The following is a 57671-nucleotide window of genomic DNA, read 5'->3' as shown; positions in this document are numbered from 1 at the left end:
CTAAATCTGGAACACCTTGTTGCTTAGAATGTATTTTCAATTTTCTACCTAAAGCCTGCACGGGTAACAACTCGTTATGCGCTAAAACTAAATCGGAAACTGGTGAAAGAAAATCAAAATTCATGTATTATATTATTTCTTTTTTGCTGTTGTTTTTTTCTTTGCAGGTGCCTTTTTCTTTGCTGGAGCTTTTTTCTTTGCTGGAGCTTTTTTCTTCGCTTTCTTCTTAGGCGCATTTTGTTCGATGATTCCTTTTACTTCTTCTAAAGTTAAAGCTGGAGCATCTGTTGTTTTAGGCAATTCAATTTTCACTTTACCTTGTAATATATTGAATCTTCCCCAACGTGCTTTTTCCACACGAATGCCTTCATCTTCCCAATTATGAATAACCTTATCGATTTCTTTTTGGATTTTTGTTTCAATTAATTCTACAATATCCGCATCGGATAAATCATCCCAGTCGTACTTTTTGTTTACGTTAATAAACATATCGTTCCATTTTATAAATGGACCAAAACGACCTTTTCCTTTTTGTACTGGTAAATCTTGATAATGATAAATTGGTGCGTCTGCTTTTTGTTTTTCTTTAATTAAAACAATAGCATCGTCTAACTCTACCGTTAATGGATCGGTTCCTTTTGGTAGCGAAACATAGGCTGTTCCAAACTTCACATAAGGACCAAAACGTCCATTATTTACTTGCACTTCTTCTCCTTCGTAAGTTCCTAAATTTTTAGGAAGCTGAAACAAGTCCATCGCTTCCTCAAAAGAAATAGTTCCTAATTGCTGATCCGGACTTAAACTAGCATAGGTTGGTGTTTCTTCATCGTCTGGTTCTCCCAATTGCACCATTGGTCCAAATTTACCTAAACGTACACTAACACGTTTTCCTGTCTTTGGATCTTTTCCTAAAATACGTTCTCCAGATTCTCTTTCGGCATTTTCTTGTACGTCTTCTACTTTAGGATGGAATGTTTTGTAGAAAGATTTCATCATCTTTTTCCAATCCTTCTTTCCTTCTGCTATATCATCAAATTGATTTTCAACTTTCGCTGTAAAATTATAATCTAAAATACTTTCAAAATGATTTACTAAAAAATCGGTTACAATCATACCAATATCTGTTGGTACTAATTTTCCTTTATCCGATCCTACTTTTTCTGTAAGTATTACATCTTTCACTTTCCCACTACTTAAGGTAAGTTGTGTATAATCGCGTTCTACACCATCTACAGTTCCTTTCTCTACATAATTTCTATTTTGAATAGTAGAAATAGTTGGTGCATAGGTAGACGGTCTACCAATACCAAGTTCTTCTAACTTCTTCACTAAAGAAGCTTCTGTATATCTTGCTGGTGGTCTTGTGTAACGTTCTGTTGCGGTAATGTAATTATTTAAAAGCGTCTCGTTTACTTTCATTGCTGGAAGCATCCCGTCTTGCTCTACATCTTCATCATCTGTACCTTCTAAGTATACTTTTAAAAATCCTTCAAATTTAATAACCTCTCCATTTGCTGTAAAGATTTCTTTATTTGTGGACGATTCTATTCTAACATTGGTACGTTCTAATTGCGCTTCACTCATTTGTGATGCAATAGCACGTTTCCAAATTAAATCGTATAATCTTGCTTGATCTCTGTCTATATCCACAGAGTGCGTTGCAAAATTAGTAGGACGAATCGCCTCATGCGCTTCTTGAGCACCTTTAGACTTTCCTTTATAATTTCTTGGTTTGCTATATTTTTCACCATAAGCAGATTCAATTTCTGCTTGTGCGCCATTTTTTGCTTCGTCAGATAAGTTTACACTATCTGTTCTCATATACGTAATCAAACCGGCTTCATATAGACGTTGCGCCATATTCATGGTTTTACTTACTGAAAAATATAATTTTCTTGCTGCTTCTTGTTGTAAAGTCGAAGTTGTAAAAGGTGCTGCTGGTGATTTTTTTGCTGGTTTTTTCTGAAGATCGGCAACTTTAAAATTGGCATTCGCATTACTTTCTAGAAACGCATAGGCTTCTTTTTTTGTTGCAAAATTCTTAGGAAGCTTCGCTTTGAAAGACTGTCCAGCTTCATTAGAAAATTCTGCATCAATTCTATACGATGCTTCTGCTGTAAAATTGGTAATCTCTCTTTCTTTTTCAACAATTAGACGCACAGAAACCGATTGTACACGTCCTGCAGAAAGACCTCCTTTTACTTTTCGCCATAACACAGGAGAAAGTTCATAACCTACAATTCTATCTAAAACTCTACGTGCTTGTTGCGCATCTACTAAATGGTAATCGATATCTCTAGGATTTTCAATTGCCTTTTTAATAGCCGTTTTAGTAATCTCATGAAAAACAATACGTTTCGTCTTCTCTTTATCTAGCTTTAGCGTTTCTGCTAAATGCCATGCAATTGCTTCTCCTTCTCTATCTTCATCACTAGCTAGCCAAACCATGTCTGCTTTTTTAGCTAAATCCTTCAGTTTTTTTACAACTGCTTTTTTATCTTTAGATACTTCATATTTAGGTTCAAAATCACCTTCTACATCTACCCCTAATTCCTTAGAAGGTAAATCTGCAATATGTCCAAAACTAGACTCTACTTTAAAATCCTTTCCAAGAAATTTTTCAATAGTTTTTGCTTTCGCAGGTGACTCTACTATAACTAAATTCTTCGCCATATTTCTATTTTTTCAGAGTGCAAAGGTATGTGAAAAAAAATTCACGTTCCTAATTTATTCTTTCCCGAGACGTTAATTCCTTAAAAATAGACTCTAAAAAAGCCCGAATTAACAGGGTTTTTCACAATATATACGCTATTTTAAATATTTTTTATTTGCTTATTTTCTTCTTGATAATCGAAACCAACAGACTCCTTATTATATAGTACACAGAAATATATGCGAAAAATGTGGCTTTTAGAACTCCAATAAAACAGAGAATCACACCTATTTATATATACAAAAGGAGAACTTACTATTACCAATTGAAAAGTAATTCACTATTTTTTTATATTTCTTGAAGCAAGACTAGGTTTTACCCTTTTCTTTCAAATTACTGAAATATCTTATTTGTATTTTGGCTAGCCCGTCAAAAACGAACAATTATTAACAGCAATTTTAAGAAATTTACACACTGTCACTTTGTCACTTTACTTAAAATATTTGTACCTTTGCATTCTTATTGACAAAGATTAATTTGAATTAACAGACTTCCGTTTTAACGGAAAATGCGATATTCCGTTTTAACGGAACACTAAAGATGGAAAAGACAATAGACGAAAACAAACAAGGTGAAAATCTTGTTATAGAAAATAAAGAAGGGAACAAAAAAAAGCTTTTTATTGAAAGTTACGGCTGCGCTATGAATTTTAGCGACAGTGAAATTGTAGCTTCCATACTTTCTGACCAAGGATATAATACCACACAAAACCTAGAGGATGCCGATTTGGTTTTGGTGAATACCTGTTCTATTCGAGATAAAGCAGAACAAACCGTTAGAAAACGCTTAGAAAAATACAACGCCATAAAACGCGATACCAACCCAAATATGAAAGTTGGTGTTTTAGGTTGTATGGCAGAACGTTTAAAAAGCAAGTTTCTAGAAGAAGAAAAAATTGTAGACCTTGTTGTTGGTCCGGATGCATACAAAGACATTCCTAACCTTCTTGCAGAAGTAGAAGATGGTAGAGACGCTATAAACGTTATCTTATCTAAAGAAGAAACCTACGGTGATATTTCACCGGTACGTTTAAACACAAATGGTGTTACAGCTTTTGTTTCTATAACACGTGGTTGTGATAATATGTGTACCTTCTGTGTGGTTCCTTTTACTAGAGGAAGAGAACGTAGTAGAGATCACCAAAGTATTATTGAAGAAATTAACGATTTATGGAGCAGAGGCTACAAGGAAATCACTTTACTCGGACAAAACGTAGATAGTTACCTTTGGTATGGTGGTGGTTTAAAAAAGGATTTTGTTAAAGCTACAGATATGCAAAAAGCAACTGCTGTAAACTTCTCAAAGCTTTTAGAATTATGTGCACAAGCACAACCAAAAATGCGAATTCGTTTTTCTACTTCTAATCCGCAAGACATGACGCTAGATGTTGTAGAAACCATGGCGAAATACAATAACATTTGCAACTATATACATTTACCGGTACAGAGTGGAAGCAACCGTATTTTAAAGGAAATGAACAGACAACATACTCGTGAAGAGTATATTGATTTGATAAACAATATCAAACAAATCCTTCCAGAATGTACCATTAGTCAAGATATGATTACAGGTTTCCCAACAGAAACTGAAGAAGACCATCAAGACACCTTAAGCTTAATGAAAGAAGTAAGATATGCCTTTGGTTATATGTTTGCGTATTCGGAAAGACCGGGAACTATGGCCGAACGTAAATTGGAAGATGATATTCCTTTAGAAGTTAAGAAAAGACGTTTACAGGAAGTTATCGATTTACAATTAGAACATAGTTTCGATAAGACAAAATCCTTTATCGGAAAAACCGTGGAAGTTTTAATCGAGAAAGAAGCTAGAAAGGGAGACCAAGATTGGTCTGGACGAAACGATCAGAATTTACTTTGTGTGTTCCCAAAAGACAAGTATAAAGTTGGCGAGTTTGTAAACGTGAAAATTATACGTGCTACAAAAACCACTTTAATTGGTGAACCTGTTGGTTATTCTGAAAATAATTAACAAATTCCTGCACAGGCAGGAATCTATTAAAAATTAAAAGAAGTTAAACTAAAAAAGTTCCTGCCTTCGCAGGAAATGATATGGAATCCATTCAAGCAACAAAACAACGTTTCGGTATTATTGGTAACGACCCAACACTTAATCGTGCCATAGAAAAAGCCATTCAAGTAGCACCAACAGATATTTCGGTTTTAGTAACTGGAGAATCTGGTGTTGGTAAAGAGAGTATTCCCAAAATTATACATTCGCTTTCACACAGAAAGCATGGTAAATATATAGCAGTAAACTGTGGAGCAATCCCGGAAGGAACCATAGACTCTGAACTTTTTGGTCACGAAAAAGGAGCGTTTACAGGAGCAACATCGACCAGAAATGGGTATTTTGAAGTCGCAGATGGAGGAACCATTTTTTTAGATGAAGTTGGCGAGCTACCATTAACTACACAAGTACGTTTACTTCGTGTTCTTGAAAATGGCGAATTTATAAAAGTAGGTTCTAGTAAAGTACAAAAAACAGATGTCCGTATTGTTGCAGCGACAAACGTAAATATGTTTGAAGCTATTAAAAAAGAAAAATTTAGAGAAGATTTATATTATAGATTAAGTACTATTGAGATTCACCTTCCAGCACTTCGGGAACGTAAAGAAGACATACATTTACTATTTAGAAAATTTGCTAGTGACTTTGCATTAAAATACAAAATGCCAACTATTAAATTAACAGAGGATGCGATACCTGTATTGTTGAAATTTAGATGGTCTGGTAACATTAGACAATTACGTAATGTTGCAGAACAAATTTCGGTTTTAGAGAAAAATCGTACCATAAATGCCGAAGTACTTCAAGGGTATTTACCAACAGGAACCACCAACCTACCTGCTGTTATAAAAAACACCAAAGCAGAAAGTGATTTTAGTAATGAGCGCGAAATATTGTACAAGGTTTTATTTGATATGAAAGCAGATTTAAACGACCTTAAAAAGCTTACTATGGAACTCATGAAAAATGGTAACGCAACAGAAGTACAAGAAAAAAACGAAGGTTTAATTCAGAAGATATATGGTAACGAAGAGGATACCGATTATGAAGAAGAAGAAAAAGAAGATTTAAAAGTACTTTCTATTTCGCAAAATGCAAATCCAGAAACTCTTCAAGATGCATCGGACAAGTATCATTTTGCAGAAGAAATTGAGGAAGAGGAAACACTTTCGTTACACGATAAAGAATTAGAATTAATTAAAAAATCATTAGAACGTCATCAAGGAAAACGCAAGTTAGCAGCTGCAGAACTTGGTATAAGCGAGCGTACTTTATATAGAAAAATAAAACAATTCGATTTGTAACAAAACTTTAAGTAAATAAAAGTTTAAAAAAGTTATTTTTGAATAATTATAGCATAGATGAAAGCAGTAGAAATATTTTTAATAAAAAAATCTTTTCGTCCTAATAGTTCGGAAGTCATAAGACAAGAAGCCGAAGACCTAATTAATGAAAAACACTACCAAGGTTACCGACTTATTAATGCCGATTTTGATGTTGCAGATAATGCAGGGTATATTTATGCATACATAACAATGAAAAAACCAAACACGTATTAATTCATTCCTGCGAAAGCAGGAATCTTATTATTGTAACTTAATGTTAAAAACAAAACACATATTCCTTTTACTACTAACAACCACCTTTTTTGCATGTGGACCATACTCCTTCACAGGAGCTTCGATAGCTTCGAACGTAAAAACATTTCAGGTAAATTATTTTCAAAACAATGCTATTCTAGTAGAACCAGGTTTAAATAGAGATTTCACTATAGCATTACAAGATCTAATCACCAACCAAACCAATTTAAGTTTGGTGAATTCTAATGCAGATTTGATTTACGAAGGTGAAATTATAGAATATAGAATTTCTCCAACCACAGCAACTTCGGAAAACACAGCAGCACAAAACCGTTTAACTATAGGTGTAAACGTGCGCTTTTTTAACAAAAAAAACGAAGAAGATGATTTTGAGCAACGCTTCTCTTTTTACTATGATTATGGAGGAAGCGAACAACTTACAGGCACGATAAAAACAACAGCTTTTGAAGAAATATTTGAACGTTTAACACAAGATATTTTTAATGCATCACTAGCAAAGTGGTAGTGAAAAAGTTTACGGTTAGCAGTCGCAGTTTACAGTAAAAATAAATTTGACTTAGTCCATGAATAATACAGATTTCATACAATTATTACAACATCCACAACAGGTTACAGCTTCAGACACCGAAGCATTAAAAACCGTTTTGGATGCATTTCCGTATTGTCAATCTGCAAGAGCCATTTATTTAAAAGGATTAAAAAACAAAGAAAGTTTTAACTACAACCAAGAACTTAAAAAGACAGCAAGTTACACTACAGACAGAAGTATTTTGTTTGATTATATTACTTCTCAAAAATTTCTTCAAAACGAAATCTCGCAGCACATCAAACAAAACACCGAACATGTAAAAGATATCACTGTGGATGTAGAAGATATTTCGGTAAACAAAAATGTTACTTTAGATGATGCTTTAAGGCAGCAAATAAAAGACACCACTGGTGTTTTAGATCCTGAATTATTTCAGCCAAAAATAGAACGCTCCAAAATTGCTAACTTTAGTTTAGAGGTTTCAGAAAAAATCGAAAAACCGGAAGAAAGTATAACGACAAAAGAAACTTCACCTAACGAGGTTTTAAACATTGGCAAACCTTTAGAGTTTGAAAATACAGAAACACATTCGTTTAACGAATGGCTAAAACTTGCAAAGTTCACTCCTATTCAACGCGAAGAAAAACAAGAAGTTGTAGAAGAAATAAAAACAGAAAAGGAGAAGAAATTTGATCTTATAGAGCGTTTTATAACAAAAAATCCAAAACTAAAGCCTACAAAAACAGCTAAAGTAAATGTTAATATTGCCGAAGCGCAAATGATACAACCAGAGGCACTAATGACCGAAACATTAGCGCGGATTTATGTGGAGCAAAAAAACTATAAAAAGGCATTACAATCTTATAAAATATTAAGTTTGAAATATCCAGAAAAAAGTGGTTTCTTTGCAGACCAAATTAAGGCAGTAAAACAATTACAAGAACAAAACAATAAAGAATAACAACATGTTTACAGTATTTTTAATATTAATAGTAGTGGTAGCATTTTTGCTAGTTGTAGTAATAATGGTACAAAACCCAAAAGGTGGCGGATTATCTTCATCCTTTGGTGGTGGTGGAACACAACAGTTAGGTGGTGTTCAAAAAACAACCGACTTTTTAGACAAAAGCACATGGACGCTTGCAACTATTTTAATTGTATTAATTTTAGTTTCTAACGTTGCCATTAACGATGGAACAACAACTACAGAATCTAAAGCTTTAGATACAGATAACATTGTACAACCAATAGAAGTACCAACAGCTCCTGCTCAAACAGAAGATACTGCAAAGTAATCTGTTTTAAAAAATATTCAAGATGCCAACTTTTTTAAAGTTGGCATTTTTTTTTGCCTAAAATCTACTTTCCGAGTTTATAACATGGAGACATTCGGCAACTTTGTCAGTCCTACTCTATTGGCACATTTTTAGCTTCGTTAAAAACAACAAAACTATTTTTAATAAATAAAAACATATACAATGAGTAAAGTAAACATCAAACCACTTGCAGATCGCGTTTTAATAGAACCACTTCCGGCAGAAACTCAGACAGCATCAGGTTTATTTATTCCAGATTCAGCTCAAGAAAAACAACATAAAGGTACAGTTATAGCAATTGGATCAGGTAAAAAAGACGAACCTCTAACTGTAAAAGTTGGAGATACTGTTCTTTACGGAAAATATTCAGGAAACGAATTAAAATTAGATGGTCATGACTATTTAATGATGCGTGAAGAAGATATTATGGCTATTATCTAGGCTGTCATTCCGCAATTGATGCGGAATCTACTCAATAAAACAATTAATTTCAATTAAAAAGATTCCTGCTTTTGTAGGAATGATAAATAAAATTTTAACGATGGCAAAAGACATAAAATTTGACATAGATGCACGCGACGGTTTAAAACGTGGTGTAGATGCATTAGCAAACGCAGTAAAAGTAACACTAGGTCCTAAAGGACGAAACGTAATTATTAGTAGAAGTTTTGGTGCTCCTCAAGTAACTAAAGATGGAGTTTCTGTTGCAAAAGAGATTGAATTAGAAGATCCTCTTGAAAATATGGGAGCGCAAATGGTAAAAGAAGTTGCAAGTAAAACAAATGATCTTGCAGGTGATGGTACTACTACAGCAACGGTTCTTGCACAAGCAATTGTAAAAGAAGGTTTAAAAAATGTTGCAGCTGGCGCAAATCCTATGGATTTAAAAAGAGGAATTGACAAAGCAGTAAAAGCGATTGTTGAAGACTTAGAAAAACAAACACAAAAAGTTGGTAACTCTTCAGACAAAATAAAACAAGTGGCTTCTATTTCTGCAAATAACGATGATGTTATTGGAGATTTAATTGCAATGGCTTTTGGTAAAGTTGGTAAAGAAGGTGTTATCACTGTAGAAGAAGCTAAAGGAACAGATACCTATGTAGATGTTGTGGAAGGTATGCAGTTTGATAGAGGTTATTTATCTCCTTATTTTGTTACAGATAGTGACAAGATGATTACCGATTTAGAAAATCCTTACATTTTATTGTATGATAAAAAAGTATCTACAATGAAAGATTTACTACCTGTTCTTGAACCTGTTGCACAATCTGGAAAACCATTATTAATTATTGCAGAAGATGTAGATGGTGAAGCACTTGCTACTTTAGTAGTAAATAAATTACGTGGTTCTTTAAAAATTGCAGCAGTTAAAGCTCCTGGTTTTGGAGACAGACGTAAAGCAATGTTAGAAGATATCGCTATCTTAACTGGTGGAACTGTTATTTCTGAAGAAAGAGGATTTACTTTAGAAAACACAACATTAGAAATGCTTGGTACTGCAGAACGCATTACAATAGATAAAGACAACACTACTGTTGTTAATGGAGCAGGAGAAAAAAGTTTGATTAAAAACAGAGTAAATCAAATTAAATCACAAGTAGAAACTACAACTAGTGATTATGATAAAGAAAAACTTCAAGAACGTTTAGCGAAACTTGCTGGAGGTGTTGCTGTACTTTATGTTGGTGCTGCTAGTGAAGTTGAAATGAAAGAAAAGAAAGACCGAGTAGATGATGCTTTACATGCTACACGTGCAGCTGTAGAAGAAGGTATTGTTGCTGGTGGTGGTGTTGCTTTAGTGCGCGCTAAAAAAGTACTAGAAAAAATTACTACTGAAAACTTAGACGAAACAACTGGTGTACAAATTGTAAACAGAGCAATTGAAGCTCCTTTACGTACCATTGTAGAAAATGCAGGTGGTGAAGGAAGTGTTGTTATAAACAAAGTATTAGAAGGTAAAAAAGACTTTGGTTACGATGCTAAAACAGATCAATATGTAGATATGCTTAAAGCTGGAATTATAGATCCTAAAAAAGTAACTAGAATCGCATTAGAAAATGCTGCTTCTGTTGCTGGAATGATCTTAACTACAGAATGTGCTTTAATAGATATTAAAGAAGATACTCCTGCTGGAATGCCAGGAGGAATGGGTGGCGGTATGCCAGGAATGATGTAACAGCAATTCGCTGTAGACTGGTTAACTCACTCTTACGGATATAAGATGAGACTTCCATGAATCACCAAGACACGCAATTATTAAAAACGCTTCTAGATATATTTCTAGAAGTGTTTTTTTATATAAGCTTAATATTTTTAATATCACTTTATACTTTAGGAGCAAAAGCAAACTAGAGGTAAGTTAGATTCTAGACTATTATCTTTTTAAAGTAAAATGTCCTGAGAAAGATTTACCATTCCCAAGATCTACTGTAAACCAATAATCATTTGTATTCAATGGATTTCCATTAAAAGTTCCATCCCAACCCAAACTACTTGTCGAAAGTTGTTTTATTATTTTTCCGTATCTATCAAATATCAATATTGTAGCATTAGGAAATTTAGTAACTCCTTCTATTTGCCAATAATCATTATATCTATCATTATTAGGAGTAAATAGTTTCGGATAATCAATAATGGTTATTTCTGTAGAATCCTGTCCGCAACCATCTTTATCTTTTACAAATACGGTATAAGTACCTCCTTCTACATTAGAAAAATAATTACTATTTTGATAATGAACACCATTAATGGAATATTCAAAATCACCATCACCAGACGCGATTATCTCCATATAATTGTTTCCTAATTCCCCATGGTTTACATTTTGTATCTCCGGCAAAACAGAGCGAATTAAATTAAAAGAGAATACATTCTCACAAATAATATTGTTCTCTAAATTGGTAACAGTTAAAACGTAGTTTCCTTCATTTATTATTTCTGCCGTAGAGGAAGAAGAAACTATAGTTCCATCTTCAAATTGCCATTGATAAGAAGAATAATTTGAATCTACAGATAACACCATAGAAGGTTCTAAATTACAGATAAAATAGCTTTCTTCTAAATCCGCTTCTGGAAGTTTATTTACTATTAAATCAAAGGATGTTTCCGAAAAACATAAGGTATTCGACGCATCTTCAATCTTCACATAAATAGTCTGTTGATATGGCTCTGTATTCTGAAATAAAGTGGGTAGCGGACTTGATAATTCAATATTACTAGCATCATAATAATGTATCGTTAATCCAGTTTGACTACCAATAATCTGTTCTTCTAATAAAGCAGTATCAAATTCGGTATAACCATCTCCCTGATTACAAGCATATAAATTATCTGGTTGGTTAATATTTGGTTGTGTTATAGTTTGTAATTCCAGAGTGGTTTCCTTGTAACAAGTGGTATTTATATTAGTAACTCGCACAATTATATTTTGATTATTTGGGATGTTGTTTGTAAACGGATTTGGTAGCGGACTTGGTAATGGCGTACCACTTTCTAAATAATACGTTACATGCATTCCTGTTTGCCCATTTAGAACTTGGTTTTCTATGTTTGATGTATTAAAATATTCGGATATACCATCTGCATTATCATCACATGCATATAAGGTGTTAACAGTATTTGCTATAGGTAATGGATCAACCACTAAACGAATAGTTGTTTCCGAAAAACAAGGGTTGATACCGTTTGCCACTCTTGCCACAACAAAATCTTCATTAGGATACATATTGGAATACGTTTGTAATGAGTTTCCGGGAATCACATTATTATCACTGTCATAAAAAGACACATTTAAACTCGATGAATTAGCGGTAAGAGGACCACTTACATTTGACAAATCAAACTCAGCAAAACCGTTACCAGCATCACATTCATGAATGTCTGCAATTTGAAAAATTTCGGGAAGATCTTCAACAATTAAATCGAATGAGACTTCAGTATAACATGTAATATTATCAGTATTAGCTATTCTTGCAATTATTGTTTCTTGACCTAATATAGAGTTTGACATTGGATTTGAAAGAGGACTTGGCAATTCATATCCATTTCCATCAAAATATTGAATAGATAGACCTGTTTGATTTCCAATTAAATCACTTGCAATACTAGCCGTGTCAAAAGAACTAGATATTTGACTTCCAAAAGTGTCTTCACAGCTATACAAATCCCCTATTTGATTCACTGTAGGACTATCGCTAATAACAACTTCCAGAGATATAGTTTCAGATTCCGTTCCACAAGTAACTAATACAGTAACGTTGTAATTCCCTATACTTGAAAAGGTATGGCTCGGCGCATTTAAATTAGAGATATTATTTAAACCAGATGCAGGATCATCAAAGTCCCAAGCTACTGAATCAAAAACTCCTGCTAAAGAAAAAATACTAGCATCATTAATGCATGTATTCTCAGAACTAAGAACACTACTAATATCATTTTGGTCTAATTTATATTTAAAGAGCATGACATCTCTTGCGTTATTACCACTATTATTGGCAATGTTTACACCATTTATTTCCATCGGATGGCTCATGAATGTAGAACTTAAATAAATGTCGTTATCTTCTATAGCTATAGATGCAGGAAAATCATTAAAAGCAACCCCAGGCCAATAATTATCTCCAGCAGAAGTTAATAATAAGGTTGAACTAAAATCATTTAAATCAATATAATAAAGAACTAAATTTCTATTAATAACGCCATTACTATTTACGGAAAACAAATTATTGTTTCCTAACATTACATCGCCTCTAAAACAAGATAGTACATATAACTTATTATCTTTATGAGTCATAAATCCTTTTTCAAAAACGTTAGTAATTCCATTTCCAGAAGAACCCGAAGGTCCACAATTGTCAAAAATGAAATGATTTTCTAAACTACCATCATTTGTACTTAACTCTATAACAAAACTGCTTGTTTGATTAGAACCACAATTACTAGCTGGGAAATTCACACCCAAGATTGTTGTAGCCAATGCGTGTCTTCCCCAAATATACAGCTTGTTATTAGTCTCATTATAATAAACCTTTGTAGGAGAGAATCTAGAATTATTATCATTATTGAATCGGTTTTCCCACTGTATTTCTAAATTCGAATTTATTTTGGTAAGATAATTAAGGTTACTATTACTAGGCGAGCTAGTATAGTAAATGTTTCCATTATTATCAATCTCAGACGCATAAATAGAACTCCCTAGACTTCCTATTTGTAATTCATTTAACAAATTGCCATCCGTATCCATTTTGGTGATGTAACCTCCTACAATAAACAAATTACCATTCCAATAATGCATACCAACTTGCCCTCCGTAATTAAGAAAACTAATCCATTGAACAATTCCATTACTGTCAATTTTAATAACATTCATTCCATACGGAATTTGGTTTCCATTAAATGTCTGAATGCCTAAAGTATTATAAGGATTATCTATAATTGCGTAAATATTGTCATTTTCATCAATAGCTGTTTTGTAAACACGTAAACCAAAATTAGAATTGTCTGTTAGTAATTCTATTGACCAGATTAAGTTACAGTTAAAATCATATTTTTCGATAAGTCCTTCATCATAATTATTTAATACACTAGATAGGATAATTCCATCTGAAGCTTTAACCAAGTCTCGAGCGTGATCATCTGCCCATCCTCCAATATTCTGCCCACAATCAAAACATTGTGAAAAAGAAAAAACAGCGTATAGTACTATAATTAAAAATAATTTATATTTCATATTTTTTTATGGAATCGGGGCACTTCTTGACTATGTTTATCAACAAATTATATAAGTTGCAAACGAATTTACAGGATTTTTTTCACATAGTCAAAACCATTCAAACCAAACCGCATACTGCTATATAGGCAACTCTAAAACTAGAGTTTTTTCTAGCTTTAAAACTGCTGTTATAATAGTAATTAGAACTATATACTTGTATAAACTCAGACGAAGATTAAGCCCGCATTTACATACCCCTTTCTATGCTTATACAATTCATTTTAAGCCACACAAAACGTGCATTAACTGATTTTTAAATTTTATACTAATGTGCAATTAGTACAAATAATTTTAAAAAAAAAGAGATTGACAATTAAGTCAATCTCTAATTATAGTCACAGATTAATAGCACATTACTCAATAACTATCTTTTTATTTAGTGTTTGATTTTCTTGTGTTTTTATACTTACTATGTAAATTCCAGTTGCTAAACTTTGTATAGACATTCCGTTTTCTAATGTATTATAAGACACATTAGATTTAGTATAAACCGTTTGCCCTAACATGTTTATTAAACTTACATTACTCGATGTATTTAATCCTTTTACATATAACAAACTACTTGAATTGTTGTAATAAATTACAGTATTATTATTTACCGTTACTTCCTCTGTGCTTAGTCTTTGGCTTGTAAATACAATTTCAAAACGCTCATTAAATACTCCAGCTTCCGATGAAAATGTATATGCTAGATCTTGACGTAAGTTATAATACGTATCGGTAAGATTATCTTTTAAATAAATCTCTTGGTCTTCTGCTATATTATCTATTTCAGATATTTGAATGCTATAACTATTGTTTCCAGATGTTTTTAATGCTAAAGGCACTACTTTATCTTCCGTTATTGCAGCATACGATTGTATGATCATATTTTCACCATCTAATAACAGGTTTAAATCATCATGATTATCGTCTGTGTTTTTTGCTTCGTATCCATAGTCATAGCCATCTGTAGTAGCATCACTAAAACCTAATAATAATTCTCTTCTTGTAGCTTGACCATCTAAGGCTTTAAACTCCAATCGTAATTTACTCATGGTTGATCCATTGGAAACACCTTCTGTTGTTCTAAAAAACACAGAACCATTATATTCAGATCCATCTGCATCTGCTTCTTTAATAAATACACGTTGGCTATTTTTAAATACTAGAGACCCCGTATTCTTTATTTCGGCCATAAAACTCTGACCGACTGGTAAATATTTGGTTGGTGCTTTGGTTCCATCTTGTTCGTTATTATTTGCACCTAATCCTCCAACAAACTGGTATGCTTTTACAGCTCCCGTTTTATTTACTTGTGCATAACCACCTTCATATTCTGTAGTTACATGTGATATACCCGACCATTGTTGCCATAATTGAATACTTCCTTCTAAAACAGAAGCATTATCATCTATAAATTTATGAATATCTATTGCAGATGCATACGGGTTACCTAAAAGGTATTCGGTTTTAGATACTCCTGGTACAGATCCTGATCCTCCAACATCATCTACTCCTATTTTTATGGTTCCATTGTTAGGTTTCCCTTCAAATATATATTGTTGTTCTGTTCCTGTTCCTTTATGAATATAACCAATTCCTGGGTTTATATTTGTGCTTGGTGTTACGGTTCCCCAATCGTAATAAGTTACTCCATTTTCATAGGTATACATCCACCTGGTACTTAACTTATTTATTTGATGATTTGCACTTGTAAATAACATGTTGTTTGCGTCCTCATCTTTTAACATATTTAAGCTAAACACGGTGTTATTTGCATTATCTCCTAAAGCATTATTATCTGTTAAACTAGTAGCTGCCGTTACTCCTACAGGCGAACTCCAATAGTTATACCAATAATAGCTTGATGCTCCTTCTTGACGTCTTAATATTTTACCTATTTCAGAGGTTACTAAATCACTATTTTTTGTCTGAATTAATTGTGAGTCGTTATCTAAATCTAGTGTTCCATTTAATTCTAAATACCAAGAATTTTTTACTTGATTACTCCCATTTATAGTCAAGGCTTTATGTTCTTCAACAAACAAACCTAAAGTCTTTACTGGATGATTTGCATCTACATCATTTTCTATTTTTACGATGCTCCAATCTTTATTGGTAGCAGTATCTGTAATATCCCATACATGACCATGTAACCATGTGTTTTCTGTTGTCCATGATCCATTAGAAGTAGAAACATAAGGCATAGGTGCTGTTTGCTCTACAATAGTTTTTATATTATGAAGTTTTAAATCGTTATTATTTGAAGAATAATCGGATGTTGTAATATTAGTGATATTAGACATTGGGTAATACCCTTTTAAATTACTCCATGACACTTTTGCTGAAGTATTTAAATCTTGAATATCTTTAGGTATGATAGTACCTCTTAACACTCCTGAATTATTTTCAATTTCTTGGTACACCATTTGTTGCACTTGCTCATCTGTTAAAGCAGCATCAAAGACTCTTACTTCATCGATATCTCCTTTAAAATGTCCAGAACCAGCAACACTTGTGTTTGTTGGATATCTTCCTATTGTAAATTCTCTTGTTGAATAAACATGAGGGGTTCCATTAAAATTTTCAGTTATTAATTTGGAGTTTAAATTAGCATCTGTTGTGGTTCCAACTAATTTTCCATTTAAATATAACTTCACCGTTTGATCTGCAGAATTAAAGACACCAGCTACATGGTACCATAAATCATTTTTAAGCTTCACATTAAAGGAAGGATCTGGTTGTACTTGAATATTATTTGCTGGGTAACTACTACCTGCAGTAACCTGATCTTGTGTTATAACATAAAACGCAGGTGTTCTACCAGCAGTTACATACAACCTCATATTTTCTTGACCAGCAATACTGTATAGGTTTGGCAAATTTCCATCTGAGGTATGCTCAATTTTAACCCAACTCATTATGGTACCATTTCTCCAGTTAGTGATATAAGGATCTGTATCTAAATAATCATCTACACCATCAAAGTCTAAAGTTGCAGATTCTATAAAAATCTCGATATCATCCCTATAATCTAAATCGCCACCAGCAGATAAATCACCATCTGTATCTGGCAAAATAGTAAGATTTGTAGGATCATTTATTTCATCGTTTACATCAAAATAGTCATTGGTATTACTTCCTTCAAAGATATTATCTAAACCATCATTATCGGTATCATTATTCACAATAGCATTTGCCATACCATTCTCTTGAATATCTGGAATTCCATCATTGTCTGCATCTAAATCTAAATAATCTGGTAAGTCTGTTCCGTCTGTATTTACAGGAGTAATTCCTGTTCCATAATTATCCCATAAACCAGGATAAAGACCTGTAGTATTTACGGTTCCACTTGGAGCGATATAACCTACTGTAGGTTGTGCTTCAATATTATCTGGAATACCATCATTATCATCATCTAAATCTATTTGGTTCGCACATAAAAAACTATATGCAAAAGTATCCAATCCGTGAGGATCATGCGTTGCAGCAGCTAAGTTACCTGAAATAACAATATGCTTTACCGTAACTTTACTTATCATGTTTTCGGTTGCAAAACCAATCGTATTTTCTAAATTTTGACCAGCACGCAAAGAACCTTTTAAAACGCCATCCGCATCAAATATATCTATATTTCCTGTTGCATCATTTCCAAAATAGGAATCACTAAAATAAGCGACTAAAACATCATCAGCATAAACTTCATAATTAACTACAGCAGTATCTGAATTGGTATCATATATATCTACCATATCAAAACTAAAAGAAGCAACTGGTTCTGTAAAATTAATATCTACAGCGTAATAATCTCCTGTTTGATTTCCAACTTCTGGATATATATAGACAGCTGAGCCAGAGTCCCCAGAGACAAAACCACCAGCTGTTGTTGCTCTAAATTGGTCTATATCATAAGATCTGTATACATAATTATCTTCAAAAGACAAGGTTCCATTAGCAAAAGCACCAATACTTGTTGCTGCTGTTCCTGGTGTATAAGAACTAGAAGGAAACACATAATCACTAGCACCATTTAAAACGGTTAGTGTTTGTCCTTTACTATAAACTTCTTGTTGAAAACCCGATTCTTGATAACCTAACCCAGTAGTATTGTTCCCTATAACAAAAACATCCAATTCGTTTTTAGACCAACTTATTGCATCTGATTTTGGAGAAGCTGCTCCAGAAATTGCTGGACATTCTATAGTATCTAAAATACCATCATTGTCATCATCAACATCTATACTATTAATGACACCATCATTATCAACATCTTTTATATTTTGAGAATAGGTTACTAAACTGCAAGTAAACAAGCTTAAAAAAAGTGCAAAGAATCGTAAGTGATTTTTCATAAGTAGGTAATCATTTTAAATACAATAGCATGAAATCAATATCAATGCTAGATATTTAGGTTTGGGTTTAAGTTTTAATAGTTTGGGACTATTTAATTTAAAATTAAAATCTTGAGGGAAGATATCTAAAGCGATAAATTACAAACAGTTACAAACTGTATACAAAAATATCGTAGTAGACCACAAACATCTTCATTTAATAATCTATAAATTAATTTACTCGATTACTCTCTTAAAAAAAACGACAAACGGTAACTTTTACCAAAAACTTTACTTAGTTAACCTCCACATAATAAAAAAGTTAGAACAATTGTTCTAACTTTTTTATTGAATTACACTTAATAATAACCAATTGAATCTCCTTATCTATTCTTAGATACACACTTTATTTAAGATGTAAATTTCCATACAAGAATAAATTATAAAATTCTTTTCAATTAAACCAAACCGCATAACGCTGTCTGCGTAACTCTAAAGCTAGAGTTTCTTCCATTTTTAAAGCTTCTGCTCTGGATGTAATTGGATCTATGTGATTATATAAACTCGGACGAAGATAGAGTCCGTATTTCTCAACAATATTGGAAGATAGCTTATATCCTTTCTTATTTCTGTAGCCTGTTTTATGTTGTAGAAAACGTTCTTTTGGTGTTTTGCTAGTCATACCAACATACAAGCATTGCAATACGCCATTAAATTGCGGATTGGCATTTCTAAACTTGGCATTTTCGGTAAACACCCGTTTCGATAATTCGATAACATAAATTCGGTATGGCATATGGTAAAAATATAAAAGCCTGAATTAATATTCAGGCTTTTATAATATCTATTTACTCTTTTTACTATTTATGATCTTCTTTAACTTCCTCATCTCTATATTGACAACAAGGATGTACGCTATTATATGCTTCATCTGTCGCTTTTAAATCTTTAGTATCATGACCTACTGCTGCAATACTAGTATGAATTTCATTTAAATTGGTTTTCGCCTCATTATAAATAAGTTGCAACTCATGTGTTTCTACACTCCAAATTGCAGATTTAACACCTTTAATTTTGAAGCATGCTTTTTCAATTCGGTCTTTACACATACCGCAAACGCCATCTACTTCAATCGATGCTTTTGCATTTTTGTTTTGCGCAAAAGTGGTTACTCCTACAAATAATAGAACTAGTAATGCTATTGTTTTTTTCATAATAATCTTCTTTTTTTTATTTCCACGAAGGTGGAAATCTTTTTATTAAACTTATTTTTATTTTTTACTGTATTTTAAATCGTAATCCGGCATAATAGTTAGATCCATATATAGGACCGTATACAAATGTGGTATCAAAATTTGCGCCAAAAGGATCGTCTGCTCCCAAAATAGGATTGTTCTGCCTAACATTGGTCACATTTTCTCCACCTAAATATACTTCAAATTTTGGAGAAAACACTTTGGTTATTTGCAGATTTAAAGTCCCTACTGTTGGTGAATATTCTGAAAGTTGATATTGCAAAGGATTGCTCGCTGTAGATGAAAAACGTTGTTTCCCTAACCAATTAAAGGTAGCATCCATTTTCCAATGTGCCGTTTTTCCTTCTTTAATACCAGTTTCATAAGATGCATTTGCAAAAAATCTATTTTTTGAAACTAAAGGTTTTTCTAGTTTTTCTGAACCATATTGCGTTTGCACGTCATAATATTTATACGCTATACGCAAATCGAAACGTTCGAACATATTATAATTCATTTCCGCCTGAAAACTATTCGCATAACTATCTCCTTCTAAATTATAGAAGTTTACTTCTTGGGGATTTTCATAATCTACAACCACTTGGTTTTGAAAATCGGTTCTATAATAATCCAAAGTAATATCTGCTTTTCTATTAAACAGATTAAATCCTTGTAAAAAGGAAACTCCGTAATTCCATGCTATTTCCGGATCCAGTCCATAGATTTTTCCGTCCGTATTTAAAATATTTATAGCTCTTGAAGTCGCAAAAACGTTTTGATTTTCAGCAAAAATACTAGCACTACGTTTCCCTCTTCCAAAGGAAGCACGTAAGGCAGATTTCCCCCAAGGGCTATATCTAGCATGTACTCTTGGTGTAACAAATGTTCCTAATAAATTATGAGAGTCTACACGTATTCCTGCGGTAACATTTAAGTTTTTTAAATTATCATAAGCATATTCAAAAAAGGCACCAACAGAAGTTTCCATTCTTCCGTAATCTATAGCATTTACCATTTCATCATAATGGTCATAAGTATAGCTTATCCCCGTTTTAAACTTACTTCTAGAATCTCCAATAATAGAGTTATAGATAACATTTGTATACAAACTGTTTTGGCTAATATCATAGTCATTTAATCCAAAATAAGAATCTTGTTTATGACTACTAAAAGCTGTTTGTACGCCAATGGTTTGCCAAGGGATTTCGGGATTTACATAGCCAAGCTTTGCAGACACTTCATATCTTTGCGTATCTATTTCTCCTCCCCAAGCATTGGTGGTTCCTCTATCTGTTTTTGGATCAAAATCTACTTGTCCCGTTTGTTTTTCGTCATTTAAAAACTTAAAATTAATAAAGCTTACAAATCCTTTTTCTTGATTCGTGTATTGCCAACGGTTCATTACATTTACTTGATTGTATGTTGGCATATCCATAAAGCCATCCTCATTAACATCATGTTTTTTATTGTGCATGTTACCATGTAAATAAATTCCTGTGGCCCATTTTTCACTCACTTTAGTATTAAAATGCGTATTTAATTCTAAACGTGTATTACTTGCACCATAGAGGTTTACAAACAATTTATCATCTGTTGTTGGTTTTACGAGCTCTGCATTTATTTGTCCGGCAATACTTTCAAAACCATTAACCACACTTCCTGCTCCTTTGGTAATTTGAATACTCTCTACCCAAGTTCCTGGAATAAAACTCAATCCGTAAGCCTGTGAAGCGCCACGAATAGATGGAATATTTTCTGTTGCAATTAGTAAATACGGACTTGTTAATCCTAACATTTTAATTTGTCTTGTTCCGGTAACCGCATCGGCAAAATTCACGTCTATGGAAGGATTGGTTTCAAAACTTTCCGACAGATTACAACAAGCCGCTTTTAGCAATTCTTTACTACTTACGGTAAATGTATTTGCTGCATTTAAATACGATTTAGCTGTTGCTTGTTTTCTAGAGGTGATGGTAACTTCACCAAGTTCACTTTTTGCCTCTAATTGTATTTGAATCTTTTTTGGCTTAGTTATAGTTAAGGTATCTGTTTTAAAACCAACATAGCTAATCACTAATTTTGTATAGGAATTTTGGTACGGAATTGTAAAGTTTCCGTCATAATCTGTAGTGGTACCAACAGCGGTATCTAGCCAATACACATTTGCTCCAAACAAAGGTAACTGTTCGTTTTTTTCATTGGCTTCCGTAACTGTTCCGCTAATTTTCTCTTGCGAAAAGATAGCAAACGGAAGTATGAATAGTATATATAATATATGTTTCATGTATTTTATTAAGTAATAGATTATTTTTTTTATGCGGAAGGGTTTCGGCATAAGTAGCTACTTCAAATAAATTGAAGTCAAAAAAAGGCACTTAATATATCAAATCAGGAAAGTATCATTCATTAATTGTATATCTACAATTATGTTTGGTGGCGCGTAATCTTTATTCGGAATAATTTGTTTTGGTAGACCTTCAAAAAGATTAAGATAAGCATAGGTAAAGGATGCTAAAAATACTTGTTGCTCAAATTCTAAATCGTCAAAAGTTTTTATAGCTAAGTCCTTTTGACCTTGCACTACATCTACTTGATTTTTACAACAATTCATTTTGGTAATAGCAGCTTTTTGGATTTCTAAGGTCTTCATACCACAATTTTCTCCTTCCGAAAATATAGAAACATCGACTAAAACATCACCACAAAAATGCTTTTCAATAGTAAGAGATACCGTTGAAAACAACACCAAAAAGGCTAATGTTATAGAAAAACTTTTATGTAAAATCTGTTTTATCACATGGCAAAATTACAAAAAACAAAATTTAAAACCTTGCTTTACAAAAGCATTAATAATTACTCCTGTTTTTTATAATTATAAAAGGCAGGAATTAAGAGCAATAAAATTAATGGCTGAATTAAAAATCTTCTAACATTAAAAAACAAATAATAGTCTTCTTGCCTCGGACTTATTACAAAGTACAGAAACAATGTTAAAAGTATAACTAATGAAATGGTGTATATAAGTACCGAAAATTTAACGATGCCCTTATCTTTAAAAAGAACAAATAAAATAGCTAATGAAATTACGGTATTAATAACATATCGTAAAACGGTAAACATGGTTAACTTAAACGTTTCTTGTCTTGGCGAATCTAAATACAAATAGTCGTTTTTAAAAAAAGACAAATATGGATCGTAAAAAAGTTGTTCTTCAAATACTCTAATTAGTATGAGTAAAACACCTAAAAGCAACAACAAACCATATTTTACTAGTCTATGCATCTTGTTTTTTTGTTTTAGAAAAACCATTTACCCAAATAACCCAAAGCAAACAAACCATACCATAAATAATGGCTGGAAAAATCACCGTATGTAAAATATCTTTTCGCCAAGGATAATGATACAGACCAATGGACAGAATAACTATTCTAACCAAATTAGCAATATAAATTAATACACTTCCTGCTAATATGTAAATTGCTGTAGTTTTAAATTTACTTGCAAACGCGATAATAAAGGAAATAAACAAAATAATAATACTTACAGAATTACAACCTTCTATAACTCTAGCTACATATTTTTCATTAATGATTAATTTTAAGGATGCTTCATTTGGGTGTGGTAAAAGCACAACTCTATAATCTAAAGCGTTTAGTATTTCTTTACTTTGCTTTGCTACCAAATTAGTCATGTAATCGGGATAATACTTGTCGCCTGAAGAAAATTGTAAAAAGAATTTATAACCAACCGTTAAAACAGCGTACACCAATAAAAAGGTTACGATAAATCGGATAACAGACTTGTATTTAATAAAAAGTTGCTTCAATATTGTTTTTAATTTACAAGGTTAAATTTATGTAAAAAGGGATTAATTATATTGGTTTTTCAATACTTTTGTCAAAAGTTTTTAAACAAATGAATTTAGAGCAATTAAAACCGCAAATAACCACAATAATTAACAACAAGGAAACGTCTGTTGACGACAGATTATTATCTATTTGTACGCTTCTTGAAGAAAATATTAGCTATTACAATTGGGTTGGTTTTTATTTTAAAAATGGAGATAAGAACGAATTAAAGCTAGGACCTTACGTTGGCGAACCAACAGATCATATTATTATTCCTTTTGGAAAAGGTATTTGTGGACAAGTTGCAGTTAGCAATGAAAACTTTGTAGTAGCCGATGTTGCTGCACAAGACAATTATATTGCTTGTAGCATAACTGTAAAAGCAGAAATTGTAATTCCTATTTTTGTGAATGGTGAAAATTTAGGTCAAATAGATATAGACTCTAATACTCCAGACCCTTTTACAGTAGCCGATGAACGCTTTTTAGAATTCGTTTGTGCACAAGTAGCTACGATCTTATAAAAGAGTAACAATTAAAATTAAAAAAATCCTCAGGATTCATCTATAAATGAAACCTGAGGATTTTTTTTGTGTTTATAATTTAAAAGTAGGCTTAGTTAAAACTTACATTCCAGTTCTAATCGCTTCTACAGGATCTAATTTAGATGCTGAAAGTGCAGGAATAACTCCAGAAACTAAACCAATAATGGTAGAGAGTATAAAACCTAGAAACATATTACCATAAGACAAGACAAACTCAAAGCTATCGGTAAGCTGCGTCATTAATATAGATACTAGCCAAACTAAAAACAAACCAACCAAACCACCAATGACAGCTAAAATTACTGCTTCAAACAAAAACTGAAACATAATGAATCTGTTTTTCGCTCCTAATGATTTTTGAATTCCAATTAAATTCGTTCTCTCTTTTACACTAACAAACATAATATTAGCAATACCAAATCCACCAACTAAAAGCGAAAAACCACTAATAATCCAACCCATAAAATTTAATTGTCCTGTTATATTATCTATTAAATCGGTAAAACCTTGCAACTCGTTTACAAAAAAGTTGTTTTCCTCTCCTGCTTTCAATCCTCTAAAGTTTCGTAACCCTTGTGCTATTACAGCGTTAAACTCCGACAAGTCTACTCCAGGTTCTGGTTTTACAACAATGGCAGGAAAAGCTCTTTTATTATTATCTCCTAAAAGTCTTCGTACAAAATTCACAGGTAAAATTGCTGCGGTATCTTTGGAACCTCCAAACAAACCAGAGCCTTGTTTTTCAAGGACACCAATGACAGTAAATTTTCTTCCGTAAAGCCTAACAATTTTTCCGATAGGATCTAAATTACCAAATAAACTACTTGCTATTTCATCTCCTAAAACCACTACTGGCGAACCAGAATTAGATTCCGATTCATTAAAAAAACGTCCTTCGCCTATTTGTAAACTTTCAATATCATAATAACCGCTAGTTACAGCAGCTATTTCTACATTTTCAACAGAAGCTCCATCATATTTAATCGTTTCTGGATTTACATTTAACGAAAAAGATGCCGCTCCTACATTTGGAATTTTATCTTCTATAAACTGAAATTCTTCATAAGAAACATCTGGAAACTGTTCTCTTTTCCATTGCGGAATGGTTGATGGTCCAAAGGAAAAACGCATAATATATAGCGTACTATTATCTAAGGAACTAATACTTCCTTTAATATCGTTTTTCAAAGAATCTACTGCTGCCAAAACTGCTATAATGGAAAATATCCCAATAGTAACACCAAGCAAGGACAAGAATGTCCGTAACTTATTATTTGTCAAGGCACTAATAGCAAACGAAAAACTCTCTTTAAAGAGACGTAAATACAATAACATATATAGAAATATTATACTTTTTTAAAGTGATATAAAGGTAAGACGTTTTTATATATTATTTGTTACAAATAAATGAAAACAAATTATTAGAATAGAGATGTTAATAACTCCGTCTTTTAGTTGAAAAAACAAATGTAATTTCACTTAGTAAAAGCACTTTATATTCCTATTTTTGCAGCCAAACAACACAACAACAATGAGTAATACAAAAACAATTAAATCGGCTCTAATTTCCGTTTTTAGTAAAGATGGCTTAGAACCAATTGTAAAACAATTAAATAGCCAAGGCGTAACGATCTATTCTACTGGTGGAACAGAAAAATTTATTACTGATTTAGGTATAGAAGTAGTTCCTGTAGAAGACGTAACTTCTTATCCTTCTATTCTTGGCGGACGCGTAAAAACATTACACCCAAAGGTTTTTGGAGGTATTTTAAACAGACAAAACCACAATGGTGATGTTGCAGAAATGGAAGAATACAATATTCCGCAAATTGATGTGGTAATTGTAGATTTATATCCGTTTGAAAAAACCGTTGCTTCTGGAGCAAGCGAACAAGACATTATTGAAAAAATTGATATTGGAGGAATTTCTCTAATTCGTGCAGCTGCAAAAAATTATGCAGATGTCATTTGCGTTTCTTCGGTAGATGATTATTCAGAGTTTTTAGAATTAATCACAGAGAAAAACGGAAGCTTAACAGAAGCAGATAGAAAACGATTTGCAGCAAAAGCTTTTAATGTTTCTTCGCACTACGATGCTGCTATTTTCAATTACTTCAACAAAAACCATGAGATCGCTTCTTTTAAACTTAGCGAAACGCAAGGTAAAGTTTTACGTTATGGTGAAAACCCACATCAAAAAGGATTTTTCTTTGGTGATTTTGATGAAATATTCACGAAACTTCACGGTAAAGAATTAAGCTACAACAATCTTTTAGATGTAGATGCTGCTGTAAATTTAATCAACGAGTTTAAAGGTGAAGCACCAACTTTTGCGGTTTTAAAACATAATAATGCTTGCGGATTTGCACAACGTGAAACAATTCTTGATGCTTATGTAGATGCTTTAGCTGGAGATCCAGTTTCTGCTTTTGGTGGTGTTTTAATTAGCAATACCGAAATAGATAAAGCTACTGCTGAAGAAATTCATAAGTTATTTTGTGAGGTAGTTATTGCGCCTTCATTTTCTGCGGAAGCTTTAGAAATACTAAAAGGAAAGAAGAATAGAATCTTACTTATTTTAAAAGATTTTGATTTCCCACAAACTACAGTAAGAACATGTTTAAATGGTGTTTTAGTACAAGAAAGAAATTCTAAAACAGATACGCTTGCAGATTTAAAAGATACAACAAACAATAAACCAACGCAAAACGAGTTAGATGATTTAATCTTTGCATCTAAAATTTGCAAACACACCAAATCGAACACTATTGTTTTAGTAAAAGGCAAACAATTATGTGCTAGCGGAACAGGACAAACAAGTCGTGTAGATGCTTTAAATCAAGCCATACATAAAGCACAATCTTTTAATTTCGATTTACAAGGAGCTGTAATGGCAAGTGATGCCTTTTTCCCGTTTCCAGATTGTGTAGAGATTGCTAAAAACGCAGGAGTTACTGCTGTAATTCAACCAGGAGGTTCTATAAAAGACCAACTAAGCATCGATTATTGTAATGCCAATAATGTTGCTATGGTTTTTACAGGAACTAGACATTTTAAACATTAACATTCCCAAAAAAGTGGGAATCTCATAGTAAATTGAGAAACATAAAAAAAAGCAATATAATTTCCGCGAAAGCGAGAATTAAAAGCTTAAATAAATCCTTGAAAATCTACATTTAATCGTGTAGATTTTCAACGATTAAAACATTAATTTTAAAATCAAATTTAGAAAGAGTTTTACTACCTTTACGAGATGTGATTTTTTAACGTACATAATTAAATAAAGAATGGGATTTTTTGACTTCTTAACCGAAGAGATTGCAATAGATTTAGGAACTGCAAACACTTTAATTATTCATAATGACAAAGTTGTTGTAGACAGTCCATCCATAGTTGCTAGAGATAGAATAACAGGAAAAATTATTGCTGTTGGTAAAGAAGCCAGTATGATGCAAGGGAAAACGCATGAAAACATTAAAACCATTAGACCATTAAAAGATGGTGTAATTGCAGATTTTGATGCTTCAGAGCAAATGATAAGCATGTTCATTAAGAACATTCCAGCTTTAAAAAAGAAACTTTTTACTCCTGCTTTACGTATGGTAATTTGTATTCCTTCTGGGATTACAGAAGTGGAAATGCGTGCTGTAAAAGAAAGTGCAGAACGTGTAAACGGTAAAGAAGTATATTTAATACACGAACCAATGGCTGCAGCAATTGGTATTGGTGTAGACATTATGCAACCAAAAGGAAACATGATTGTCGATATTGGAGGTGGTACCACAGAAATTGCAGTAATTGCTCTTGGTGGAATTGTTTGTGATAAATCTGTAAAAATTGCAGGTGATGTATTTACAAACGATATTATTTACTACATGCGTACACAACACAATTTATATGTTGGAGAACGTACTGCTGAAAAAATTAAAATTCAAATTGGTGCTGCAACGGAAGATTTAGACCTTCCACCAGAAGACATGAGTGTTCAAGGTCGTGATTTACTTACCGGAAAACCAAAACAAGTACAAATATCGTATCGTGAAATTGCAAAAGCTTTAGATAAATCTATTTTACGTATTGAAGATGCTGTAATGGAAACCTTATCGCAAACACCACCAGAATTAGCAGCAGATATTTACAACACTGGAATCTATCTTGCAGGTGGAGGATCTATGTTACGTGGTTTAGACAAACGTCTTTCTCAAAAAACAGATTTACCTGTTTACATTGCAGAAGACCCATTACGTGCTGTAGTTCGTGGTACAGGAATTACCCTTAAAAACTTAGCTAAATACAAAAGCGTATTGATTAAATAAGAGTAACACCCATTAAATCATGCAGCAAATAGTTAATTTTATACTACGTAACAAATCGTTTTTGTTATTTATATTGCTGTTTGCTATATCCTTTGTTTTTACCATTCAAAATCATTCATACCAAAAAAGTAAGTTTGTAAACTCTGCAAATTTTCTATCTGGAGGTATTTATAGTAAAGCAAATAATATTAGTCAGTATTTTGGTTTAAAAGAACAAAACATTCTACTTCAAGAAGAAAACAACAAATTAAAATCTGCATTATTTAATTTAGATAAAGAAATAAAAACTAGCTTTTTAGACAGTATTTCTTATACGTCTGTATACAACTTCACTCCTGCAATTGTAATAAAAAACAATTATACATTTAGCACGAATATTTTACTTATTGACAAAGGAAAACGCGATAGTATTAAACAAGATTTTGGTGTGATTACTTCTAAAGGAATTTTAGGCATTATAGACCATACCAGCACAAAATATGCAACAGTACTTTCTATTTTAAATACGAAAAGTAAGATTAGCGCACAACTAAAAAGAACCAACGACTTTGGTACTTTAAAATGGAATGGCAAATCACCAGAATTGGTGCAATTGGTAGATATTCCTTCTAAGGCAAAACCTATTCAAGGAGATACAATAATAACTTCTGGTCGTTCTGCAATTTTCCCAAAAGGAGTTCCGGTTGGTATAATCAAAGATTTTAAGCTAGATGCTGCCGAAGATTTCTACGAAATAAACGTGGCACTATTTAATGACATGACTACTATTGAACATGTGTACGTTATTGAAAATAAAGATGCTAAAGAAATTAATAACTTAATAAATCCTGTGGATGAATAGTATAATTTCTTCAAACGCCATTCGGTTTATTCTATTAGTCTTAGCACAAGTATTAGTGCTTTCACATATTAATTTTTTAGGTTATATAAACCCATACCCATATATTCTGTTCATCCTTTTATTTCCTGTAAAAAACAACAGGATGCTATTTCTTCTTTTAAGTTTTCTATTAGGTATTACCATAGACATGTTTCTAGATTCTGGTGGTATGCATGCAGCAGCTTGTGTAACCATTGCTTTTATAAGACCAGCGGTTTTAAAATTTTGTTTTGGTGCTGTTTATGAGCATCAAACTATTAAATTTAATCAGGTAGAATTTGGACCAAGATTAACCTATATAAGTATCCTTACAGTAATACATCACTTCCTATTATTCCTTTTAGAAATATTTAACTTTTCAAAAATAATTTTAGTGCTTCAAAAAACGTTATTCTCAAGTATATTTACTATTATACTATGTGTTTTAGTAACCATAATATTCAGCAGAAAATCTAAATGAGGCAAATACTACTTTTCATTTCCATAATTTTTGTTGGCCTTCTTTTTATTGCAAGACTTTTTTTTCTTCAAGTATATCAAGATAACTCCAATAATTTATATGAAGACAACGCCATACGTAAGGTATATGACTACCCAAAGCGTGGTTTTGTATACGATAGAAACGGAAAACTTCTAGTTTCTAACCAACCATCTTATGATGTGATGGTGATTCCTCGTGAAGTAAAACCATTAGATACTTTAGAGTTTTGTTCGCTTTTAAAAATAGACAAAGAGCAGTTCATTAAAACCTATAAAAAAGCATATACGTATTCTCCTAGATTACCGTATGTTTTTCTGCCGCAATTATCTAAAGAAGACTACGCAGTCCTTCAAGAGAAAATGCGCAAATTTGAAGGATTCTATATTCAAAAACGTTCTTTAAGAAACTACGAAACCACTATTGGCGCCAACGTACTTGGGGATATTGGTGAAGTAAACCAAAGAATCATGAGTAAAAATCCCTATTACAAAATGGGCGATTTAATTGGTATGCAAGGAATTGAAGCTTCTTATGAAAAAACATTACGAGGTGTAAAAGGAATAAAATTCATACAAAAAGACAGATTCAACCGAAATATAGGACCTTACAAAAAAGGAAAATTTGACACCTTACCAGAATCTGGAAAAGACATTAAAACCACCATTGATGCAACATTGCAAGCCTACGGAGAAATCTTAATGCAAAACAAACGTGGTGGTGTTATTGCTATTGAACCAAGCACAGGAGAAATATTATCTATGGTTGCCGCACCAACCTATAATCCAAATTTATTAGTAGGTAGAGACCGCTCTAAAAATTTCACCAAACTGTATAATGACTCTATTGCGAAACCATTATTTAATAGAAGTCTACAAGGTGTTTATAATCCTGGATCTCCATTTAAATTAATGAATGCATTGGTTGCTTTACAAGAAGGAGTGATATCTACAAACGAAAAATTAACTTGTTACGCGGGTTACAAATACGGAAACAGTTTTATGAAATGTCACTGTAGAAGCGGCACAAGAAATGATATGGTACATGGTATTCAAGAATCGTGTAACACCTATTTTGCAACAGTATATAGAAGAATTTTAGATAAACCAGAAAATGCTTCTATTGGAATTAATGTTTGGAGTAATCACGTAAAAAGTTTTGGCTTAGGAAACTTTTTAAATAACGATTTATACGTTGGTCAAAAAGGAAGAATTCCTAACAGAGAATATTACCGAGGTATTTATCCGAAAACATTTTATTCCACATACACTATTTCTAACGCTATTGGTCAAGGAGAAGTTGCTACAACGCCAATACAATTAGCAAATATGATAGCGGCTATTGCCAATCGAGGATATTATTTCACACCGCATATTATAAAGGAAATTAAAGATGAAACCTTAGATCTAAACTTTACAACACCAAAATACACAACCATAGACAAAGAACATTTTGAACCTGTAATTGAAGGGATGCTGAATGTTTACAAACATGGAACTGCCAAATATTTACAGATTCCGGATATTGATATTTGTGGAAAAACAGGTACTGTTGAAAATTTCGTAAAAATTGACAGTGTAAAAACACAACTTACAGACCATTCTATATTTGTAGCTTTTGCACCTAAAAACAATCCTAAAATTGCTATTGCTGTATTTGTTGAAAATGGTTATTTCGGTTCTCGTTTTGCTGGTAAAATAGCTAGTTTGATGATTGAAAAATATATTAAAGGAACTATCACTAGAAAAGATTTAGAAAACTTTGTCTTGAGCCATAGTTTAGAAGATGAATATGCAAAACCATATTCTGGTGTACCTTTCAAAATTAATAGAGAAACCAAGCTACAAACAATCTCGATAGAAGAAGTTAATAAATTAAAGGCACAACTAACCAAGTTAGAACATTAAGCATGTTTAGACAAACTGATAGACATTTTAAATTTGATTGGGTTACTATTATTTTATTTTTAATTTTAGTAGTTTTTGGTTGGATGAATATCTTATCCGCTTCACACACGGGTACAACCATTGATTATACTAATTTCTCCCAACCTTACGGAAGACAATTAATTTTCATAGGTTTAACGCTTATACTCATTATCTTTATTCTTTCTATTGACGCCAAGTTTTACGAACGGTTTGCGAGTTTAATCTTTATTGTTTCCATGTTATCCTTAGTTGGTCTATTCCTCTTTGGTAAAAACGTAAACGGAGCCACTTCTTGGTATGGCATTGGTGGAATGACCCTACAACCCAGTGAGTTTGCAAAAGCAGCCACAGCACTAGCCGTTGCTAAATACATAAGCGATTTAAACACCGATATTAGAACCTTTAAAGACCAAATAAGAATCTTTATCATCATTATCATTCCCGCTTTTTTAATTTTACTACAAAATGATGCAGGAAGTACTTTAGTTTATGCCTCTTTCTTTTTTGTTTTATACAGAGAAGGTTTACCAAAAATATACCTAACACTGGCATTAACCTTAGTTGCTATTTCCATTTTAGCATTAAAATTCGGACCAATAATCACTTCCGTTATAGCTATTGTTGTTATTATAACAAACTATTTTATTCAGAAAAAGAAACCGGTAATTCTACAGCCAATCCTTACCATTTTGGCTTGTATAGTAATTGCTTTCGGAATTAAATTTTTCTACCAAAACATATTGCAACCACACCAACAAGATAGAATTAGTCTTTGGTTACGTCTAGAAAAAGATCCGCAAAAGATTGCGCAAATGCGTAGAGATATTTTATATAATTTATACGAATCTGAAAAAGCAATTAGCTCTGGAGGTATTACCGGAAGAGGTTTTTTAGAAGGTACCAGAACCACAGGTAAATTTGTACCAGAACAGCATACCGACTATATTTTTAGTACCGTTGGTGAAGAATGGGGATTTCTAGGAAGTGTTTTTGTAGTGGTTGTATTTGTACTACTTATGCTTCGTATTTTAAAATTAGCAGAACTACAAAAATCGCAATTTAGTAGAGTGTACGGCTATTCGGTAGCATCTATTTTATTCTTTCATTTTATGATTAATATTGGAATGGTAATGGGCTTAATACCTACTATCGGAATTCCACTTCCTTTTTTTAGTTATGGAGGCTCCGGACTTTGGGGCTTTACCATTTTACTATTTATTTTCATTAAGCTAGATTCGAATAGAATTAATGAATGGTAAGTAAACACCTTTAAAAACAACAAAATTCTTACTGTTAATAGAATAAAACATTCACTTCATCTAAAAAAGTACGAATCTACTTTTTCTAAAAACAACAAAAGTAATTCAATTGCCTATATTTATATAATGTACTAATATATAGTGCATTATATAAATTAACTAAAAACTTATACGATGAAAAAATTATTAGCAGAATTTATTGGTACTTTCTGGTTGGTACTAGGTGGTTGTGGTAGCGCCGTTTTAGCAGCAGGAATTCCGAATATAGGAATTGGTTTAGCGGGTGTCGCATTGGCTTTCGGACTTACCGTTTTAACAGGAGCATACGCTTTAGGGCATATTTCTGGAGGACATTTTAATCCTGCAGTATCTATTGGCCTTTTTGTTGGAGGACGATTTAGTGCAAAAGATTTACCAGGTTACATTATTGCGCAAGTTTTAGGAGGTATTGCTGGAGCGGCAATTCTATATGCTATTGTTAGTGGTATGGATGGTTTTGCTGGTTACTCGCAACCTGGAGATTTTGCAACTAACTTTTATGGTGTAGAACAATACGGACATACCTTTAGTATGACTTCGGCGTTACTAATAGAAGTAGTAATGACCTTTATGTTTTTAATCGTAATTCTAGGTGCTACACATAAAAATGCATCCCCTGGTTTTGGCGGATTAGCAATTGGATTAGCATTAACATTAATACACTTAATTAGTATTCCGGTTACTAATACTTCTGTAAATCCTGCAAGAAGTACCAGTCAAGCTTTATTTGTTGGTGGTGAAGCCATGGGACAACTTTGGTTGTTTTGGGTAGCTCCTATTGTTGGTGCTATTTTGGCTGGACTTGTTTACAAGTTTATGGCCCCCAATAAAGACTAATACAAAATAGTATATATTAAAAAAGCGTCTTGAAGTTTTATTTCAAGACGCTTTTTCTATTTTTAAAAAGGAAAACTAATCCTTCTTCAATTCTAATTTTTCAGCAAAATAATCACAAAAATCTTTCATGGTTGCAGTCATTTTTTCGTCTTGTGTTGCTCTATTAAAAGTATCACTCATAGCAACCAATGTTTGATGAAAAAATATTTTCATTTCATCTACAGGCATATCTTTTGTCCAAAGATCTATACGTAACATTTCTTGGGTTTTACTGTCCCAAACAGAAAGCATCATCGCTTTAGCTTCTTGTTCACTAATGCCTCCATCTTCTGCTGTCCATACTAATTTTTCTGGAACTCTATTTTCGTCTAGTTCTATGTTTAATTCAATTTTTGAGGTGATTTTAGCCATTACAATTCTGGTTTAAAGTTGGATTTATTAAATATTTCATCGGCATTTTTAGCAAGCATTTCTTTTAAAGACACATCATTCCTTTTCATATAAGCACGTACCATTTGCCATCCTATATACTGCCCTATTCTTCCTGGAGATTCTTGATCTATTTCTACTAATTTAAACTTAGAAAAAGGTGCAGGATTTATAAACCGGTTTGGCAAATCAGGATCGGTACTAAACAATAATTCATTCTCTACAAAGTAGCTCCAAATTTGTCCTTCATTCGCTTTAGACCAATTTAATTGTTCTTCAGTATAGCCAATTTTTTCAGCGTCTGTTTTAAACGGAATCATGACATCTTTGAAATATAATTGTTTTCCGAAGTAAACCATTTCGTCTAAAAATGTTTTATTCTGTTTCGGAAAAATATAATTTTCGGCATACTTAGAAGCAAAATCTACCACAATCTGATCCTCTGTAAAATTAGCCGCTAAATACTTTTGAATACCATTATAAAAAGGATGATCACTTCCTAAATAGGTATCAATAGAAATAAGTGAAATCGTATCGGTTACAATCACTTTATTTCTATAATCTACAAACGAAGTAGCACTAACCAAACGTGGTATTTTAAATTCCGGAAAATAATATTTCATATGCTGAAAGAAGTTTTTCATCTCTCCTTCTACCAAATTCAGATTTGGATACACTTTTTCTACTTCTTTATTTAATTCTAATTGCAAAGTATCTTGCATTTTGGCAATCCAAAAAGAATCTACATATTTCTTAGAAAACATAAACGGAAAAGCTTTCTTTAACGTACTAAGATCTTCAGGTTTAGCATGTGCAAATGCCAAATCAAATCGCTCAATCGCAACAGAAATATCTATTTTAGAAATTTCATTTTCCATACTTGCATCCCGCTTACACGAAACACATAAAAGCGTCAAAAAAAGAAATAAAAAAATATTCTTCATAAACTTATTTTTATTAATTAAGCTATTGGTTTATTTTTGTTTGGCAAAGGTACTATTCTTTGTTTTAAAATCTTTAAAAATGCAAACAGAAAAAGTAGCACATCATATAGTAAATTGGTTAAAAGACTATGCTTTAAACGCAAAAGTGAATGGTTTTGTTGTTGGAATTTCTGGCGGAATTGATTCTGCTGTAACTTCCACTTTATGTGCAGAGACAGGCTTAGACGTTTTATGTATTGAAATGCCTATTCATCAAGCTGCAAGTCATGTGTCTAGAGGACAAGAACATATCAAACAATTAAAAGCGCGATATAAAAATATACGGGATATAAAAACCGACTTAACGCCTGTTTTTGAAGAATTTAAAACCGAGGTTGCATCCGATGCAGATAAGGCTACTGTAGATATGGCTTTAGCAAACACAAGAGCTCGTTTACGTATGACGACTTTATATTATCATGCAGGATTATACAAATTACTAGTTGCAGGAACAGGAAACAAAGTAGAAGACTTTGGTGTTGGTTTTTACACGAAGTATGGTGATGGCGGTGTCGATTTAAGTCCGATTGCAGATTTATTAAAATCGGAAGTATATCAAATTGGCGAATATTTACAAGTTCCAGATTCCATTATGAATGCAGCACCAAGTGACGGATTATTTGGAGATGCAAGAAGTGATGAAGACCAGATTGGCGCATCGTATCCAGAACTAGAATGGGCCATGCAAATGCATGATGAAGGCAAGACCGAAGACGACTTTACAGGAAGACAAAAAGAAGCTTTTAAAATATATAAACGTTACAATTCAGCCAATAAACATAAAATGGTTGCAATACCTATTTGTCTGATATCAAAAGATTTAAAATAAAATATTTTCTTTATTAGTAGGAATTCACTACTTTTACTAAACGACTAATAGCAAAACGTCTGTTGTTATCTCAACAGTTATAACAATTTTTAAAAAATTAAAGTTATGATTAAACTGTTGGTAGTTGACCATCATCCTATAATTAGGAAAGGTCTTGAGCTACTATTTCTTACGTCGTCGAATATTCAAATTGTTGGTACACTTGATGATGGTGAATCCATATTTGAATTCTTAAACAAGAACAAAGTAGATATTATTATTTCTGAAATTGATTTACCAAAGCTTAATGGCATCACTGCATTAAGAAGGCTTAACAAAGAATACCCTGAAGTTAAAGTAATTATGTTTAGTGCGCAACCGGAAGAGGTTTACGCCATGAATACTATAAAAGCGGGAGCTTCTGGTTATCTCTGTAAAACGGCTAATATTGTTACACTTAAAGAAGCTATTATTAAAGTGTATAGTGGAGGTGTTTATTTAAGTAACGATCTTGCACAACGTTTAGCTATTGGCAAACGTGTAAACAGATCTGGTAATTTTTACAAAAAACTTTCTACTAGAGAAATTGAAGTTTTAAAACTTATTTCGTCTGGAAGAAAAAACAAAGAAATTGCTAGCGAGCTTGCTATAAATGAAAAAACAGTAAGTACGTATAAAGCGCGTTTAATGAAAAAATTAAACGTTACCAATATTGTAGACTTAATAAATAGAGCGAAATTATTAGAGCTATAAAACTCGGCTTAGTTTTCTTGACAACAACATTTTTAAACTAGAGTAATCTTTTACTTCTTCTAAGACACTTCTGTTTACCTCAGATCTGTTGGCAAGTGTTTGTTGCATAAATTCCGTTACTTTCTGATCGATTAAAAAGCAACGTAAACTTAAAATAGTTTCGCTAACTAACTGTGCAATAGACTGATCTTTTTCTTTTGGAAATATATTTTTACTATGCCAATCAGACAAACTATAACGCTCATCATCCATTAAAATAGTAGAAATCTCATTAGCCACATCTTGCTCTACCGTGTTTACAAACTGCTCTATTGCAAACTCCGGATTCTGATTTAGTGTATCAATAATGGTATAATACAAGTTTTTAAACTGCGTATTAGTAAACTGCATTTCATCATCTTGCAAGTCTAAATATATTTTTTCAAAAACTTTTGCTTGATGTTTTACAGGCTCTAGAATCAGCTCATTCTTATCATTCTCTTTTAAAACTAAATCTTCAAAATCTTCTGTTTTATTTCCGTAAAGCAGTAGTATTTCAATAATTTTTCGTTCTAAAACATATTGCACATCAACCTTTTTCTTAGGTTGTTCATGCTTAATGACTTCAAAAGCGGTTTGCTGTTTACTCGCTTCTTTATGTGTTTCCTGAACGTCTTTATTGGTAATTTGTGCCAAGGTTGTAAACAACACTTGCTCACTAATATCCATAATTCTAGAACATTCTTGAATATAGATTTCCTTTTTAATTCTATCCGGAATTTTAGCAATACTGTTCACGATATCTCGAATAGTATCTGCTTTTTTAATAGGATCATTTTTAGACTCTTCATATAAAACCGAAGCTTTAAACTGAATAAAATCTTGTGCATGTTCCCTTAAATAATCGCTTAACTCTTCTAAGGTATTTTGTTTTGCAAAACTATCTGGATCTTCGCCTTCCGGAAACGTACAAATTTTCACATTCATACCTTGCTCCAGAATTAAATCAATTCCGCGAAGCGAAGCACGTAAACCTGCAGCATCTCCATCAAAAAGTACGGTAATATTTTTGGTAAGCCTATTTATTAACCGAATTTGGTCTGGCGTTAATGCAGTACCAGAAGAAGAAACCACATTATGAATTCCTGTTTGATGAAACTGAATCACATCGGTATATCCTTCCACTAAAAAACAATTATCTTCTTTAGCAATACTTTGTTTTGCCTGATAAATACCATACAAAACTTTACTTTTATGGTAAATATCACTCTCTGGAGAGTTTAGGTATTTGGCAGCTTTTTTATCGTTGGTTAAAATACGTCCGCCATAACCAAGCACACGACCACTCATACTTTGTATTGGGAACATCACACGACCTTTAAATCGGTCAAAGCGTTTTTCACCTTTCACGATAGTCAGTCCGGTTTTTTCTAAGAATTCTATTTTATAGCCTTGCTTTAAAGCTTCGTCTGTAAAGGCTTGCCACTCGTCTAAAGAGTAACCTAATGCGAACTTCTTAATGGTTTCGTCTGTAAAACCACGTTCTTTAAAATAGCTTAAACCAATAGCTTTTCCTTTATCGGTTTTTAATAATACCTTCTGAAAATAGGTACTCGCATATTCACTAACTAGATATAAACTTTCCCGTTCATTAGCCTGTTCTTTTTGCTCGTTGCTCTGCTCGGTTTCTTCAATTTCAATATTGTACTTTTTAGCCAAGTATTTTATAGCTTCTGGATAGGTAAAATGCTCATGCTCCATTAAAAAAGCAACGGCATTCCCTCCTTTTCCGGTACTAAAATCTTTCCAGATTTGCTTGACAGGAGACACCATAAAACTTGGTGTACGTTCTTCACTAAACGGACTTAAACCTTTAAAGCTACTTCCCGACTTTTTTAATTGCACAAAATCGCCAATAACCTCTTCTACGCGTGAGGTTTCAAATACATGGTCTATGGTGGATTTTGATATCAATTATGGAAGATTTTTCGCTTTCGCGGAATTACTCCGTAAATGTAATATAAAAGAAATTGGTTTAAAAATTAATAGCAAAAGGAAAGTTTTGTTTGTGAAAAAAACCTAAGATTTTATTGGGCTGGTTTTAGTCCTTAACAAAAATTACCTACTGAAAATCAACATTTACAGTTACAAATAAAAGCACTTTGTTAACTGCAATAAAAGAATTATATTTACAGGATAACGTCAACACAAAACTAACGATATCCTGATCTATTTACGGGATATAATCAATAAATGTGATGATATAACACGTTGCCAGTAATTTAAAAAAAATCGAGTTTCAATGAAAAAAATACTTTTATTTACCTTCTTTATTATTAATTCAACTCTTTATTCACAAGATAAAAAGATAGAAATTCAAGAATATAAATATGTGATAGATTCTATTTATTCTACAAATCTTAAAGATTATAGAACCATAAAAGTATTCTTACCTAAAGATTATTCGGAAAAGCAAAAATATCCTATCATTTATACTTTAGATGGAAAATGGATGTTTGAACCAACAGTTTCTGAATCAAAAATTTTAATGGATTTTGATGTTATTCCAAAGTCAATTATTATTGGTGTTTTTCATAAAAACAGAAATGAAGATTTAGGAATTAATTGGAATACAGGAGAATTTGACAAAAGTAGTTTGAATTTTTATAATTTTTTGAATCAAGAATTAATCCCAAAAATTAACTCGACTTATTCATCTTCTGGGTTTAATACTTTGGTTGGACATTCAAATTCAGCAACATTTTGTGCAAAAGTTTTAACTCAAAAAGAGCAACCCTTTAACGGTTTTGTAGCTTTAAGTCAAAATCTTTTTGGAAACCAATTACAAGAATATATAGAGTTCACAAAAAAAACATTTAATAATTTGGTTTTCTATTTTGTTGCTTCAGGAAAAAGAGATGCGACACCAAGGATAGAATCGGGAATGAAATTAGATAGTTTATTTAAAATTAACCAAAATGTAAATATTAAAACTCAACATTCAATTTACGATGCCGACCATAGTGGAATTGCTGGAAGAGGACTTAACAATGGAATTTCTCACATATTTTCAGAATACAAACATTATAATGATTGGAATGACAAATTAATTGACTCTTTACTTGCTAAAAATATCAGTTCAGTAAATTTCATAAATGAGCATTCAAAAAAAATGAAAAGTATTTATGGTATTAATTTTAAAGTAAATCAAGACGATTTGAGCTTAATGCAAGCAATGACTCAAAATGATAATGATATTAAATCTGTTCAAGACTACGAAATAGAAAATTTTGGAAAAACAAAAGACTTTTATGCAACCTATGCCCAATTCTATGAGTATTCTAAAAGTTATGATAAAGCATTAGAATATTGGAGTATAAACCTTGAAAAATATTATAAAGAAAATACAAGTTTCTTTTATTACAGAAGACCAATAGATTTGCTCAACAAAAAAATGAAGTATCCGAAAAAAGCTATTAAATTTGCAGAAAAGTGGAAAGAAAAAGCACCAGAATATTCTCAAAATTTTAATTTGAAAATTGCTGAAATAACTTTAGAAAGTAATTTAAAAAAGAAAGTTGGTTTAAAAGCAATCCGTGAATATTTAAAAAATTACAATAAAGAATCAGATACAGATTTAGAAAAAGCTAAAGAATTAGAAAAGAAACTAAAAGAATAAAAACTACTGGCAACAACGTGTATAATTAATGGCTAGTTCTCGCCTATTTACGAAAATCCTCGCAGATTTTCTATTCAGTAATTATTTACTAAATTAGTTGCTTAAACACGCCACTAATCATACACAAGACCGTTGTGCTTCATTATGACAAACCGTTAACCAATGATAAAATTCTTTAGAAAAATACGTTACGACCTTATGGAGAAAAACAAAACTGGAAAGTATTTTAAATATGCAATTGGAGAAATTATACTTGTGGTTATTGGAATTTTGATTGCACTTTCAATAAATAATTGGAACGAGCATAGGAAACAACAAAAAATAGAACAAGAGTATTTATTGTCTCTGCAATCGGAATTTAATAATAATCTGGATAAAATAAATTCATCAATTAAGGAGAATGAAACCATAAGAAACGGTATAAATGGTTTGTTGAATTTATTTGATAATGAAATCCTTGACACTGTTAGTGATAAATATCTGAATGAAAAAATTTTTGCAGTTCTTGGCAATCAGATGCAGTTTAAGCCTTCAAATGGAGTGTTAAATGACATCATAAGTTCAGGCAATTTAAATTTAATTTTGAATCAAAAGTTGAGACAACGGCTTGCATCTTTTGATAGCTCATTGGAAATTTTAAAACTTCAGATAAATTTTACTTTGGCTGTAAAAGAAAACCTGAAATCTATTATTTATAAGGAGGGTAGTGTTAGGAAATTAGCAAGTAAACAGTTAGATTTTCAAACCAATTCCATTTCAAAAAACATAAATAATAAATCGTTGTTTAATTCTGTAGAATTTGAAAACTACCTCATAGACTATGCATTGTTACATAAATCAGCTGCGGGAACAAATTTTTTGGGTGGAATAAAAAATGAAATTGAAACCATATTAATTGAAATTGAACAAGAACTCAATAAATAACGAAAGCACAACAACGTATATAATTAATGGCTAGTTTTAGCTTACTTACGAAAATCCTCGCGGATTTTCTATCTGGTGTTTATTTGCTAAATTAGGTGCTTAAACACGCCACTAATCATATACAAGACCGTTACCCAACATTTAACCAAAAATGCCGATAAGAAGAAATACAGACCAAAAAAGTAAAACTCTGATTGAATTTTACTCTGAATTAAAAAATGACTCTGATGTGATTTCAAAAGGAGTCGGAACTTTAATGTTGAATTGGATTGATAAAATAAACTCGGAATTTAAAGAAACGGAAATTTGGGGATTGACTTCTCATTATCATCTGACTTTACAAAATAAAAATGATTATACATCCAAAACTTATGTTGTTCTAACAACTGGAATGGACGAATATCATATTGAATATCTGATTCCAAAAGAATTGGAACCCTGGAAAAATGCATTCGTAAAAGGAGCAACAAAATCTTTAGACGAAGCAATGGAAATGTTAATAACCGCAATGATTAACTCAAGAGGTTGGTGTAAATCGACTGAATTAAATAAACTCAAAACCGATGAAAAAAAATTAAATCATTCATTTATGGATTGACAGGGATTTCATTGTTGTTTATTACTATTTTATTCATTTCTGGATTTATTAAAATTATATATATGATTTGGACTATGTTGAACTTTATAAACCAATAAAAACGTTGGGTAACAACGTGTATAAGTCATTGCTAGTGCTTGCCTACGTGGAAAATCCTTCGGATTGTCCACTGGTTCGGTTCATTTTTACTAATTTAGTTGCTTAACACGCAACGAAATCATACACAACACGTTGTAAAACATAAAAACCCAATCAAACATTATGAGTTTTGACAGACCTTTTCACAGAAATTATAGACCAATTAAAGAAGGCCATAATTCTGGATATAGTGATTGGGCTTACATTGTTGACCACCATTATTCAGACCATCCTGAACATTACACAAGAGCATTTGCGATACTTCAAAAAGATATAATCGGACTTTTCGAATATATTGAGCCTTCTGATATAAATTTGGTGACATATTCTTTTAGAATTCACGAATTGCTCGTTAGAACTTGTATCGAAGTAGAAGCGAATTTTAAAGCAATATTACGAGAAAATATTTTTAATCCTGTTTATAAAAATGGACCGAAACAAGGACAATCACGAACTGAAAAAAATTGGAACATAAATGACTTTAAAATAATTAATAAAACTCATCATCTTGATGACTATTCAATTATATTCCCTCATTGGCACGGAACAAAGAATGAAAGATTTCCATTTCGAAAATGGAAAGAAAACGAATCATTACCTTGGTATCAAGCCTATAATCAATGTAAACACGATAGGCTTCATAATTTTGAAAAAGCAAATTTAGGAAATTTACTAGATGCGTTTTCTGGACTTTGTGTACTTCTATCTTCTCAATTCAGAACTGAAAGTTTTAGCACTGGAAGTGATAGTTTGGCTGTGAATACTGACAATTATTATGGTGGAGGATTTGGAATTGGAGGCTTCTTAATGGTTGATTTCCCGGGAGATTGGAAAGACGATGAACTTTATGAATTTAATTGGACTGAATTACAAAAAGAAGATAATCGATTTAAGAAAATTGATTATGATTCTTACTAATAAATTACGTTTTACAACACCGTATATAATTTATTGCTGGTTCTAGCCTGCTTACGAAAACCCTCGCGGATTTTCTATTCGGTTTTTATTTGCTAAATTACGTTCTTAACCACGCAACAAACCATATACGTATTCCAAGATCAAATCCTAATAAATTAGTCTTTTTTTTAAGCCGCATATTGTTGAAGAACTACATAAGGTGTTCCTCTTTTTACAACCGCAAAAGCTCTTGCTATTAATTTATTTCTTACATTATTTATAGCAAGCATTTTATCTTTTCCTTCTGCTAATTTTCTCTGATAATACAATCGTAGTTCACTATCATGTTGTATAGCACTTACACTTGCCATACTTAATAAACTTTTCATCTTTCTATCTCCTAAATAATGACATTGTTTTCGTCGGTGAATACTGGTTCCAGAGCGATGCTCAAAAGGTGCTGTGCCGCAATAACTTGAAAACGCACGCCAACTATCGAAGCGTGTAAAGTTTCCTGTATGATAAATAAGCTGACAAGCGACAACCAAACCAACACCTTTGAGGCTTGTAAGTAATTCGTGATTTTTATTCATAGAATCATCCCCTGAAATGATTTCCTTAATTCTAGACTCTATACCTTTTACTTGCTTTGACAAGTAGTCTATACTTCGTTTTAAGCTTATACAACCAGAATCGGTTGTTGGACTGGACAAAAGCACTTTCAGCTCTTTTAATGTTCCTTTAAGACCTGCATTGTTTCTTACTAATTGATCTCGTAAAGCTAATAACCTCCCTAACTCTAAATGAGACATACTTTTTACTGTACTTGGACTCAACTCTTCTCTATAAAGCCAAGCATAACGAGCGATTATACTCGAATCCAATTTATCTGTCTTTTCTTTTACAATCCCAGATGAACGCTTGATTTTCAATGGACTTTCTTCTACATAAACAACTCCTTGACCATGTAAATAAAGGGCTAGCTTTAAGGAGTAATAACCCGTATTCTCAAAACAATAAAAAACCTTGCTTGATTGTGTCTCTTTAGAAACCCATTTTAATAGACTTTTATAACCTATTAAATCATTAACAAACTCCTTGTGTAATTGCCCATGATAGCAATAAGCATCAATCGTCTTTTTTGATACATCAATTCCGACTACTTCTTCATAATTTTTCATATTTTTACAATTAGAGTGAATAAATATGTTGCTTTAACTACTTCCTTTATCGGGAGTTTATACTCCTGGTATTCCAAATGGTTCTTCGCAACTGTATAGAAAGAGAGGACTCGTACGTGTACTGGATCAGTATTCTAAAACACGTTATAGTTCTCCTCTTTTTCTATATAAAGATATTTATTACAAACTAAAGAAACACGTTAGCGGTCAGGCGAGGAACGAAATCAGACACAATAATTATATTACAGAATGGAAAATAGAAATTTGAAAACCTTCCCTATATTATCAACTGAAAGGTTGACTCTTCGACAATTATCGGACAGCGATGTTCAAGAAATATTTATTCTTCGTTCTGATACTTTAATAAACAAATATCTTGGAAGGCAGCCAAGCAAAACATTAGAAGACGCATCGAAATTTATTGAGAAAATAAAAAACAATAGTCTTTCTTATTGGGCAATTGCACAAAAAGGAAATGAAAAACTTATGGGTACAATTTGCCTTTTTGATGTTTCAGAAGAGCAAAAAAAATGCGAAATCGGATATGAACTTTTAACGGAATATCAAGGAAAAGGAATTATGAGAGAGGCGGCAAAAAAAATAATTGAGTATTCAATTCAAACACTCGGACTAAAAACAATTGATGCTTATACGCATAAGGACAATCAAAGTTCAACCAATCTTCTTAAAGAATTGAAATTTAAGATTGCAGATAGCATTGATATAACAAATTCAAATTTGATTTTATTCCGACTGAATATTGATACTAAAAATAAATAGGGGAATAAAGCCCGAACCGCTAACACCGTATATAATTTATTGCTGGTTCTAGCCTGCTTACGAAAACCCTCGCGGATTTTCTATTCGGTTTTTATTTGCTAAATTACGTTCTTAAACACACAACAAACCATATACATAAACGTTGTGCTTCATTATGAAAAACCACTAACCAATGATAAAATTCTTTAGAAAAATCCGCCAAAAAATGCTGACTGAAAACAAATTTAGTAAGTATTTGATTTATGCTATTGGAGAAATAATTCTTGTGGTTATTGGAATATTGATTGCGTTGTCAATTAATAATTGGAATCAAAATTCTACTCGAAATAAATTAGAATTCGAAGCACTAAAAAACTTAAAAGAAGATTTTGATTTTAATTTATCAGAATTACTTCGCATTGATAGTGTAAACACAAAAAATATAAAGTCTTGTTTAATAATACTTAACCACACAGGTAAGAGATATACAGAAGACTTTGTTTTAGAGAAATATTTAAATGATGCCGCTGCATCGCCAGATTACGTTGCCAAAAACGGATTTTTAAATGATTTAGTCAGTTCTGGAAACCTTGGCTTAATTAAAAATAATGCTTTACGTAACCTGTTATCATCCTGGCCTACGATATTAGATGAATTAACGTTGAGAGAATTAGCTTCAGAAAAATCTGATTTTGCATTGATAGATTTTATTATGAAAAATGGTAGTTGGTTGAATGTTGATGAAGTCATTGGTTTCAACAACAGCTTAAATATAAAATTACCCCAATCTGGCTTTGACATTGACAACAACCAAATGCTAAAATTACTTGAATTTGAAAATAGAATAGAAAACCAAATAATGTTTTTCAACATAGTAAAGGACAGATATAAAGATTGTATGGACTTGAACAAGGAAATTATTCAACTTTTAGAATCTGAATTAAAAGCGAGAAAATAACGAAAGCACAACACCGTATAAAAATAATGCGTAGTTTAGTGCTTAATCAAGAGTCCGTGCACTTTTGTTACGTCTGATTTTCCTGCGGAAAATCCTCGCACACAAAACCGCACTATTCTTATACATAAACGTTGTGCAACATTTAAAAAAACCGTGTGGAAGACATAACTAAAAATACGATTGACATTTTTGATGTTAATGCGGAATTGTATCAAAGTCAATATATGAATGTTGATTTATACGCTGACACATTGGATATTTTTTGTGAACAATTATACAAAATGGAATCTTCAATTTTAGAAGTTGGATGTGGACCAGCAAATGTCACTAAATATTTATTGAACAAAAGACCTGACTTAAAAATATTGGCGACGGATTTATCAGAAAAAATGTTAGAATTAGCAAAAAAAAATATTACTAATGTTGAGTTTAAAAAATTAGATTTCCGAGATATAGAAAGTTTAGGCAAAAAATTTGATGGAATGGTCTGTGCTTTTTGTGTTCCCTATCTTTCAAAGAATGAATTGGAACAATTTGTAAGTAATTCATCCGAAATAATAAAAGAAAATGGTGTTCTTTATATAAGCACAATGGAAGATGAAAATGAAAAGTCGGAATTTAAAAAAGCAAGTAATGGAAAAGGGAAATCTTTATTCATAAATTATTATACAGCCGATTACCTCATTGGAATTCTTGAAAAGAATAATTTCAAAATAACCGAATTGAAAAGAAAGGTTTACAGAGACAAAAACGAGAATAAAGTAACTGATTTAATCATAATTGCGAAAAAAACGTTGCACAACACCGTATAAAAATAATTGCGGTTTAGTGCTTAAACAAAGGTCGTTGCGTGTTTGTAACGTCTGATTTTCCTTCGGAAAATCCTCGCATACAAACCCGCAACTATTCTTATACATAAACGTTATATACAATTGCTCTGAAATTGTAACTCCTAATAAAACCGAATTACTAAAATCATAATTCATCGGAATTTTTTCTTACTCAAACTTTGAATTTGAAAACAAACTCTGAATCTCACTCAAACGGAATTTTAGCTTGTTTGTGAAAACTGAATATAATACTGATTTTACTTCCGCGAAAATATCACTCAAATGGAAAATCACTTATGCGGAAAAAAGCCTGGTTTTCTTTCCGCGATTTTTTTGAGTTTTAAGAAATTAAATCCAACTCTAAAAATCTTGGAAAACTATTTCGGAATTTTTTCAAAACGCTCTCACTCTACTCTATCGCAAAAGTATATAACAACGCATAAAAAAAATTGCTATATTTAGAACTAAATTTAAAGATCGTTGCTCTTTTGCTACATCTGATTTTCCTACGGAAAATCCTCGCACACAAAAACGCAACTCTTTTTATACAACCACGTTGGCAATAATTAAAAACAAAATGAAAAAATTAATCTTTTTAGTCATAATTGGCATCTTCTCATCAACAGTTTATAGTCAAATCGAAAAACAAAATGAAAAAGAATTAGATTCTTTGAAAACCAAACTCGAAACACTATTAATGGAAGACCAACTTTTTAGGGGATTTTATCAAGATGTTGAAAAGAAATTCGGACAGGATTCGGCTGAATTAGAATACTTTTGGAAAGTGGTTGAAGAACAAGATGAAAGAATAGAAATAGAGTTTATAAAAATTCTTGAAAAATACGGATGGCTTGGAATTAATCAGGTTGGGAGATTAGCAAATGGTGCTTTATTTAGTATAATTCAACATAGTTCTATTGAAACAAAAGAAAAGTATGCACCATTGATGAAAGAATCCGTTTTGAGAAACGAATCACAACCAATACATTATGCGAGATTGATTGACAGAATTCTCGTAAACGATAAAAAACCTCAAATCTATGGTTCCCAGACCACCCAAAATGAAAATGGAGATACAGTTTTCTTCGAAATTGAAAAGCCCGAATTTGTAAATAAACGAAGAAAGGAAATCGGATTAGATGGAATTGAAGATTTCGCAAAAGAACGTGGAATTGAATGGAAAATTACTCAAACGGAAAAATAACTATTGCCAACACCGTATATAAAAAATAGCGCGAGTCGTTGGTAACACAAAGGTTCGGGCATTTTTGGGAAGTCGCCAAATTTTTAAATTTGACAAATTCCCAAAAATAAAATAATTAGTAAAATTTAAAAATTCGGCTTGTGTTTCATCCGAAAAGTTATCGCTTTTTTAGCGCTACTTTTCATATACAAGACCGTTAGGCAACATTTGAGAAACACACTATGACAGAATTTATAGCAATCGTAATAATTATTGTAGTCATTGCATATTTCATTGGAAAAAGCAAATCAAAAAAGACTTCTAAAGTTCAAAGAAAAGTTGTTTCTCAAAAGCAAAATCCAAAGTATGAAATCAGTCGAATTGATACTATAGATGAGAAAATTCTTTACAAGAAAAAAGGAATAAAAACATTCGATATGAAAGGAATGTTTTATCAAAATTTAAATCCAGAAATTCATAGTGGAGATTTTATCGGAATTGGAAAATGCGAAGACAATTCACACGATATGTACGCAGTCGGAATTTATAACCAACAAAATGAATTACTTGGTTATACGCCAAAAGGAAACAAAAGACTGAATAACTCGCTTACTGAATGGAATAACGGAAAGGTTCCTGTTTGGGGCGGACTTTCTCACGATGATTATGACGATAGATGGTATGGAACTGTATATATTCCAGTCGGATTCACAACTGAACAAATAGAAAAAGTTGAGAGAATTTTGAGCCTAAAATCTGACAATCAAATTCAAATCAAGAAAAAAGAAAAGTCAACCGAAAAATATTTTGAGATTTTAAATAGACATAGAGAAATAACAAAATTGTTAACCGATTTAAAAAATCCAGAGGAATTTTATTACTCTTTTCCTAAAAATCTTGTTCCTTCAATTTCAAGCCATTTAGAAAAAGAAAAGAATTGGGAAAAATTATTGGAATTAGAAAAACATCAAGATTTGATTTCTGAATTAAGTGATAAATTTAGGGAAACGACATTAAAACGAATTGAAAAAGCAAAGAAAAACGTTGCCTAACACCGTATAAAAATAATTGCGGTTTAGTGCTTAATCAAAGGTCGTTGCGTGTTTGTAACGTCTGATTTTCCTTCGGAAAATCCTCGCATACAAACCCGCAACTATTCTTATACATAAACGTTGCCAACAATGTAAAAAAAATGAGAAAAACCGAACTAAATTTTTTTGAAAATGGAAATTGTCTTGCAGGTTATGATTATTATCCGTTCTATGAGATTTTTAAGTCAATCCGTTTTTTAATTGGAATAAAAGCTAAAAATGAAAAAGAACTACGTGGAATATATTATACTATAATAATTCAATGTACGACATTAATAGAAGGAATGAGTGGACAAATAATTAACTCATCAATTGAACATAGATTTTATGAGGTTGAAAATTTTTCGGAAAAAGACAAAGAATTTTATAAACGCATCCTTCAAAATTTGGAAAAGACAGTTAATAATTCATTTTTTCGTGAATTAGAAAAAAACTGGGAAGTTGTTTATGACCAAGATTTGAAAAAAGCAGTTAATGAAAAAGATAGTGAATTATGGAAAAGTATAACAACACTTTTTCAAATTAGAAACGCAATTTCTCACGGACATCTTTTGACTGTAGAATATCATCCAACTGGAAATAATAATGATTTTGACATAAAGGTTTTAGATAAATACAAAGGAATTTATTCATTCCTTACCGAAAAGAAGTTGATTGAAGCTGACAGACTTGGAATGGTTCATTTAGTAAATAAAAAAGTAGTTGAATTTTTTATCGAAGAAGCAACTAAATTTATCAATGCAATTATATTATCAATTCCAAATAATAGAGATAAATCATTAGCAATGAACAAATATCAATTCATAAGAGAACAAACACTGTAGGCAACACCGTATATAATTTATTGCTGGCTTATCGCCTACTTACGAAAGTCCTCGCGGACTTTCTTGGTCGGTAATTATTTACTAAATTAGTTGCTTAAACCACGCAACAAACCATATACAACAACGTTGCAAACTATAACTCGGAAAAATTACCAACCAAAATTCTGCCAAACTTTACGCTGAAAAAACCACTCAAAATCGGAATCAAATATTGCGGAATAATTTACTCGTTCGCTGAATTTACTCTTGCGGAATTTAGCAAGTTGCGGAATAGCCACTCCAACGGAATTAAAAGAACAAAATCACTTTTCGGACTTCACTCGGAATTGAGCAATTTAGCGGAATAAAAAAAACGTGATTACTCAAATGTCTCGCAACAGTTAGCAACAACGCATAAAAAAAATTGCTATATTTAGAACTAATTTAAAAGTCGTTGCTCTTTTGCTACTTCTGATTTTCCTACGGAAAATCCTCGCTCGCAAAAACGCAACTATTTTTATACAAAACCGTTATAAAAAATGCCTCCGAAAATATAACTACTAATAAAACGGAATTACTAAAAATATTATTCATCGGAATTTATTCTTACTCAAACTCTGAATTGTTTACTTACTCAAACTCGGAAATTAATTAGAATCGGATTCTCACTCTAACGGAATTTTAAGCTTGTTTGCGGAATCTTTAGCTTGTTTGCGGAATCTTCACTCAAAAGGAATTAATAATCACTCAAACTCTCGGAATTTTACGACTCTTACTTCAACAAATTAATAATTCGTTTTTACTCAAATCTGTCGGCACTTTTAATAACAACGCATAAAAAAAATTGCTATATTTAGAACTAATTTTAAAAGTCGTTGCACTTTTGCTACTTCTGATTTTCCTTCGGAAAATCCTCGCACGCAAAAACGCAACTCTTTTTATACAAGACCGTTGTGGTTAATTTTTACCAAACCAACAAACATTTTTATTAACTTTAAACGATTTTGTACTTATGAAAAAACAACACTTAAAAAATTATCTGAAATTTGGAGTTCTACTCTTTGGAATTTCTTTTTTGCTTACCAATTGCGAGAAAGAATCTGTAGAAGATTTAGAATATCAACAGAAATCAAGATTTAATGTTAAAACTTTAAATCAGGAGCAAGTTCAACCCAATTCTTCAATAAGCAGAAAACTTAATGAATTAAATCCAAAAGAGAAAGGTAAACATTTAACTAATAGTCAAGCTAGAGAAATTTACAGTTCAGAATATGGTTTTACAATTAACACCGATTTTGTAAAATATATTGAAGATACCGAAAATGGAAATCATTCTTATAGTTTTACAATAACAAGAGATAATCAAACTGATGATAAATTAGAAAACCTTTTACTACATTATAATTTAGAAAATGAATATGATGCATATATTATACAATATGGATTTACAGCAAATGAATATATTTCTCTAGATGAAAATAGTATAAATAATTATAGCACCTTACTATTTCCTATAGATTTTGACACTTCTGTTTTTAATGAAGGAGAATTGGCAAAAATGGTTTATGGTTGTAGTGAAACTTGGGAATGGGTGGTTGTAAATGATGGTGATGAAGGTGAATTAAACCCTAATTTAGGTACTCATACAATGGGGTGGGCATTAACAGGAATTTCTTGTGGTTATTTTGATAATGGTCCTGGTGGAGGTGGCGGATTTCCATCTGGAACAGGTTCTGGTGGCGGAGGTGGTTCATCTGGTTATACTCCTCCTGGAAACAATTACGATCCATCTGACCCAAATAATCACGGAAATAGTAACCTTCCTATACTAACTAGTCCTGCTTTGCCACAAAACCCACCTTGTACAAGTGGTTTAAATAATCTTGTCAATAAACCAATAGCAAATCAAACTACTCCAAAAACCGTAATTGATAATTTAAATCATCTTAAAAATAACCTAAATCAAAATAAAGAGATGATGTACTTTATGTCACCAACAACTACTGCTGAAACAGAATTTGTTGAAAATTATAGACTAGGTTTACCTAATGCAGATGAAATACAAATAAATTTAGGTACAAATAAAGTGAGCATGTTAATGCACTCACATTACAGCACTACAAAACACTTATCTGTATTTTCATTATCTGACCTCTACCAAATTTACACCTCCAGAAATGCTGGCAATATTTTTAGCCCAAGCACATTTACTTCGATAGTAGTTACTGCTCATGGCACGACTTATGCAATAAAAATTTCTGACACTCAAGCTTTTCTCAATTGGGGAAATACTTTTTTTACTGGTTGGGATTTACAATTACCTCCTAATACCAATAATCCATTTATTGATGCAAGAGAAGATGATTATAAGTTATACGTTACAAAAAAACAAACAAATAACAAAAACGAATTCGGTATAGCTAACTTTTTTAGCAAAAATAATTTAGGATTAGAATTATATAAAGCGGATAGTAGTTTCTCAAATTGGTCAAAGATAACACCTAATCCAAATGGAACAACAACAGCAACACCTTGTCAATAAATTAAAAATTATAAAACTTATAACAATGAAAAATAAAATTTTAATAATCGTGTGTATTTTAGCTGTTTTTAGCTGCAAAGCACAAACAATATCTTTAACAACTGTAGATTACACAAATGTACCAGATAATGCATACGTAAAAGATATAGATGGCAAACTGAATCCTTTCATAGGTACTTGGAAATGGATAGATGGAAATTCTGAATTCACAGTTGTTTTCGTAAAAAAAGAAATGTATGATGCTGGAGGTACAAGTAGAATTAAACAAGATAAAATTATAGGTGGTTATAAATACATTGAAAATGGAATTGAAATAGTTAATACATTAAATTTCACAACAGATTTTGACCCAAATGATATTTCAACCTTTGATAATTACGCAAAAATAATTACTCAAATTGACAACTCTTTTCTTGAGCTTTCGTTTGGTTTATTTGATAAGGTTAAAGATAAATATTGTGAAGGCACTTTAGAACTAATTGACCCATTAGTTTTAAATGGTAATTTTGTAGCAACTACCGCACAGTGGAAAATGTGGCAAAGAGAAACTTTTACAGAAACTCCATCAGCACAAGGTTTTTCAATTCCAACAGACATTGTATTAACCAAACAATAAAAAAAACTAACCACAACCACGTATATAAAAAATAGCAGTTAAGAGCTAAAATTAAAGTTTGGTTCTTTTCTGCTATCTTTGTTTTTAACTGAAAAGTAATACACATAAATCTGCTACTTTTCATATACAAAACCGTTGGCAACAAGCTGAAAAATGAGATACACATTAATAATTTTGACTCTAATTTTGACTTTTTCCTGTAAAGTGAAAGCTCAAAAAAATGACTTAAAAATAGTCTGTAATGAATCGACAAAAAATGATTCTGATTATTCAGATGTTGTTATCATAAAATCCTGCGAATTTAAAAATCACTCATTTAAATCAATTGGAACTCCTGATTATAAAGGTCGTTATTCTTACGATTATGAGTTATTCTCGAATGACAAAGATGACACTCTGAAAGTAAATAATTCCGACTTTTTCAATCTTAACGCAAAAGAACTGGAAAAATTAATAAACGATAAGCTCAAAGCTGAATTTGAATCTAATTCTAAAATACCAGAAATTAGCGATTGTATGAGTTGGATAGATTTTAGATATTATAAACTGAACGAATTCGGAATTTCGTTCACCTATAAAAATCAAATGGAATTTAATATTGATTACGGAATTGGAAGTGCGTGTTTTAATGTCAGTTCAAGTTCTGTAATTATGGAAATTTCTGAATTAGAAAAATATTTAAAATAAAGCCAGTTGCCAACACCCGTATAAAATAAATAAAACATAAATCTCCCCTTACTATTACGCATACTTTCATAAAATAAAAACCATTCCATTTTAGTTTTCAGCAACTATAAGCATCTCCCATTAGAAGAAAAATAGTTAACTTAGTTAATGATAATTACAATTCACAGGATTGAAAATCAATACTTAAGACTTTTCATTTCAAACCAATGGCAAAATACCACATGGAAACAAAGAAGCAATTTAAGGGCAGAATACAATTACCTTTTACGTTTGATGTAGAAAAAATGGCTGCAGAAGCAAACGCTTTAAAAAAAGAACATTACGAATATTATAAAGTCATTACATTGCGTTCTCCTGCGCATTTGGTAGATACCTCTTTACCTTTTCCTCCGCCTGCAAGTGATTACGCAGATGGTTCTTGGACCGATTGGATGGACACACCTAACTTAGAAAAATCACCATATTTAAAAAGCGTTATCGATACCTTTAGTCAGTACACCACCGTTAATTTGGTTCGGTTATTATTTTTGGCGCCTAATTCTGTAGTAAAAGAACATACCGATCCTACTTTAGGTTTAGAAGAAGAAAAATCGATGATTAGACTAACCATTCCCATAGATAACAATAAAGATATTTCCTTTTTTCTGAATGACACTATAGTGCCAATGAAAACAGGAGAATGCTGGTATTTACGTTTAACAGATAGACATCGCGTTATTAATAACGGAACCACAGATCGTATTAATTTAACCATAGACATAATACCTAATGATACCATAGTAGAAATTATTTCTAATGCAAACACACTAATGAATACACAAAACGAACCGAAGCATGAAAACTAGAGAAAATGCTATTGAAATGAGTAATGCCGAATTTCGAAAAATTGGCTACCAACTTATTGACACCCTTTCAGATTTTTTTGATGAGATTCCTAATAATCCAGTAACAACTACCAAGACACCATTAGAACTGCAACAAACATTAGGTGCTTCGTCTTTGCCAAAAAATGGTTTACCTGCTGAAGAGCTGCTTGCTTCAACTACAAAATTATTATTGGATAATTCTTTATTTAATGGGCATCCTAAATTTTTTGGTTATATAACCTCTTCTGCTGCACCCATTGGCGCTTTAGCAGATTTGCTAGCTGCTTCTGTAAACCAAAATGTTGGCGCACAAATATTGAGTCCGATAGCCACAGAAATCGAAAAACAAACCATTAAATGGTTGTCCGAATTTATTGGTGTATCCCCAAATTATGGAGGTGTTTTAGTTAGTGGAGGAAACATGGCAAACTTTACCGCTTTTTTAGCTGCAAGAACAGCCAAGGCTCCAAAAGACATTAAAGAAAACGGACTTAGCAATACATCGAAACAATTAATTACCTACTGTTCTAAATCTACACATACTTGGATTGATAAAGCTGCTATCTTATTTGGACATGGTTCTAAATCGGTACGTTGGATACCAACCGATGCATCCAACAAAATGAATATTACTCTTTTAGAACAAACGATAAAAGAGGATATACAACAAGGACATCAACCTTTTATGGTTGTTGGTACCGCAGGAGATGTTAGTACAGGAATTGTAGATAACCTGGAAGCTATTGCAGCTATTTGCAAAACCTTTGATTTATGGTTTCATATTGATGGTGCTTATGGAATTCCTGCGGCAATTATTCCAGAATTGAAAGCACTATTTACAGGAATAAAAGAAGCCGATTCGATTGCTTTAGATCCACATAAATGGCTGTATAGTCCGTTGGAAGCTGGTTGTACCTTGGTGAAAAACCCAAAACATCTTATAGACACGTACAGTTCGCATCCAGAATACTATAATTTTAATTTATCAGAAGAAGGAGAATCTTTAAATTACTTTGAATACGGACTACAAAACTCTCGTGGTTTTAGAGCCTTAAAAGTATGGCTTGCATTACAACAAATTGGGAGTAATGGCTATACAAAACTGATAAGAGAGGATATTGAATTAGCGAAGTATTTCTATACATTAGCAGACCATCACGAAGCATTAAAACCAATATCTCAAAATTTAAGTATTACAACACTTAGATACATTCCAACAGATATAAAAGGAGACGATGAGAATAATGCGGCTTACCTAAACACCTTAAATGAAAAACTACTCAACGAACTACAAAAAGGAGGCGAGCTGTTTTTATCTAACGCTGTTATAGCCGATCAATATTGTTTAAGAACCTGTATTGTAAACTTTAGAACGACAAAAAAAGACATCGAAGAGTCCATTAAAATAATAGTAAAAGAAGGCCGGAAAATGCATCAAATGTTACAAAGTTAGATATCACGGAAGCAACTACTCCTCTTCTAAAAACAAATCACGTAACGAACCATTAACAAACATATTGAACAAAAAAAAAGCACCAATCCGGTGCTTTTTTTTCAATTAACTAACTCTATAAATTAATCTAAATCAAAGCGTAATCCTAAAGAGATATTGTTTTGATCTATTGCTTGGTCTTTAAATAATGGTGACAAATCGTACTTCGCATATACGGCAACATTACCAAAAGAAATATAACTACTTAGTCCGTAAACAAAAGGATTGGTGTTTAAATTGGTTTCTTTATCCTTTTCTCTATCACCATCTTGTTTGTATTTTATTTTATGCATAGAACTTAAGTTCACTCCTGCATAACCACCAACTCCGATTTTAAATTTATTGTATGTTGAATATCTAAAATAGGTATCGCGTTCTATTTTTTTAGATGAACCAAATTCAAAATGTATTGGCACCACTAAATTGGTAGTTCTAAACTTAGATTTGTTTAATTTAAAAGCACTTGTTTCTAAAGAGACAACATCATTATTTTCGGTAAGGAATTGATCGTCTTTTACATCTAATTTATTCCATTGAACCGACAGACCATACTTTAAACGCACTGCATTTGTATTTTTAAACAGACGTGTTTTCCAAGCCCAACCTAATTCTACAAATCCGGAACCTCCTAATTTATATGGCGAATCGCTTAACGATTGTCCTTCAATAATGGCATTATTAAAACCGATAGCAAAAACCATATCGCTAGTGGTACGTCTATCGTATATTTTCGGAATAGCTTTGTCTTTCGGACCAATATAAATGCCGCCTTTATCAAACTCATCCGAATCTTCTCCTTTCCCAATAGAAATGATAAGACCATCTAAATTCGCACCAACATCGGAAGTTACCTCTTCGTTTCTTTCCAATAAAGCAATTTTATTGTCTAGAATAGCAATTCTATTTTCAATATTTAACGCATGTTTTTCTGCTTCCGTTTGCTTTAATGCATCTGCTTCTTCACTAGTAATTTCACCAGCATCTAACTTGGCATTAATACTTGCTACACTTTCTTTTAAAAATTCCTTTTCCTGATTTTGAACTTGTTCTTTTTTGTTTTCTAAAAATTCAATTTTTAAAACATTTGGGTTTTCTTGTGCGGTTAAAAATTGTGTAGCACACACTAAAATAATACCGATTACGTATTGGGTTACTGTTTTCATTTTGTTCGTTTTTTAATGATGATTTATATTACTCGTTTCTAGTGATAACTGCTGTTGTTGCAGTCTTAAAATTCTTTTCTATCACTTTAAATATTTGTCCTCTTAAGGATGGAGGCATTTCTGTTTCTACATCTTCTAGCAATGCGTTTGCATCTACAGAAACGGTGTTTACCGTCCTATTCCCTTGTAATTGTACTTTCTTGTTAGCAACAGCTAATAGTGCTTCTATTTCAGAATCTGTGGTTTCTAAACTGGTACTTACCAGCTGATTTTCTTTGTTTCCTAAAACACCTTCTGTTTTAACAACGGAAGCAATCCCCTCATCTTTCACTTTTAGGTTTGTAATTAATTCTTTTGACGCTTTTCCATCTTTGGTTTGCGCTACAGCAATAGAAACTTTCGATTTTTCTTTTCTATTATTTGTTTCTGTTTTTTTTATTCTTGTGTTTTTTATTCTTGTGTTTGTAGTAGCAAGGCTATTTTTATTCGCTTCTTTTATATTTTCTTTTGAAATTTCTTTTGAAGTTTCTTGTACAATTTCTTGCGATTCTTTTATTATTGCAGGAGTTATAACGGAATTCGTATTTACCTCATTTTCAGTTTCTACTACTACAGGAGAAACAACGGTATTATTATTATCTTGAGTTATAAATTGCTGTACTACAAATAATAATC

Annotated in this window: 50 protein-coding genes (2 of these 50 running past the window's edge); 33 read left to right on the top strand and 17 right to left on the bottom strand. The window is 32.0% G+C overall.

The annotated features are described in order from the left end of the window. Both FG167_RS08735 and topA read right to left on the bottom strand, forming a co-directional pair. Nucleotides 1-124: the 5' end (the start) of a formimidoylglutamase gene (locus tag FG167_RS08735; RefSeq protein WP_203457940.1), read on the bottom strand. The gene continues 1043 nt to the left of window position 1, outside the view; 124 of the gene's 1167 nt are visible here — the first part of the coding sequence; it begins with the start codon at nucleotides 122-124; its stop codon lies off the left edge, out of view. 8 nt (nucleotides 125-132) lie between these two features. Further along, nucleotides 133-2673: a type I DNA topoisomerase gene (gene topA, locus FG167_RS08730; protein ID WP_203461015.1), complete on the bottom strand. Its 2541-nt coding sequence runs from the start codon at nucleotides 2671-2673 to the stop codon at nucleotides 133-135. Between the two features lie 580 nt (nucleotides 2674-3253). On the opposite strand from topA, the gene miaB reads away from it, so the two are divergent. From miaB to groL, 8 genes are all read left to right on the top strand, one after another. After that, nucleotides 3254-4702 (top strand): tRNA (N6-isopentenyl adenosine(37)-C2)-methylthiotransferase MiaB, encoded by a 1449-nt coding sequence (gene miaB / locus FG167_RS08725; RefSeq protein WP_203461014.1) that lies wholly within the window; start codon nucleotides 3254-3256, stop codon nucleotides 4700-4702. An 80-nt stretch (nucleotides 4703-4782) separates the two neighbouring features. Further along, complete coding sequence (locus tag FG167_RS08720) at nucleotides 4783-6045, top strand: sigma-54-dependent Fis family transcriptional regulator (RefSeq protein ID WP_203461013.1); 1263 nt, start codon at nucleotides 4783-4785, stop codon at nucleotides 6043-6045. 57 nt (nucleotides 6046-6102) lie between these two features. Further along, nucleotides 6103-6300 carry a hypothetical protein gene (locus tag FG167_RS08715; protein ID WP_203461012.1) on the top strand — a complete coding sequence of 66 codons (198 nt, stop codon included), beginning with the start codon at nucleotides 6103-6105 and terminating at the stop codon, nucleotides 6298-6300. Between the two features lie 40 nt (nucleotides 6301-6340). Further along, complete coding sequence (locus FG167_RS08710; RefSeq protein ID WP_203461011.1) at nucleotides 6341-6847, top strand: LptE family protein; 507 nt, start codon at nucleotides 6341-6343, stop codon at nucleotides 6845-6847. Nucleotides 6848-6905: 58 nt separating this feature from the next. Further along, complete coding sequence (locus FG167_RS08705; RefSeq protein WP_203461010.1) at nucleotides 6906-7832, top strand: hypothetical protein; 927 nt, start codon at nucleotides 6906-6908, stop codon at nucleotides 7830-7832. 4 nt (nucleotides 7833-7836) lie between these two features. Then, complete coding sequence (gene secG, locus FG167_RS08700) at nucleotides 7837-8166, top strand: preprotein translocase subunit SecG (RefSeq protein WP_203461009.1); 330 nt, start codon at nucleotides 7837-7839, stop codon at nucleotides 8164-8166. Nucleotides 8167-8349: 183 nt separating this feature from the next. Continuing rightward, nucleotides 8350-8628, top strand: coding sequence for a co-chaperone GroES (locus FG167_RS08695; protein WP_203461008.1), 279 nt, complete (start codon nucleotides 8350-8352; stop codon nucleotides 8626-8628). 100 nt (nucleotides 8629-8728) lie between these two features. Then, nucleotides 8729-10363, top strand: coding sequence for a chaperonin GroEL (gene groL, locus FG167_RS08690; protein ID WP_203461007.1), 1635 nt, complete (start codon nucleotides 8729-8731; stop codon nucleotides 10361-10363). Nucleotides 10364-10561: 198 nt separating this feature from the next. Here the strand turns inward: groL and FG167_RS08685 are convergent, their stop codons facing one another. The 8 genes from FG167_RS08685 to xrtF all read right to left on the bottom strand — a co-directional run bounded on the left by FG167_RS08685 (nucleotide 10562) and on the right by xrtF (nucleotide 23334). After that, complete coding sequence (locus FG167_RS08685) at nucleotides 10562-13915, bottom strand: T9SS type B sorting domain-containing protein (protein ID WP_203461006.1); 3354 nt, start codon at nucleotides 13913-13915, stop codon at nucleotides 10562-10564. A 395-nt stretch (nucleotides 13916-14310) separates the two neighbouring features. Continuing rightward, nucleotides 14311-18294: a LamG-like jellyroll fold domain-containing protein gene (locus FG167_RS08680; protein WP_203461005.1), complete on the bottom strand. Its 3984-nt coding sequence runs from the start codon at nucleotides 18292-18294 to the stop codon at nucleotides 14311-14313. Nucleotides 18295-18727: 433 nt separating this feature from the next. After that, entirely contained in the window at nucleotides 18728-19069 is a 342-nt protein-coding gene (locus FG167_RS08675) for a ribose-5-phosphate isomerase (protein ID WP_203461004.1), read from the bottom strand. Nucleotides 19070-19133: 64 nt separating this feature from the next. Beyond that, nucleotides 19134-19487 (bottom strand): heavy-metal-associated domain-containing protein, encoded by a 354-nt coding sequence (locus tag FG167_RS08670; RefSeq protein WP_203461003.1) that lies wholly within the window; start codon nucleotides 19485-19487, stop codon nucleotides 19134-19136. 64 nt (nucleotides 19488-19551) lie between these two features. Next, nucleotides 19552-21792: a TonB-dependent receptor gene (locus FG167_RS08665; protein WP_203461002.1), complete on the bottom strand. Its 2241-nt coding sequence runs from the start codon at nucleotides 21790-21792 to the stop codon at nucleotides 19552-19554. 99 nt (nucleotides 21793-21891) lie between these two features. Beyond that, entirely contained in the window at nucleotides 21892-22305 is a 414-nt protein-coding gene (locus FG167_RS08660) for a hypothetical protein (protein WP_203461001.1), read from the bottom strand. A 56-nt stretch (nucleotides 22306-22361) separates the two neighbouring features. Beyond that, entirely contained in the window at nucleotides 22362-22790 is a 429-nt protein-coding gene (locus FG167_RS08655) for an exosortase F system-associated protein (protein WP_055444403.1), read from the bottom strand. Then, on the bottom strand, nucleotides 22783-23334 hold the full coding sequence (xrtF, locus tag FG167_RS08650; RefSeq protein ID WP_055444402.1) for an exosortase family protein XrtF: 552 nt from the start codon (nucleotides 23332-23334) through the stop codon (nucleotides 22783-22785). The genes FG167_RS08655 and xrtF overlap by 8 nt, the downstream gene beginning before the upstream one ends. Before the next feature lie 89 nt (nucleotides 23335-23423). Between xrtF and FG167_RS08645 the strand changes: the two genes are divergently transcribed. Then, nucleotides 23424-23879 (top strand): GAF domain-containing protein, encoded by a 456-nt coding sequence (locus FG167_RS08645; protein WP_203461000.1) that lies wholly within the window; start codon nucleotides 23424-23426, stop codon nucleotides 23877-23879. A gap of 102 nt (nucleotides 23880-23981) precedes the next feature. On the opposite strand, the gene FG167_RS08640 is transcribed toward FG167_RS08645, so the two are convergent. Next, nucleotides 23982-25235: an ABC transporter permease gene (locus FG167_RS08640; RefSeq protein WP_203460999.1), complete on the bottom strand. Its 1254-nt coding sequence runs from the start codon at nucleotides 25233-25235 to the stop codon at nucleotides 23982-23984. Between the two features lie 196 nt (nucleotides 25236-25431). Here FG167_RS08640 and purH point away from each other — a divergent pair, with 196 nt between their 5' ends. From purH to aqpZ, 7 genes are all read left to right on the top strand, one after another. Continuing rightward, entirely contained in the window at nucleotides 25432-26964 is a 1533-nt protein-coding gene (gene purH / locus FG167_RS08635; RefSeq protein ID WP_203460998.1) for a bifunctional phosphoribosylaminoimidazolecarboxamide formyltransferase/IMP cyclohydrolase, read from the top strand. A gap of 223 nt (nucleotides 26965-27187) precedes the next feature. Continuing rightward, complete coding sequence (locus tag FG167_RS08630; protein ID WP_055444398.1) at nucleotides 27188-28216, top strand: rod shape-determining protein; 1029 nt, start codon at nucleotides 27188-27190, stop codon at nucleotides 28214-28216. A 19-nt stretch (nucleotides 28217-28235) separates the two neighbouring features. Beyond that, complete coding sequence (gene mreC, locus FG167_RS08625; protein WP_203460997.1) at nucleotides 28236-29057, top strand: rod shape-determining protein MreC; 822 nt, start codon at nucleotides 28236-28238, stop codon at nucleotides 29055-29057. Next, nucleotides 29050-29556, top strand: a complete 507-nt coding sequence (locus tag FG167_RS08620; RefSeq protein ID WP_203460996.1) for a rod shape-determining protein MreD — start codon at nucleotides 29050-29052, stop codon at nucleotides 29554-29556. Before mreC ends, FG167_RS08620 begins: the two co-directional genes overlap by 8 nt. Next, nucleotides 29553-31481: a penicillin-binding protein 2 gene (mrdA, locus tag FG167_RS08615; RefSeq protein WP_203460995.1), complete on the top strand. Its 1929-nt coding sequence runs from the start codon at nucleotides 29553-29555 to the stop codon at nucleotides 31479-31481. Before FG167_RS08620 ends, mrdA begins: the two co-directional genes overlap by 4 nt. 2 nt (nucleotides 31482-31483) lie before the next feature. Continuing rightward, a complete protein-coding gene (gene rodA, locus FG167_RS08610; RefSeq protein WP_203460994.1) occupies nucleotides 31484-32761 on the top strand; it encodes a rod shape-determining protein RodA in 1278 nt (425 codons plus the stop codon). A 174-nt stretch (nucleotides 32762-32935) separates the two neighbouring features. Further along, the gene (gene aqpZ / locus FG167_RS08605) at nucleotides 32936-33637 is read left to right on the top strand and encodes an aquaporin Z (protein ID WP_203460993.1); all 702 of its coding nucleotides are present in this window, start codon (nucleotides 32936-32938) and stop codon (nucleotides 33635-33637) included. A gap of 75 nt (nucleotides 33638-33712) precedes the next feature. Here the strand turns inward: aqpZ and gldC are convergent, their stop codons facing one another. Together gldC and gldB are read right to left on the bottom strand one after the other, a co-directional pair. Next, nucleotides 33713-34048, bottom strand: coding sequence for a gliding motility protein GldC (gene gldC / locus FG167_RS08600; protein WP_203460992.1), 336 nt, complete (start codon nucleotides 34046-34048; stop codon nucleotides 33713-33715). Then, on the bottom strand, nucleotides 34048-35010 hold the full coding sequence (gene gldB / locus FG167_RS08595) for a gliding motility lipoprotein GldB (RefSeq protein ID WP_203460991.1): 963 nt from the start codon (nucleotides 35008-35010) through the stop codon (nucleotides 34048-34050). The genes gldC and gldB overlap by 1 nt, the downstream gene beginning before the upstream one ends. A gap of 79 nt (nucleotides 35011-35089) precedes the next feature. Here gldB and nadE point away from each other — a divergent pair, with 79 nt between their 5' ends. Then, nucleotides 35090-35878, top strand: a complete 789-nt coding sequence (gene nadE / locus FG167_RS08590) for an NAD(+) synthase (RefSeq protein ID WP_203460990.1) — start codon at nucleotides 35090-35092, stop codon at nucleotides 35876-35878. 105 nt (nucleotides 35879-35983) lie between these two features. Next, nucleotides 35984-36610 (top strand): response regulator transcription factor, encoded by a 627-nt coding sequence (locus tag FG167_RS08585; protein ID WP_203460989.1) that lies wholly within the window; start codon nucleotides 35984-35986, stop codon nucleotides 36608-36610. Here FG167_RS08585 and dnaG read toward each other — a convergent pair. Then, nucleotides 36605-38563, bottom strand: a complete 1959-nt coding sequence (gene dnaG / locus FG167_RS08580) for a DNA primase (protein ID WP_203460988.1) — start codon at nucleotides 38561-38563, stop codon at nucleotides 36605-36607. The two genes, FG167_RS08585 and dnaG, sit on opposite strands and share 6 nt — an antisense overlap. Before the next feature lie 328 nt (nucleotides 38564-38891). Between dnaG and FG167_RS08575 the strand changes: the two genes are divergently transcribed. The 4 genes from FG167_RS08575 to FG167_RS08560 all read left to right on the top strand — a co-directional run bounded on the left by FG167_RS08575 (nucleotide 38892) and on the right by FG167_RS08560 (nucleotide 42846). Then, nucleotides 38892-40268: an alpha/beta hydrolase gene (locus tag FG167_RS08575; RefSeq protein ID WP_203460987.1), complete on the top strand. Its 1377-nt coding sequence runs from the start codon at nucleotides 38892-38894 to the stop codon at nucleotides 40266-40268. Between the two features lie 162 nt (nucleotides 40269-40430). Then, nucleotides 40431-41192: a DUF6090 family protein gene (locus FG167_RS08570; protein ID WP_203461155.1), complete on the top strand. Its 762-nt coding sequence runs from the start codon at nucleotides 40431-40433 to the stop codon at nucleotides 41190-41192. A 151-nt stretch (nucleotides 41193-41343) separates the two neighbouring features. Beyond that, complete coding sequence (locus tag FG167_RS08565) at nucleotides 41344-41790, top strand: hypothetical protein (RefSeq protein WP_203460986.1); 447 nt, start codon at nucleotides 41344-41346, stop codon at nucleotides 41788-41790. 261 nt (nucleotides 41791-42051) lie between these two features. After that, nucleotides 42052-42846 (top strand): hypothetical protein, encoded by a 795-nt coding sequence (locus tag FG167_RS08560; protein WP_203460985.1) that lies wholly within the window; start codon nucleotides 42052-42054, stop codon nucleotides 42844-42846. Between the two features lie 167 nt (nucleotides 42847-43013). On the opposite strand, the gene FG167_RS08555 is transcribed toward FG167_RS08560, so the two are convergent. After that, a complete protein-coding gene (locus FG167_RS08555) occupies nucleotides 43014-44006 on the bottom strand; it encodes an IS110 family transposase (protein ID WP_203458343.1) in 993 nt (330 codons plus the stop codon). Nucleotides 44007-44255: 249 nt separating this feature from the next. On the opposite strand from FG167_RS08555, the gene FG167_RS08550 reads away from it, so the two are divergent. The 11 genes from FG167_RS08550 to FG167_RS08500 all read left to right on the top strand — a co-directional run bounded on the left by FG167_RS08550 (nucleotide 44256) and on the right by FG167_RS08500 (nucleotide 55794). Beyond that, nucleotides 44256-44786 (top strand): GNAT family N-acetyltransferase, encoded by a 531-nt coding sequence (locus FG167_RS08550; protein ID WP_203460984.1) that lies wholly within the window; start codon nucleotides 44256-44258, stop codon nucleotides 44784-44786. A gap of 172 nt (nucleotides 44787-44958) precedes the next feature. Continuing rightward, on the top strand, nucleotides 44959-45723 hold the full coding sequence (locus FG167_RS08545; protein WP_203460983.1) for a DUF6090 family protein: 765 nt from the start codon (nucleotides 44959-44961) through the stop codon (nucleotides 45721-45723). A gap of 155 nt (nucleotides 45724-45878) precedes the next feature. Beyond that, nucleotides 45879-46535, top strand: coding sequence for a class I SAM-dependent methyltransferase (locus FG167_RS08540; protein WP_203460982.1), 657 nt, complete (start codon nucleotides 45879-45881; stop codon nucleotides 46533-46535). Nucleotides 46536-47130: 595 nt separating this feature from the next. After that, entirely contained in the window at nucleotides 47131-47757 is a 627-nt protein-coding gene (locus tag FG167_RS08535) for a DUF6624 domain-containing protein (RefSeq protein ID WP_203460981.1), read from the top strand. 221 nt (nucleotides 47758-47978) lie between these two features. After that, complete coding sequence (locus FG167_RS08530) at nucleotides 47979-48788, top strand: hypothetical protein (RefSeq protein ID WP_203460980.1); 810 nt, start codon at nucleotides 47979-47981, stop codon at nucleotides 48786-48788. Nucleotides 48789-48928: 140 nt separating this feature from the next. Continuing rightward, the gene (locus FG167_RS08525; RefSeq protein ID WP_203460979.1) at nucleotides 48929-49651 is read left to right on the top strand and encodes a hypothetical protein; all 723 of its coding nucleotides are present in this window, start codon (nucleotides 48929-48931) and stop codon (nucleotides 49649-49651) included. Between the two features lie 991 nt (nucleotides 49652-50642). Then, complete coding sequence (locus tag FG167_RS08520) at nucleotides 50643-52172, top strand: hypothetical protein (protein ID WP_203460978.1); 1530 nt, start codon at nucleotides 50643-50645, stop codon at nucleotides 52170-52172. Nucleotides 52173-52197: 25 nt separating this feature from the next. Continuing rightward, nucleotides 52198-52788 (top strand): DUF6705 family protein, encoded by a 591-nt coding sequence (locus tag FG167_RS08515; RefSeq protein WP_203460977.1) that lies wholly within the window; start codon nucleotides 52198-52200, stop codon nucleotides 52786-52788. Nucleotides 52789-52974: 186 nt separating this feature from the next. Beyond that, entirely contained in the window at nucleotides 52975-53475 is a 501-nt protein-coding gene (locus FG167_RS08510) for a hypothetical protein (RefSeq protein ID WP_203460976.1), read from the top strand. Nucleotides 53476-53681: 206 nt separating this feature from the next. After that, entirely contained in the window at nucleotides 53682-54320 is a 639-nt protein-coding gene (locus FG167_RS08505; protein WP_239004465.1) for an aspartyl/asparaginyl beta-hydroxylase domain-containing protein, read from the top strand. Beyond that, nucleotides 54310-55794 (top strand): pyridoxal-dependent decarboxylase, encoded by a 1485-nt coding sequence (locus FG167_RS08500; protein WP_203460975.1) that lies wholly within the window; start codon nucleotides 54310-54312, stop codon nucleotides 55792-55794. The genes FG167_RS08505 and FG167_RS08500 overlap by 11 nt, the downstream gene beginning before the upstream one ends. A 122-nt stretch (nucleotides 55795-55916) precedes the next feature. On the opposite strand, the gene FG167_RS08495 is transcribed toward FG167_RS08500, so the two are convergent. Continuing rightward, complete coding sequence (locus tag FG167_RS08495) at nucleotides 55917-56996, bottom strand: hypothetical protein (RefSeq protein WP_203460974.1); 1080 nt, start codon at nucleotides 56994-56996, stop codon at nucleotides 55917-55919. Between the two features lie 28 nt (nucleotides 56997-57024). Further along, nucleotides 57025-57671, bottom strand: the 3' portion of a protein-coding gene (locus tag FG167_RS08490; RefSeq protein WP_203460973.1) for a hypothetical protein. It continues 166 nt past the right edge of the window; 647 of the gene's 813 nt are visible here — the last part of the coding sequence; the start codon falls outside the window, past its right edge; its stop codon occupies nucleotides 57025-57027.

It is taken from the genome of Lacinutrix sp. WUR7 (assembly GCF_016864015.1).
Lineage (GTDB): Bacteria > Bacteroidota > Bacteroidia > Flavobacteriales > Flavobacteriaceae > Oceanihabitans.
Note: the sequence above shows the minus strand (reverse complement) of the source record. Positions and strands in the feature narration are given on the sequence as shown.

Coding starts and splice junctions, on each gene's coding strand:
- topA (WP_203461015.1), bottom strand. CDS start 2,673: ATGGCGAAGAATTTAGTTATAGTAGAGTCACCTGCGAAAGCAAAAACT.
- miaB (WP_203461014.1), top strand. CDS start 3,254: ATGGAAAAGACAATAGACGAAAACAAACAAGGTGAAAATCTTGTTATA.
- FG167_RS08720 (WP_203461013.1), top strand. CDS start 4,783: ATGGAATCCATTCAAGCAACAAAACAACGTTTCGGTATTATTGGTAAC.
- FG167_RS08715 (WP_203461012.1), top strand. CDS start 6,103: ATGAAAGCAGTAGAAATATTTTTAATAAAAAAATCTTTTCGTCCTAAT.
- FG167_RS08710 (WP_203461011.1), top strand. CDS start 6,341: ATGTTAAAAACAAAACACATATTCCTTTTACTACTAACAACCACCTTT.
- FG167_RS08705 (WP_203461010.1), top strand. CDS start 6,906: ATGAATAATACAGATTTCATACAATTATTACAACATCCACAACAGGTT.
- secG (WP_203461009.1), top strand. CDS start 7,837: ATGTTTACAGTATTTTTAATATTAATAGTAGTGGTAGCATTTTTGCTA.
- FG167_RS08695 (WP_203461008.1), top strand. CDS start 8,350: ATGAGTAAAGTAAACATCAAACCACTTGCAGATCGCGTTTTAATAGAA.
- groL (WP_203461007.1), top strand. CDS start 8,729: ATGGCAAAAGACATAAAATTTGACATAGATGCACGCGACGGTTTAAAA.
- FG167_RS08685 (WP_203461006.1), bottom strand. CDS start 13,915: ATGAAATATAAATTATTTTTAATTATAGTACTATACGCTGTTTTTTCT.
- FG167_RS08680 (WP_203461005.1), bottom strand. CDS start 18,294: ATGAAAAATCACTTACGATTCTTTGCACTTTTTTTAAGCTTGTTTACT.
- FG167_RS08675 (WP_203461004.1), bottom strand. CDS start 19,069: ATGCCATACCGAATTTATGTTATCGAATTATCGAAACGGGTGTTTACC.
- FG167_RS08670 (WP_203461003.1), bottom strand. CDS start 19,487: ATGAAAAAAACAATAGCATTACTAGTTCTATTATTTGTAGGAGTAACC.
- FG167_RS08665 (WP_203461002.1), bottom strand. CDS start 21,792: ATGAAACATATATTATATATACTATTCATACTTCCGTTTGCTATCTTT.
- FG167_RS08655 (WP_055444403.1), bottom strand. CDS start 22,790: ATGCATAGACTAGTAAAATATGGTTTGTTGTTGCTTTTAGGTGTTTTA.
- FG167_RS08645 (WP_203461000.1), top strand. CDS start 23,424: ATGAATTTAGAGCAATTAAAACCGCAAATAACCACAATAATTAACAAC.
- FG167_RS08640 (WP_203460999.1), bottom strand. CDS start 25,235: ATGTTATTGTATTTACGTCTCTTTAAAGAGAGTTTTTCGTTTGCTATT.
- purH (WP_203460998.1), top strand. CDS start 25,432: ATGAGTAATACAAAAACAATTAAATCGGCTCTAATTTCCGTTTTTAGT.
- FG167_RS08630 (WP_055444398.1), top strand. CDS start 27,188: ATGGGATTTTTTGACTTCTTAACCGAAGAGATTGCAATAGATTTAGGA.
- mreC (WP_203460997.1), top strand. CDS start 28,236: ATGCAGCAAATAGTTAATTTTATACTACGTAACAAATCGTTTTTGTTA.
- FG167_RS08620 (WP_203460996.1), top strand. CDS start 29,050: ATGAATAGTATAATTTCTTCAAACGCCATTCGGTTTATTCTATTAGTC.
- mrdA (WP_203460995.1), top strand. CDS start 29,553: ATGAGGCAAATACTACTTTTCATTTCCATAATTTTTGTTGGCCTTCTT.
- rodA (WP_203460994.1), top strand. CDS start 31,484: ATGTTTAGACAAACTGATAGACATTTTAAATTTGATTGGGTTACTATT.
- aqpZ (WP_203460993.1), top strand. CDS start 32,936: ATGAAAAAATTATTAGCAGAATTTATTGGTACTTTCTGGTTGGTACTA.
- gldC (WP_203460992.1), bottom strand. CDS start 34,048: ATGGCTAAAATCACCTCAAAAATTGAATTAAACATAGAACTAGACGAA.
- gldB (WP_203460991.1), bottom strand. CDS start 35,010: ATGAAGAATATTTTTTTATTTCTTTTTTTGACGCTTTTATGTGTTTCG.
- nadE (WP_203460990.1), top strand. CDS start 35,090: ATGCAAACAGAAAAAGTAGCACATCATATAGTAAATTGGTTAAAAGAC.
- FG167_RS08585 (WP_203460989.1), top strand. CDS start 35,984: ATGATTAAACTGTTGGTAGTTGACCATCATCCTATAATTAGGAAAGGT.
- FG167_RS08575 (WP_203460987.1), top strand. CDS start 38,892: ATGAAAAAAATACTTTTATTTACCTTCTTTATTATTAATTCAACTCTT.
- FG167_RS08570 (WP_203461155.1), top strand. CDS start 40,431: ATGATAAAATTCTTTAGAAAAATACGTTACGACCTTATGGAGAAAAAC.
- FG167_RS08565 (WP_203460986.1), top strand. CDS start 41,344: ATGCCGATAAGAAGAAATACAGACCAAAAAAGTAAAACTCTGATTGAA.
- FG167_RS08560 (WP_203460985.1), top strand. CDS start 42,052: ATGAGTTTTGACAGACCTTTTCACAGAAATTATAGACCAATTAAAGAA.
- FG167_RS08555 (WP_203458343.1), bottom strand. CDS start 44,006: ATGAAAAATTATGAAGAAGTAGTCGGAATTGATGTATCAAAAAAGACG.
- FG167_RS08550 (WP_203460984.1), top strand. CDS start 44,256: ATGGAAAATAGAAATTTGAAAACCTTCCCTATATTATCAACTGAAAGG.
- FG167_RS08545 (WP_203460983.1), top strand. CDS start 44,959: ATGATAAAATTCTTTAGAAAAATCCGCCAAAAAATGCTGACTGAAAAC.
- FG167_RS08535 (WP_203460981.1), top strand. CDS start 47,131: ATGAAAAAATTAATCTTTTTAGTCATAATTGGCATCTTCTCATCAACA.
- FG167_RS08530 (WP_203460980.1), top strand. CDS start 47,979: ATGACAGAATTTATAGCAATCGTAATAATTATTGTAGTCATTGCATAT.
- FG167_RS08525 (WP_203460979.1), top strand. CDS start 48,929: ATGAGAAAAACCGAACTAAATTTTTTTGAAAATGGAAATTGTCTTGCA.
- FG167_RS08520 (WP_203460978.1), top strand. CDS start 50,643: ATGAAAAAACAACACTTAAAAAATTATCTGAAATTTGGAGTTCTACTC.
- FG167_RS08515 (WP_203460977.1), top strand. CDS start 52,198: ATGAAAAATAAAATTTTAATAATCGTGTGTATTTTAGCTGTTTTTAGC.
- FG167_RS08505 (WP_239004465.1), top strand. CDS start 53,682: ATGGCAAAATACCACATGGAAACAAAGAAGCAATTTAAGGGCAGAATA.
- FG167_RS08500 (WP_203460975.1), top strand. CDS start 54,310: ATGAAAACTAGAGAAAATGCTATTGAAATGAGTAATGCCGAATTTCGA.
- FG167_RS08495 (WP_203460974.1), bottom strand. CDS start 56,996: ATGAAAACAGTAACCCAATACGTAATCGGTATTATTTTAGTGTGTGCT.